The organism is Pseudoalteromonas sp. TP27 (assembly GCF_056470645.1).
In genome coordinates this window covers 1-57671 of the sequence record NZ_JARDAK010000020.1, presented here as the reverse complement: position 1 = coordinate 57671, position 57671 = coordinate 1, and the positions used below count along the sequence as shown (strand labels likewise).

General features: G+C 37.6%; 51 protein-coding genes (1 of these 51 running past the window's edge). 13 read left to right on the top strand and 38 right to left on the bottom strand.

Features of this window, described 5'->3' with window-relative positions; all coding sequences use genetic code 11:
* The 21 genes from PX700_RS18230 to tagH form a co-directional block, all read right to left on the bottom strand.
* A protein-coding gene (locus PX700_RS18230) for a hypothetical protein (RefSeq protein ID WP_479521503.1) crosses the window boundary here: on the bottom strand, window positions 1-586 show its 5' portion. 443 nt of this gene lie to the left of the window's left edge; the window shows 586 of its 1029 coding nt (coding positions 1-586); it begins with the start codon at window positions 584-586; its stop codon lies off the left edge, out of view.
* A gap of 2 nt (window positions 587-588) precedes the next feature.
* Window positions 589-879 carry a PAAR domain-containing protein gene (locus PX700_RS18225; RefSeq protein WP_024607335.1) on the bottom strand — a complete coding sequence of 97 codons (291 nt, stop codon included), beginning with the start codon at window positions 877-879 and terminating at the stop codon, window positions 589-591.
* Window positions 880-912: 33 nt separating this feature from the next.
* On the bottom strand, window positions 913-1269 hold the full coding sequence (locus PX700_RS18220) for a hypothetical protein (RefSeq protein ID WP_479521502.1): 357 nt from the start codon (window positions 1267-1269) through the stop codon (window positions 913-915).
* Between the two features lie 7 nt (window positions 1270-1276).
* Window positions 1277-3154 carry a type VI secretion system Vgr family protein gene (locus PX700_RS18215; protein ID WP_479521501.1) on the bottom strand — a complete coding sequence of 626 codons (1878 nt, stop codon included), beginning with the start codon at window positions 3152-3154 and terminating at the stop codon, window positions 1277-1279.
* A 73-nt stretch (window positions 3155-3227) separates the two neighbouring features.
* Entirely contained in the window at window positions 3228-3707 is a 480-nt protein-coding gene (locus tag PX700_RS18210) for an Hcp family type VI secretion system effector (RefSeq protein ID WP_077535558.1), read from the bottom strand.
* A gap of 238 nt (window positions 3708-3945) precedes the next feature.
* Complete coding sequence (gene tssH / locus PX700_RS18205; protein ID WP_415637306.1) at window positions 3946-6549, bottom strand: type VI secretion system ATPase TssH; 2604 nt, start codon at window positions 6547-6549, stop codon at window positions 3946-3948.
* Between the two features lie 22 nt (window positions 6550-6571).
* Window positions 6572-7561, bottom strand: coding sequence for a type VI secretion system baseplate subunit TssG (gene tssG, locus PX700_RS18200; protein WP_415637307.1), 990 nt, complete (start codon window positions 7559-7561; stop codon window positions 6572-6574).
* A complete protein-coding gene (tssF, locus tag PX700_RS18195) occupies window positions 7558-9384 on the bottom strand; it encodes a type VI secretion system baseplate subunit TssF (RefSeq protein WP_415637308.1) in 1827 nt (608 codons plus the stop codon). Before tssF ends, tssG begins: the two co-directional genes overlap by 4 nt.
* Window positions 9381-9866 (bottom strand): type VI secretion system baseplate subunit TssE, encoded by a 486-nt coding sequence (tssE, locus tag PX700_RS18190; RefSeq protein ID WP_077535554.1) that lies wholly within the window; start codon window positions 9864-9866, stop codon window positions 9381-9383. The genes tssF and tssE overlap by 4 nt, the downstream gene beginning before the upstream one ends.
* A 15-nt stretch (window positions 9867-9881) precedes the next feature.
* Window positions 9882-10661, bottom strand: a complete 780-nt coding sequence (locus tag PX700_RS18185; protein ID WP_415637309.1) for a type VI secretion system accessory protein TagJ — start codon at window positions 10659-10661, stop codon at window positions 9882-9884.
* 2 nt (window positions 10662-10663) lie between these two features.
* Window positions 10664-12190 carry a type VI secretion system contractile sheath large subunit gene (gene tssC / locus PX700_RS18180; protein ID WP_415637310.1) on the bottom strand — a complete coding sequence of 509 codons (1527 nt, stop codon included), beginning with the start codon at window positions 12188-12190 and terminating at the stop codon, window positions 10664-10666.
* A 36-nt stretch (window positions 12191-12226) separates the two neighbouring features.
* A complete protein-coding gene (tssC, locus tag PX700_RS18175; protein ID WP_415637311.1) occupies window positions 12227-13717 on the bottom strand; it encodes a type VI secretion system contractile sheath large subunit in 1491 nt (496 codons plus the stop codon).
* Window positions 13714-14217: a type VI secretion system contractile sheath small subunit gene (tssB, locus tag PX700_RS18170; protein WP_415637312.1), complete on the bottom strand. Its 504-nt coding sequence runs from the start codon at window positions 14215-14217 to the stop codon at window positions 13714-13716. The genes tssC (PX700_RS18175) and tssB overlap by 4 nt, the downstream gene beginning before the upstream one ends.
* 16 nt (window positions 14218-14233) lie before the next feature.
* Window positions 14234-15349 carry a type VI secretion system protein TssA gene (tssA, locus tag PX700_RS18165; RefSeq protein WP_415637313.1) on the bottom strand — a complete coding sequence of 372 codons (1116 nt, stop codon included), beginning with the start codon at window positions 15347-15349 and terminating at the stop codon, window positions 14234-14236.
* A gap of 220 nt (window positions 15350-15569) precedes the next feature.
* Window positions 15570-16394: a PP2C family protein-serine/threonine phosphatase gene (locus PX700_RS18160; protein ID WP_479521500.1), complete on the bottom strand. Its 825-nt coding sequence runs from the start codon at window positions 16392-16394 to the stop codon at window positions 15570-15572.
* A complete protein-coding gene (gene tagF / locus PX700_RS18155) occupies window positions 16367-17089 on the bottom strand; it encodes a type VI secretion system-associated protein TagF (protein ID WP_479521499.1) in 723 nt (240 codons plus the stop codon). The genes PX700_RS18160 and tagF overlap by 28 nt, the downstream gene beginning before the upstream one ends.
* A complete protein-coding gene (tssM, locus tag PX700_RS18150) occupies window positions 17071-20583 on the bottom strand; it encodes a type VI secretion system membrane subunit TssM (RefSeq protein ID WP_479521498.1) in 3513 nt (1170 codons plus the stop codon). The genes tagF and tssM overlap by 19 nt, the downstream gene beginning before the upstream one ends.
* Before the next feature lie 9 nt (window positions 20584-20592).
* Window positions 20593-21873: a type VI secretion system protein TssL, long form gene (gene tssL / locus PX700_RS18145; protein WP_415637317.1), complete on the bottom strand. Its 1281-nt coding sequence runs from the start codon at window positions 21871-21873 to the stop codon at window positions 20593-20595.
* A gap of 21 nt (window positions 21874-21894) precedes the next feature.
* Window positions 21895-23223, bottom strand: a complete 1329-nt coding sequence (gene tssK, locus PX700_RS18140; protein ID WP_415637318.1) for a type VI secretion system baseplate subunit TssK — start codon at window positions 23221-23223, stop codon at window positions 21895-21897.
* Window positions 23224-23238: 15 nt separating this feature from the next.
* Window positions 23239-23703, bottom strand: coding sequence for a type VI secretion system lipoprotein TssJ (tssJ, locus tag PX700_RS18135; RefSeq protein ID WP_415637319.1), 465 nt, complete (start codon window positions 23701-23703; stop codon window positions 23239-23241).
* A 15-nt stretch (window positions 23704-23718) separates the two neighbouring features.
* The gene (gene tagH, locus PX700_RS18130) at window positions 23719-25020 is read right to left on the bottom strand and encodes a type VI secretion system-associated FHA domain protein TagH (RefSeq protein WP_479521497.1); all 1302 of its coding nucleotides are present in this window, start codon (window positions 25018-25020) and stop codon (window positions 23719-23721) included.
* A gap of 353 nt (window positions 25021-25373) precedes the next feature.
* Between tagH and PX700_RS18125 the strand changes: the two genes are divergently transcribed.
* Both PX700_RS18125 and PX700_RS18120 read left to right on the top strand, forming a co-directional pair.
* Window positions 25374-27455 (top strand): serine/threonine-protein kinase, encoded by a 2082-nt coding sequence (locus PX700_RS18125; RefSeq protein ID WP_415637320.1) that lies wholly within the window; start codon window positions 25374-25376, stop codon window positions 27453-27455.
* Window positions 27456-27640: 185 nt separating this feature from the next.
* Window positions 27641-28000: a PEGA domain-containing protein gene (locus PX700_RS18120; RefSeq protein WP_415637321.1), complete on the top strand. Its 360-nt coding sequence runs from the start codon at window positions 27641-27643 to the stop codon at window positions 27998-28000.
* 62 nt (window positions 28001-28062) lie between these two features.
* On the opposite strand, the gene PX700_RS18115 is transcribed toward PX700_RS18120, so the two are convergent.
* Window positions 28063-28440 (bottom strand): DUF1294 domain-containing protein, encoded by a 378-nt coding sequence (locus PX700_RS18115; protein WP_479521496.1) that lies wholly within the window; start codon window positions 28438-28440, stop codon window positions 28063-28065.
* 51 nt (window positions 28441-28491) lie between these two features.
* Here PX700_RS18115 and PX700_RS18110 point away from each other — a divergent pair, with 51 nt between their 5' ends.
* Window positions 28492-29022 carry a hypothetical protein gene (locus PX700_RS18110; RefSeq protein ID WP_479521495.1) on the top strand — a complete coding sequence of 177 codons (531 nt, stop codon included), beginning with the start codon at window positions 28492-28494 and terminating at the stop codon, window positions 29020-29022.
* 62 nt (window positions 29023-29084) lie between these two features.
* Here PX700_RS18110 and PX700_RS18105 read toward each other — a convergent pair whose 3' ends face one another.
* On the bottom strand, window positions 29085-29627 hold the full coding sequence (locus tag PX700_RS18105) for a carboxymuconolactone decarboxylase family protein (protein ID WP_415637324.1): 543 nt from the start codon (window positions 29625-29627) through the stop codon (window positions 29085-29087).
* A 112-nt stretch (window positions 29628-29739) separates the two neighbouring features.
* Between PX700_RS18105 and PX700_RS18100 the strand changes: the two genes are divergently transcribed.
* Window positions 29740-30327 (top strand): TetR/AcrR family transcriptional regulator, encoded by a 588-nt coding sequence (locus tag PX700_RS18100; RefSeq protein WP_479521494.1) that lies wholly within the window; start codon window positions 29740-29742, stop codon window positions 30325-30327.
* A 76-nt stretch (window positions 30328-30403) separates the two neighbouring features.
* Here PX700_RS18100 and PX700_RS18095 read toward each other — a convergent pair whose 3' ends face one another.
* The 5 genes from PX700_RS18095 to PX700_RS18075 all read right to left on the bottom strand — a co-directional run bounded on the left by PX700_RS18095 (window position 30404) and on the right by PX700_RS18075 (window position 35873).
* Window positions 30404-32524: a methyl-accepting chemotaxis protein gene (locus PX700_RS18095; protein WP_479521493.1), complete on the bottom strand. Its 2121-nt coding sequence runs from the start codon at window positions 32522-32524 to the stop codon at window positions 30404-30406.
* Between the two features lie 105 nt (window positions 32525-32629).
* Window positions 32630-33847: an organoarsenical effux MFS transporter ArsJ gene (arsJ, locus tag PX700_RS18090; RefSeq protein ID WP_479521492.1), complete on the bottom strand. Its 1218-nt coding sequence runs from the start codon at window positions 33845-33847 to the stop codon at window positions 32630-32632.
* A 24-nt stretch (window positions 33848-33871) separates the two neighbouring features.
* Window positions 33872-34882, bottom strand: coding sequence for an ArsJ-associated glyceraldehyde-3-phosphate dehydrogenase (locus PX700_RS18085; protein WP_479521491.1), 1011 nt, complete (start codon window positions 34880-34882; stop codon window positions 33872-33874).
* 44 nt (window positions 34883-34926) lie between these two features.
* Complete coding sequence (locus PX700_RS18080; protein ID WP_165729438.1) at window positions 34927-35280, bottom strand: metalloregulator ArsR/SmtB family transcription factor; 354 nt, start codon at window positions 35278-35280, stop codon at window positions 34927-34929.
* Window positions 35281-35444: 164 nt separating this feature from the next.
* Entirely contained in the window at window positions 35445-35873 is a 429-nt protein-coding gene (locus PX700_RS18075; protein WP_479521490.1) for an organic hydroperoxide resistance protein, read from the bottom strand.
* A 123-nt stretch (window positions 35874-35996) separates the two neighbouring features.
* Here PX700_RS18075 and PX700_RS18070 point away from each other — a divergent pair, with 123 nt between their 5' ends.
* The 3 genes from PX700_RS18070 to astB all read left to right on the top strand — a co-directional run bounded on the left by PX700_RS18070 (window position 35997) and on the right by astB (window position 39566).
* Window positions 35997-36431 (top strand): MarR family winged helix-turn-helix transcriptional regulator, encoded by a 435-nt coding sequence (locus PX700_RS18070; RefSeq protein WP_197239812.1) that lies wholly within the window; start codon window positions 35997-35999, stop codon window positions 36429-36431.
* 47 nt (window positions 36432-36478) lie between these two features.
* The gene (locus PX700_RS18065) at window positions 36479-37585 is read left to right on the top strand and encodes an L-dopachrome tautomerase-related protein (RefSeq protein WP_479521489.1); all 1107 of its coding nucleotides are present in this window, start codon (window positions 36479-36481) and stop codon (window positions 37583-37585) included.
* A 634-nt stretch (window positions 37586-38219) separates the two neighbouring features.
* The gene (gene astB, locus PX700_RS18060) at window positions 38220-39566 is read left to right on the top strand and encodes an N-succinylarginine dihydrolase (RefSeq protein ID WP_479521488.1); all 1347 of its coding nucleotides are present in this window, start codon (window positions 38220-38222) and stop codon (window positions 39564-39566) included.
* A 240-nt stretch (window positions 39567-39806) separates the two neighbouring features.
* On the opposite strand, the gene PX700_RS18055 is transcribed toward astB, so the two are convergent.
* Entirely contained in the window at window positions 39807-40664 is an 858-nt protein-coding gene (locus tag PX700_RS18055; RefSeq protein ID WP_479521487.1) for a mechanosensitive ion channel family protein, read from the bottom strand.
* Window positions 40665-40939: 275 nt separating this feature from the next.
* Between PX700_RS18055 and PX700_RS18050 the strand changes: the two genes are divergently transcribed.
* The gene (locus tag PX700_RS18050) at window positions 40940-41620 is read left to right on the top strand and encodes an SDR family oxidoreductase (RefSeq protein WP_479521486.1); all 681 of its coding nucleotides are present in this window, start codon (window positions 40940-40942) and stop codon (window positions 41618-41620) included.
* Window positions 41621-41742: 122 nt separating this feature from the next.
* On the opposite strand, the gene PX700_RS18045 is transcribed toward PX700_RS18050, so the two are convergent.
* The 3 genes from PX700_RS18045 to PX700_RS18035 all read right to left on the bottom strand — a co-directional run bounded on the left by PX700_RS18045 (window position 41743) and on the right by PX700_RS18035 (window position 43442).
* On the bottom strand, window positions 41743-41964 hold the full coding sequence (locus PX700_RS18045; protein ID WP_479521485.1) for a hypothetical protein: 222 nt from the start codon (window positions 41962-41964) through the stop codon (window positions 41743-41745).
* On the bottom strand, window positions 41961-42482 hold the full coding sequence (locus tag PX700_RS18040; RefSeq protein ID WP_479521484.1) for a hypothetical protein: 522 nt from the start codon (window positions 42480-42482) through the stop codon (window positions 41961-41963). The genes PX700_RS18045 and PX700_RS18040 overlap by 4 nt, the downstream gene beginning before the upstream one ends.
* A gap of 183 nt (window positions 42483-42665) precedes the next feature.
* On the bottom strand, window positions 42666-43442 hold the full coding sequence (locus tag PX700_RS18035) for a hypothetical protein (protein WP_479521483.1): 777 nt from the start codon (window positions 43440-43442) through the stop codon (window positions 42666-42668).
* A 445-nt stretch (window positions 43443-43887) separates the two neighbouring features.
* Between PX700_RS18035 and PX700_RS18030 the strand changes: the two genes are divergently transcribed.
* Window positions 43888-45207, top strand: coding sequence for a M20/M25/M40 family metallo-hydrolase (locus tag PX700_RS18030; RefSeq protein ID WP_479521482.1), 1320 nt, complete (start codon window positions 43888-43890; stop codon window positions 45205-45207).
* 61 nt (window positions 45208-45268) lie between these two features.
* Here the strand turns inward: PX700_RS18030 and PX700_RS18025 are convergent, their stop codons facing one another.
* The 4 genes from PX700_RS18025 to PX700_RS18010 all read right to left on the bottom strand — a co-directional run bounded on the left by PX700_RS18025 (window position 45269) and on the right by PX700_RS18010 (window position 48687).
* On the bottom strand, window positions 45269-46066 hold the full coding sequence (locus PX700_RS18025; protein WP_415637339.1) for a response regulator: 798 nt from the start codon (window positions 46064-46066) through the stop codon (window positions 45269-45271).
* 153 nt (window positions 46067-46219) lie between these two features.
* A complete protein-coding gene (locus PX700_RS18020; protein ID WP_415637340.1) occupies window positions 46220-46936 on the bottom strand; it encodes an SIR2 family NAD-dependent protein deacylase in 717 nt (238 codons plus the stop codon).
* On the bottom strand, window positions 46933-47949 hold the full coding sequence (locus PX700_RS18015) for a Kelch repeat-containing protein (RefSeq protein WP_479521481.1): 1017 nt from the start codon (window positions 47947-47949) through the stop codon (window positions 46933-46935). The genes PX700_RS18020 and PX700_RS18015 overlap by 4 nt, the downstream gene beginning before the upstream one ends.
* A gap of 108 nt (window positions 47950-48057) precedes the next feature.
* Window positions 48058-48687, bottom strand: coding sequence for an NAD(P)-dependent oxidoreductase (locus PX700_RS18010; RefSeq protein ID WP_479521480.1), 630 nt, complete (start codon window positions 48685-48687; stop codon window positions 48058-48060).
* A gap of 102 nt (window positions 48688-48789) precedes the next feature.
* Here PX700_RS18010 and PX700_RS18005 point away from each other — a divergent pair, with 102 nt between their 5' ends.
* Window positions 48790-49698, top strand: a complete 909-nt coding sequence (locus PX700_RS18005; protein ID WP_479521479.1) for a LysR family transcriptional regulator — start codon at window positions 48790-48792, stop codon at window positions 49696-49698.
* Window positions 49699-49750: 52 nt separating this feature from the next.
* Here the strand turns inward: PX700_RS18005 and PX700_RS18000 are convergent, their stop codons facing one another.
* The gene (locus PX700_RS18000; RefSeq protein ID WP_415637344.1) at window positions 49751-50626 is read right to left on the bottom strand and encodes a diguanylate cyclase domain-containing protein; all 876 of its coding nucleotides are present in this window, start codon (window positions 50624-50626) and stop codon (window positions 49751-49753) included.
* 477 nt (window positions 50627-51103) lie between these two features.
* On the opposite strand from PX700_RS18000, the gene PX700_RS17995 reads away from it, so the two are divergent.
* The 3 genes from PX700_RS17995 to PX700_RS17985 are packed head-to-tail and all read left to right on the top strand — an operon-like array spanning window position 51104 to window position 55727.
* Entirely contained in the window at window positions 51104-53164 is a 2061-nt protein-coding gene (locus PX700_RS17995; protein ID WP_479521478.1) for a TonB-dependent receptor plug domain-containing protein, read from the top strand.
* A 9-nt stretch (window positions 53165-53173) separates the two neighbouring features.
* Complete coding sequence (locus tag PX700_RS17990) at window positions 53174-53701, top strand: YfiR family protein (protein ID WP_479521477.1); 528 nt, start codon at window positions 53174-53176, stop codon at window positions 53699-53701.
* 4 nt (window positions 53702-53705) lie between these two features.
* On the top strand, window positions 53706-55727 hold the full coding sequence (locus PX700_RS17985) for an EAL domain-containing protein (RefSeq protein WP_479521476.1): 2022 nt from the start codon (window positions 53706-53708) through the stop codon (window positions 55725-55727).
* A gap of 301 nt (window positions 55728-56028) precedes the next feature.
* Here PX700_RS17985 and PX700_RS17980 read toward each other — a convergent pair whose 3' ends face one another.
* Complete coding sequence (locus PX700_RS17980) at window positions 56029-56664, bottom strand: methyltransferase family protein (RefSeq protein WP_415637348.1); 636 nt, start codon at window positions 56662-56664, stop codon at window positions 56029-56031.
* Between the last annotated feature and the right edge of the window lie 1007 nt (window positions 56665-57671).

Here is a 57671-nt window from a genome sequence, read left to right as displayed (position 1 = left end):
CTTGCTCTGAACTTAGGGATAGTAAAAAAAGTGACATTAACGGTGAATTAACGAGTTCACATTGGTTTAGATTATCAAAAATACCGATTAGTTTTTTTGTATCAGATTCGCTTGTTACAACAAAAATACTCTTTACAGAGTCGAGCGTCTGTTTTGATACTTTAGCTTTTGGGGTATGCGCTAAAAATAAAATAGTTATATCAATTAGAGGTATAAAATTAAGGCTATGTTGCTGAAGTAAAACCTTACATATGATAGATTTTGCTAATACGTTTAATTTCGGTTCATCAAGTAAGTTATTAATAAAATTGAGGTTTGCATTTTGAGGAAGGTTTGTCATTATTTCAACACACCCTTGGGCAATAACATTTTCACTGTAGCCGTCTTGAACAAAATCAATAAGCTGCTCTAAAGTCGGTATTATAAATTCACGGCTTAAATTATTGCGTTTAGCTTTTAACCACGAGGATTCTAACAACCTTTTTTTTAACGATTTAACATACCCTACAGAAGTAAACGGACACAGCTGCGCATTACTAATAGCTAGTAACTGAGATTGGTGGTTACTTACATAATTAAGGAGCAAAATTAGCCACCGATCAAAACGGTGGGATTGCCGACAACAATTTTTCCACCATGAGAGCTATCATCTCCCATTCTTGCTGCAGGTTTACCATTAATTTTGACTGAGCCAGAACCTGTTTTAATACTGTCTGGAGGCCCAATACATACCATCATATCGCCTTTACGCGCTGCTGGCATACTTCCTATTAAAACATTAGTCGAGCCTAAAACAATAGGGCCGCCAACATGAGGAACAGTACCTGTTGTTTTAGGGCACACATGCATGTGACCAATTGTAGCTGCGGGCTTACCCATTTAGACTCCTTGTCTAATGATGTTTAATTAATGCTATTCGTATAACGGGATGATTAATAATTTATTTTGGCTAACTAAAAGCGATAACTCTTCAATTAACTCACTCTTAGTATAGTCTGATAGTGCTACCATACTTTGCACGGCATATTGATATAATACTGAAGCAACATCTTCACTGTTTAATGATGTATGCAAGTATATAAAAAACTGTTGAGCGTAATAGCCGTCCATTGCTTTCAAATGACTTAATGTAGGATTTAGCAATGGATCATTCGGTTTATTAATTGGTAAACATATTAAGTGAGGCAAGCCATAACGGCAGTATACAACGTGTCCGTTGTTATTTATGCCATTTCTAATACCACTTTGAAAACTATTTATTATTTCCATAATCACACTAATTTAATTTAATTACACCAGCAGATAAAGTAATAGCACTGCCATCCACTTTTATATTACTGCCTTTAATATCTATATTAGTGCCTTCGATAGTAATATTACCGCTACTGCTCATTTTTATTTGGGCTGAGCCGGTTTTAATAACAATTTCATCGCCTGCTTCTATATTTAATGTTTTACCCACTTTTAACGTGTCGTTTTCACCAATATCAGCAATACGGTTTTTAGCTACTTTTAAACTATCGTTATTAGCAATCTCTGCTTTACGGTCATTACCTATTTCAATGTTATGATCGTGATCGGTTTTATCATTTTGATCATTTTTTACATAAAGCTGTTTATCTTTTTCGGCTTGTATATATACAAGCTCACTGCCTTTTTTGTCCTCAAACCGAAGTTCATTAAAGTTATCTGCACCACCTTCTTTTGTAGAACGTGTTTTAATACCGCTTTGTGTTTTTTCAGCGGGTAATGCATACGGAGGCATTAAATCAGCGTTATAAATTGCACCACTAATAATAGGCTGATCTGGGTCTCCATTTATAAAATCGACTAATACTTCTTGCCCTACTCGAGGGAAGAAAAATGCGCCCCATTTTTTCCCGGCCCAGTTTTGTGATACCCGAATCCAACACGAACTCTTTGAATCTTTTTTACCTTCTCGATCCCAATCAAACTGTACTTTTACGCGACCAAATTGGTCAATCATTATTTCATCGGCGCTGTCGCCAGTCACTATTGCAGTTTGCACCCCATTTATTACAGGCTTTTTCTTATTAATTTGTGCTCTGTAAGGAATTTCTTTTGGTACACACTCAAAGTGATTGGAGTAAACTTCTTCTGCGGAGCCTTGCTGAGCACCTGACTGGTTTGGTACTGTTATTGATGTCATCATTGACGTAATAACAAATGTTTTACCTTCAAGTCTTGGGTCTTCATGCTTTTTAAAAGCAAATAATTTACCAACGGTAAATGAACGACAATCGCTTTTACCACTCGATAATTTCATGTCTCTTTGTAGTGACTCCAATTGTACCGACGCCATACTTGCTGCACGAGGGTGGCATTCAGATTCACCAGTGTATTCAAATATTTCAGATACTGATTGAGTTGGTAATTCAGGGTTTGCTTGCTCTCCGTCGGGGTATCTTGATGGCTGTTTAAAGTCATAACCCACACGCTTAAAGCTGCCTGGCGCTATGCTCAAACCACCTTGCCAGCGTGATACATGCGATTCACTAAGATGACCTGTTGAATAAACTACTTTTGCCTCGCCACATACTTCGTAAGCTGTAATATCATCGGCTAAAACTAATGTATGGTTACTTTTTGTGTGGTCAAAAAAGTAAAAAATACCTTCTTGCTGAAGTAAGCGTTGAATAAAATCAAAATCAGATTCTTGGTATTGAACACAGTATTCGTACTTAGGATAGGTTTTGCTAGTTTTGTCTGAAAAAGCGACATTATGCTGACCAAATAAATCGGCAAAAATGTCTTTAATTGTTTTCTTTTGGAATATGCGACTATTTTTACGATTACGCATTGACGCAGCAAAAGGGACTATGGTTGCTTGGTAGTCTATGTAATTTTTTTGCTCATCCACGTCGGCGGTACGACTACCATTAGAAACAAGGTGACTAACTATACCGTGGTAATAACGTTCACCACCGCCTTCTGCATTTCTTACTTTAATAGATACAGGTTTACCCACTAAATCTTCGTGTGCTATTTGTTTCCCAATAGTGTACATATTTGCAGACATTACAAATAAATCTGACATTGCTTCTTGGGCAACAAAACGAGTTAAATAAAGGGCATCTTTACCAGCAGGGGTGCTAATTTGAATTACGTTTTTGTCTTGTGTTGCTTTTTGCATTCCTTGCTTTTCCCATCCTAGAGATCAAAAAAAGCTCTGAGCAAAGCCCAGAGCCATTATTAGACAACAAATATTACATTTGTTGACCTTTAACACCGCTGTAACCATATACTAGTGGCGCAGTAATGTTATTTTGGTCGTCTGTAGGTGTCACTGTCATCATCATTTCTGTGTAGCTGATAGTGATAGTTTCAATTGGACGATCGTTTTGTACTGATACCGAGTAGCTAGAAATCATCGCATCTGTTAGTTCGATTTTCATGATTTCTTCTACTTTATCACCTTGTTTAGTGATATGGAAAATAGCTGGTAAACCTTTACCAATAGTCGCTTCTTTGAAAAGATCCGGAGATGCTTTATCTTGAAGTTTAGTAATTGTTACGTCGCCTAAACGAGTAGAGCTAGATTCACGATCCATAGCTGTACCAGTGGCAGAGCTAATTTCACGGCTTACGTTCCAATCTAATGATAAAACTGTAATTAAATCTTTGAAAGACTCAGCTGTAGTTTCGCCTTTGATTGAACCGTACTTTAAATATGTATTTGCTTGCATTCGATAATGCTCCTTTTTATTAAACAATTTATCCATTAACACTGGATTTTTTACTTTGGTTTATACCAAAACTCCTTTGAAACCATTATCTTTAATACAGCAATGAAAAGGCCTTCTAATTCCTTTCCTTAGATGAAGACAATGTCTCAAAAATTCCATTTATTTATATTAGACGCTAAAATTATAATGTTCTAACACTAAAGAAACAACCTTAATAACAAGTTATTTCAAATTAACTTTAATTAAGCTCAAGTTTAAATTCATTATCTTTAACCATCAAGGTTATATTACTAATTTTTTTGCTTTCAATCATACTAGAAAGTAAAGTTTCAGATAATAATGGCAACACTCTATTTTGCAAGATAGTGTGAATATTACGTGCTCCTGAGCCTGCATTTTGACAATTAGAAATAATATACTCAATCACATCATTATTATAAATTAACTCAGTATTATAATGCTTTTTAACACGCTTAATTATTTTATTTATTTGAAGAGCAGCAATTTTAGTTAAAATATCATCACTTAACGGAATATACGGTATGACGTTTATTCTTCCTAAAAATGCGGGCTTAAATGAAGCTAGTAAATCATCTTGTAAGGCTTTTAATAAACCTTTAATACTTGGCTGACTTTCTTCATCTTCAAATAAACTCATAGTGGTATCGGTACCCACGTTTGAAGTCATGATAATTATTGTATTTTTAAAGTCGATGTCTCGTCCTTCACCGTCTTTAATTGTACCTTTATCAAATACTTGATAAAAAATATCCTGAACACCTGGATGTGCTTTTTCCATTTCATCTAGCAATACTACACTATAAGGTTTTCTTCTTACGGCTTCGGTTAAAATTCCTCCTTCGCCATAACCTACATAACCTGGAGGTGAACCAAGTAATAAAGAGACTTTGTGCTCTTCTTTAAACTCCGACATATTAATTATAGTGACGTTTTCCTCACTGCCGTAAACTTCTTGAGCCAATGAAAGAGCTGTCTCAGTTTTACCAACACCACTAGGCCCGGCGAGCATAAATATACCGTTTGGACGGCTTTCATCAGCTAAGTGAGCACGGGATGTTTGTACAACCTTAGCAATTAAGTCCAATGCATGATCTTGCCCCACCACACGCTGCTGCATTTGATTTGCTAGATTTAAAATACCGTGAATTTCATCTTCATGCATTTTACCAACGGGAATACCTGTCCAGTCAGAAATAACCTGTGCAATTAACTCTTCGTCAACCTGCCAATGCACCATATTGTGTTCAAATGAGGCAAGCTTTTGCTTACTTTCTTTTAACTTATCAAGCATTTCATTTGTTGAGCTATCATCTTCAGCATTAATTGATTGAAGGGCTTCATTAAGCTCAATAACAATTTCTTTTTCTACTTTAAATTGTTCATTAAGTGGTAAAAGCTGGGTTTCTATATCTACCAATTCTGCTTTTAAGGTGTTTAGTTGTTGTGAATGATCTAAACCTGTTTTTTGCTCTCGATTTAGCATCAATACTTGCGTTTCTATTTCACTCAATCTATTTACAAACTGTTCAATTGTACTTGGTGTAGATGCTTGGCTCATCGCAACACGTGCGCAAGCCGTATCAAGTAATGCAACCGCTTTATCGGGTAATTGCCTTGCTGTTATGTAGCGATGAGACAAATGCACCGCGCTCTCTAGTGCTTGCTCAGAAATAAATACCTTATGATGACGCTCCATCACCGGCACTAATCCACGTAGCATAGCCACTGCTTTCTCTGGTGTTGGCTCTTCAACCTTGACCACTTGGAAACGGCGTGTAAGTGCTGCGTCTTTTTCGAAAAACTTTTTGTATTCCGCCCATGTCGTCGCTGCAATTGTGCGCAGTTCGCCTCGCGCTAATGCAGGCTTTAATAAGTTAGCTGCGTCGTTTTGCCCTGCAGCTCCACCACTACCAATCATAGTATGTGCTTCGTCAATAAATAGAATTACCGGGTTAATTGCATTTTTCACTTCATTGATTAAAGATTTTAGACGGTTCTCAAATTCGCCTTTCATCCCTGCTCCCGCTTGTAGTAAAGCCAAATCTAAACTATGAATTTTTACATTTTGCAATACAGCTGGAACATCTTTTTGTGCAATTCTAAGTGCAAGACCTTCAACCACCGCTGTTTTACCAACCCCTGCTTCACCGGTAAGTATTGGGTTGTTTTGACGACGTCTAGTTAAAATGTCAACCATTTGACGAATTTCGAAGTCGCGTCCTATAATAGGGTCAATTTTACCTTCAAGTGCTTGCGCAGTTAAATCTACGGTAAATTGATCAAGACTCGGGGTTTTAGAATTTAAATTAGTCTGTGTTGTTGCACTTTGTACAGACTGATTACGCTCTTCTGACTGCGCAACTATTTCTGGCCACGCATGTAAAAGCTGACCAGGTTCAATTTTATTAAACAGCTTGCTACAACGAGTTACTAAGCTTGAAAGCGTATCGTCTTTTGTTAACGTATAAATAACATAAGCACTACGAATTTGGTTATCGGTAAACTCTATACTGGTACTTAGCCAAGATTGTTTTAATAAACTAGTAACATGAACCGATAGGCTAGGCGATGATTCACTGCCAGTTTTCAAAGACTCTAATGACTGGTTCAAATCTTGTTGAACCTTATCAATATCGATATCAAATGATCCAAATATGAGCCTAACGTCATCTAGCTTTTGCTCAATCATGGCTAGTAACCAGTGCTCCAACTCGACAGTAAAATGACTGCGACTATTACAAATAGAAACAGCCGCTTCTAGACTTTTTCTACAATCAGGACTTAATTTCTCAACTAGCTTATTCAGTGTCATCGAAGACATACGCTGTTCCTTTTAATTTTAATTATCCTTTAAACGATAACTTAGTAGGGTGTGTTGTTAACTTGTTTTTACGTGCACTCAAAAAACTATTTGCACCAAGTTGATAATCATTATTCGACAGTTTTGTTGCCTCTAAATCTTGGAAGTTAGCTTCAATTACTAAACGAAACTGAACTGTATTTCCCACATAATCTTTTATTATTTTATTGGTCAATTTAAACAAACTACCGCTGGGTAGCAGTAATTTAGTTTTAAGTGGATCATCGCAAGAAATATGAACTTCTATATTTGATGATATATCCCACACTTGCTTACCAATAACGGTATCAACGCCCAAACGAGCATGTTGCCCTTCATAGAGTACTTGGCTGGCTAAGCATGTTTGTTCTTGTAATCGCAACTTATGCCACTGCCCAACCATTTGCTTAATCTGAACGTTACACTCTAAATAAGAGGTTAAAATGTTTTTTAGATCAGAGGCGTTTCTAATTTTTCGACTATATAAACCAGAAAAATGAAGCTGGTGCTCATTATAACCTCCACTTAACAAGCCTAAAATTTGTGTATAAGAGTCTTTATTTTTATCTTTGTTAATATGATTAAGCGCTGGTTTATATTTTTTCCACGCCCTGTAATATAATGAAATTAGACGATGATTAAACATGTCATAAAAATCACGCATGGTCGTGTCTTTGTATCTCAAACGCTGCATAACCAGTTCGCTATAAAACTGCGGTAAAGCGCCTGAACAACCCGTTAGCCCCATAAAAGAAACCTGCATCGTGACTTTATGTAAACCATCTTCATAGCTGGTTTCTTCTAATTTAGTAATTGCATTACCTGGATAACCAAACTTTTGAGTTGATGTGAATTTAATTAACTCTTGTTTGGGGCTACTATCGTAACCAACATGGCGGTGCTCTAAACCCTGTTTTTTAAGCTGGTTTTCAATAATGAAAACCGCTTTATAAAAGTCGATCTGCGATGCTTGAGAAATAATATGTTTAATCATAAAAGAGGACTATCACCCACTCTCGCCGGCCATTGATAATAAATTTGCTCTTGTTCTTTTAAGCGAAGACTAACCCGCGTAAAACTATTTATAGCGGAGAATTGTGCGAAAAAATGATCCAATATAGACGCAAAGAAAAACATACCACTGCCAGAAAAGTCATCATTTGCAAAGGTAATCTCAATATCACTTCCTGTAGCAAAGCTCACTCTACCACTTTGCACAACCCTTGCTGTTGAAGGCGAAATTAACACTCTATAAATATTATCAATCATGCCTTTCGTTTGCGGTGAGGCCCTAAAATCATAAAGTCGCAATACCTCTTTGAGCTTACTGCATGCATCATCACCACTAAACGTATCAAGCGTTAGATGATTTACTAACTGCCATCTCGTCGCATCCGCCAAAATAGGTCGAACAGCGTGAGTAAAAGGGATCAAGCAGCGAATCTTTTTAATAACATCGCCACGCTCGGGGATCGATAAGCCCAGCTCATCATCACCAAAAGGCATACTTGCAGGTAAGTTACGATTACTACAATTTGCACGTACTGTTAAAACAGTATTCCCTTCACCATACTCCATTGCGGTATTTTCGAATGTAGCATCGACTAGCGACAAAAATGTTTCGGTTCCGGATTCAACATAGCCACCTGCCCATGAGGCCGTTTCTCTACGTATATGCCAAAATAAATCAGCATGACCATGATACTTAGGGTGTGTTTGCCCATAAAAAGGAGACACTACCTGCTTATTACCTTTATGATCAAAAGCAATCACTTCAGTGAGGCCAATTACTTCTGATATCTCTGAATCCATATAACGGGGTGTTAATTTATATTCATACTCACTTATTTCAGGTCGTATTGGCTCCAGCTCTTGTTCAAATAAGTTAATGATTGGTGTGCAACCAAGCAAAAACATATCTTTATCAACTTGCTTTTCAAGCTCTACTGACTCTGTATCAAGATAAAAATAAACATTACACTGATTAGATTTTTTTGGAAGAGATGACTTTATTCCCTCTAATTCAAAAAATCTAAATTTCTCTGGAAAAGTAAAGTTTTCAACTAATAAACGATAGCCTGCAGACGAGCGCTGAGAGTATGGGACAACAGCTTCATTTGAATTGAATCCAACGGCCTTTAGCTGACTCTTGGATAAATATTTAATTCCCTCTTCACCATTATCAAAAGCAATGCCTATACAATGCTTAAACAATAACTCATACACTTTTAGAGTATGATGCCATTGCCCATTTATAAATATTCTTAGTTTTTCGAGCCCCGTTTCAGCAAGCGATACACCTTCGTACTCACCTGTTAATTCTAACTTAAATATAGATTTCGCTTTTTCATGCCAACGTGGTTTAGGTGCAATAAATGGGCTGTTATCAAACTGAGCATTTGTAATTTCTACGGGCCATAAATACGTTTCGTAGCAAGTCTGAAATTTACATTGTTTCATCGACTCTACATTAGTTTCTACTTCACTCGCTTTTGGAATGATTATACCTGTTGTCGATAAATTTTCTGCTTCCAACTTTACTATCGACATTGAAGGGATCGGCGCTTGGTAATCAGGAAACATTTGCCCTAATAAAGCATCTGTTAATTCAGGAAAGCTGTCATCTAATTTTTGCCTGATATTAGCTGTTAAAAAGGCAAATGATTCAATTAACCTTGATACATGAGGGTCTTCAATGTGATCTTCACTAAGCTTTAAACGCCCAGCTACTTTTGGATATTTATCGGCAAAGTCTTTACCTAAATGACGCACAAATGCTAATTCACGATTGTAATATTTCAATAATTCATCGTTCATAAAGATGCCTCAATAATCTTCATACCTAAGTTAACAGGCTCAACCTCAGAGTCAAAACTGATAAATTCAGGTTCAGGGTCCGCATACAAGAGCGCATTTATACGTAAATTGAGCACTCTGTTTACAGGTACTTCTTCATCTGTAAACACCTCAACTTCAAGAAATCGCGGCTCAAATTTTAAAATGGTGTCCCTAACGGTTTCACACAATAATGTTCGCCCTTCGTGAGAGCTTACGGACATACTTGAAAAATCTGGCAGACCGTATGACAAGCAAGATGTTGCTAACTCATTATATTGCGATGGCCAGGTATGCCATTGAATCCTTGCATTAAGCAACGCTTCTATATCCCTTCGTACATTGTTTCTTAGCTCACTAATAGTAATACCTTCTGTACGAGAAGGCGCATCTTGAAAGTCTGGCTCATCGTCGATAAGTCTATCGATAATAGATGCTTGAAGCTGCTGCTTATGTTCAATCATAATGGTTTAAATGGTTTAAACGCTTTCGAACACGTTTATTTTTAAATTTGGGATAGTAATCGCTTCGTCGTTAACAAATAGCATTTTCATCCCTTTACCTATAGTGAATTCTTCTTTGAGATCTACCCAATCAGAAACCTGTCCTAGCTTTTCTAATTCTGTATCTGCATTTGCGTATACAAGTGGTAAATGTGCAGTACCTGATGGGCCGTCATTTTTAATAGTAATTTCAACTCTTAGCCAGATACTTTCTAGTAGCGATGCGTTTGGCTCTACTTTTAATGTTTCTATCTCATTGAAGTTTGCTAAATAAAACTCACCATTAGTGCCTAAAACTTCTAGATATGGTGCTAGGCTGTCATCAAGATCTCTCACTATAAAGTCGCTATCTTGAGACGTTTCAATTCTTAGCAATTCCATTTCTTTTGCTAATTTACCTGCTTCATCAATCTCACCTTCGAGTAAAGCCATATGCATTTTTAAAAATAAAGTATCAAGCTCATCCGCTTCATGAAATAACTTAGGGATGCCTTTACCTTGATAAAAATCAACTCTTGATTGCTGTGCTCTAATTAAGTGGCGAAGGTTAACTGCACCCACCGCAAACTCTGGGTTTTTCTGAACCATAAAGTCTAATTGCTTATCCGCTTTTTCCAGCTCGCCATTGATGCAAAGTAACTCAGCATAAATACTTCTTATATCAAAGTTTAAAGGCTCATCTTTTAATTGTGTTGCGCACCAAGATAATGCATCAGTAAGTTTACCCTCGCGAATTAAACTATGTATTTTTTTCATGACTATTCCTTTATTTTATGATGAGGACTGAGCTCTGTAATTAATTTAATACTAGAGACCATTTGATCTAATTGAAAATGTGGCTGTAACTGCAAGACAGAAAAGTAGTGACCAGGATTAGCTTTGTTTTCACTAACTTTTATTCTAGCATTACTCAATGGGTACTTGCTTCTAATATGCTCAGAAGCGGAATCCGACGCCGTAGTATAGTTATTTATCCAAGCTTGTAAATCACGTTCACAAGCTTGAGCTGTACTATAAGAACCAACTCTGTCACGTGCTAATAGTTTTAAATAATGCGCAAATCGAGAAACACATAAAATATACTGCAGCATCGATGATAAACGCGCATTTATATTCGCAGCATTTGAATCGTAGTTTATTGTTTTTTGAACCGATGCATTACTATAAAAAACAATATGCTCAGTATTTGTTACAGACGATGCTGGAATAAACCCAAGCTCAGAAAATTGCTTTTCTAATTTACTGGTTACCAGTAAATCTAAAGGCGGTTTTGCCTCTTTCTGATAGGTATCATTAGCGAAACTATCTCGAGCAAGCCCGGTGACTAACCCCTTAGAAACTTTCCCTGGTTCTATACCACGAATATGACCAAACCAACCACTTTCACAATATGCTCTTATTATTGTTGATACAAACTGATAAGCAGCGTTTCCCCAAAGCATATCAGTCTCAGGGTTCGTTGTTTGTTCTTTAAAATAGAAATCTTGATGGCGTTTCCCATCATTGCTGTAAGGGGGTCTTACCAATACATGCGGTAATGTGAATCCAACAAATCGAGACTCTTCCATTTTTCTAAAACTTTGCCATTTTACGTATTCTGGCTGCTCAAAATGATCAAAAAGGCTTGAATAGTAACCTAAATCTGAAAAGCTATCAGCGCCAAACAGATTAGCTGAAGCAGAGCAGATAAAGGGAGAAAAAGCAGCAGCCGCAGTTCTTGAAATTTCTTTAATGGTATCGATATCGTTATGAGTTGTGCCTTCAGAACAACTATTGGTTATTTCATAATCGCCAATAACAACCCCAAAAGGTTCTCCTCCAGCACTATCAAATTCGCTTTGATAAAGTAATTGAAAAAACAAACTTTGGTCAAAATCAATCGCTTTATTTACGTCTTTTGATAATGTTACCCAGTCGCAATTTAATAATTTTACTTTTACTTTATTTTCTTTGTCGTACTGCTCACTTTGCAGCAAAAGCCACCATAAATTACGCCAGCTGGCTTCTAACTTTTGAAATTTTTTTGCGTGGATAATCGTGTTTAATTGATTAGATATTTGTTGATCTAACTCAACTATTATACGTTGTAGGTAGGGACCTATAGATTCCTTATTCCATGAAATAGGTGAATCAGAAGAGCCTTCAAGCCATAATAATAATGCTTTATCTAGATTTTTTTCGTTCAAAAATCTATCAAGCAAAGCATCATTATCACTTATTCGAGACTGTGCTTTTTGTTGAAAAGCAATATCTTGATTTATAAATGAAAACTCTTCGTGATTCATTCTACTGCATTATCCTTAACGCTTGAGATTAGTTTATTAACCAATCTCAGGTATTTTAGCAACAAGGCGTAAAGAAGAAGTAAGCTCTTCCATTTGTAACCATGGCTTTAACCAAGCAACCGCATTATAAGCACCTGGCTGGCCTGGGATTTCTTTAACAGATACTTTTGCATCTGCTAATGGGTAGCGTGCTCTAATATCTTGACCACCACCCTCTGTTGCATTCACATATGACAGGATCCAACGGTTTAACCAAGATTCAACGTCCTCAGCTTCCATAAAGCTGCCTATTTTATCGCGCGCCATAACTTTAAGATAATGGGCAAAACGAGATGTTGCCATTAAATAAGGAAGACGAGCAGAAATAGCGGCATTTGCAGTTGCATCTGGCGTAGAGTATATCTTTGGCTTTTGGCAACTTTGTCCGCCAAAGAAAACAGCGTAATCCGTGTTTTTATAGTGACAAAGTGGTAAGAAACCTAATTTGCTCAGCTCCGCTTCACGACGGTCTGTAATACCGATTTCAGTAGGGCATTTTAAATCAGGATCACCATCATCACTTGTAAATATATGCGTTGGAAGGCCTTCTACTTTACCGCCACCTTCAGCACCTCGAATAGCAGTACAAAAACCGTATTGAGCAAAGGCTTTTGTCATATTAGTAGCCATAGCATAGGCTGCATTACTCCAGCAGTAGTCTTTATTTTCAGTACTAACTGAACGACCCGCTTTAGGCTCAACTTCAAACTCTTCGTAGTTAAACTCTTCTACTGGTTTAGACGCTGCACCATATGGTAGTCGAGATAAGAAGCGAGGCATAGTTAATGATACAAAGCGTGAATCATCGCTATCTCTAAATGAACGCCATTTTGTATATTCTAGCGATTCAAAAACTTTTTCTAAATCGCGAGGTTTTGTTAGCTCCTCCCAGTTATCAAAACCAAACAACGAAGGTGATGATGCAGCAATAAATGGGCAGAAGCCAGCTGCGGCAACATTAGACATTAAGCCAAGCGTTTCAACATCTTCTGGATGGTTAGTAAACTCAAAGTCACCTACAATAGTTCCGTATGGTTCGCCACCAGGCGTTCCAAATTCAGACTCATATATTTTCTTAAAAGTCTGGCTTTGATCAAATTCAACCGCTTTACTTAAATCTTTATGGAGCTCTTTCTTTTTCATGTTCAAAACACGAATTTTAAGAGTGCCGCTAGTTTCAGAATTCATTACAAGATGGTGTAAACCACGCCATGAACCTTCAAGCTTCTGAAATTCTTCACTGTGCATAACAACACTAAGCTGTTTCGATATTTTTTGATCGATTAACTGGATAGCTTCATTAAACGTCACTGTCATGTTTTTATTCCACTGAACAGTACCTTTTAATGCTTCTTCTGTTAGTGTTTTAAGTAACTCTTCAGCGCGGCTTGCATCTGTTTGTTTAGTTGCGCCGATAGCTTGTTCTAAAAGTGAAGAACTTACTTCAGAAGTAGACTCAAGTTCTGTACCTAATTGTTCAGTACTCATTTTTCAGTCTCCTCTAATTTTAAATCTTTCGCTATAGAGTCTAAGCTAGCCGTATTACTTAGTACTTCTTCTAATACGTTTTCTAGCTCTTCTGAACGATCTATTTTAGTCATTAAATCACGTAGTTTATTTCTTGTTTCCATTAGCTTACGTAATGGCTCTACTTGATTCACAACGGCAGCTGGCTCAAAGTCTTCTATCGATTTAAAACTAAGGTCGACTTGAAATTCAGAGCCATCATCCGTTAACGTATTTTCTACCTTCCAGCTAAGAGATGGGCTCATACGCTTTAAAACGTCATTAAAACTGTCGCGATCTATTTGTATAAATCGTCTGTCTTTAAGAGGCTTCAAAGCATCGGTATTATCTCCTGAGAAATCTCCCATTACACCAACAACAAATGGTAATTCTTTCTTTACCTCTGCGCCTTCCGTTTCTACATCATAAGTGATGTGTACTCTCGGTTTACGAACTCGTTTTAATTTATCATGGATACTCATTGAGAACTCCTTTTACCTATGTTTCAGTTTCGCTGATTTTAATGCCAGACAACTTAAAGTACCCAGTCCTAGCATCACTATCTGTAATTAATTCGTTTAATAATTCAGGCAGCGATAATTCGCTCCATCGAATTACTTGTTCTATGGTGTACGACATTGGTGAGTGAGGCTCTGTATTTCTAAAAAATAGAGCAATCTCTTTCAATTTATTTATCGCATTCTCTCTTGAATTTATCTCGTGATGATTCGCTTTTTCAACCACTGTTGCTGTCGATTCAACGTCATCATATTTCAATTCAATTTCTTCTTCTTTCTTATTTTCAGCGAGCGCTTTCTCAGCCGCTTCAAGCTTATCTGCTGCAACATGATTCACAGCAGCCAAGCTGACTTCAAGCGCTTGCTTAATACTCGACGTTGGTTGGGGTTGCCCCGTTGCTTTATCCATTACGTCACTGAGTATTGAAAACTGTTCAATTGTTTTTTCTATATCTCGTTTAAGTGAAACAAAAAATTCGGTGCTTGTCTCTGCCGCACTCTTTTCAATTATTTCAAAATCAACTGAGCCTTGAGTAATTTTCTTTGCTCGTTTATCGTCACTTAAGCGTGATATGTCATAACCTTGTTGATATTCCCAAAAAGAGAAAGAGTCGATACTTACGCTATCTGTAAGATAAATACTCTTTATAGGTATAATTAAAGTACCTTCACCAGCAGCACCATTTAAACCGGCTAGTGCAGATACTTTATCTGAAATTTCATCATCGTCATCTAACGTTGGATAAAGTGATTCAAAATGATTTTCAATTAAACTATGAGCTACATTAAAACCAAACGCTAGACCTTTAAACCCGTGAATACGACACAGGGCCTCTATGAGCCAAGCTATATATTCAATATCTTTACTTTCGGTTTTAATTGCCTTACTGCATTGCTCAAGCAAAGGTAACCAGTCACGTGATAAAGAGGCTATACCTTGCTCATCAACTAAAGCATTTCTTTCTGCCGCTCTTAATTGATTCCTTAAATCTTTCAATGCGTAATATGTGGACGTAGGAGACACATCAGAGCGAGGATCAATTCCTGCAAACTCAGTATCCGAAATAGGGGAGATATATTCGTCTAATAAAAACATTCCGTCGTCCTAATAATTATCCATAAAACCTCAGTAAAACGAGGCGCATTTTATATTACATTTTTTATAATAAATTACAAGCCTAGTTACAATTGAGTTTAAACCTTAATTATTGCCTTTATATAAATAATTAAATGTTATTATACTTTTTAGTTAATAAACACAACTAAAGTAAAAAATAAAATATAATAAACTAAATCAAATTCATATTGTAATATGGCTATTTAGAAAACAGAGGTATTGTAGCTTCATCTTGAATGTTGAATGTTTCTAAATTATCTCCAACTCGATCCTCATCATATTTAATCAAAATACACGTTACATTATCTCTTGCTCCCCTGACTAAAGATGAGTGCATCAATGCCATTCCTGAATCAATAATACTGCTAGGCTCTAACGATAGGCATATATCTTCATCTGATAATTCCCCCGTAAGACCATCTGAACAAAGCAAAAATATATCGCCTTTTCTCACTTCGTTTTGAATAATATCGACCTCAACTTCAGTCGTTACTCCAACAGCGCGTGTAATCACATTTGATAACGGGTGAGTCCTAGCTTCTTCTACCGAAATGATACCTTCATCAATTAGATCATTCACCTGACTATGATCTCTAGAGATTTGCTGAAGCTTCCCACCTCGAAGCATATAAGCTCGGCTATCACCAACCCACAGTACGTGATACTTATTATCTTTAACGAATAATGCAGTAACCGTACTCCCAGCTGTTTTACTACCAAGATACTGAGCACTGTATTCATTTAATTGCTTATTAGCATCTTCAATGGCGCCTACAATATGTGCTACTTCAAGCATTTCGAGTGGTAGCTCTTCAACTTTTGCTCTTATTACATCAACAACAAGTTGGCTTGCAACTTCTCCGGCCTCATGTCCTCCCATACCGTCAGCAACAACCCACAAATTGTGGCTGTTTATCTCTACATGTGCATCTTCGTTAAGTTGCCTAACAGCGCCGCGATGGGTAATTGCATAACTTGTACTAAACTTACTAATCACTATTTTTTTACCTGTGTGTAATTCCATTCCCAGTGTTTCCACCTTCCATCTAGCATAGCTGCCACTTGATTTACGGCTGGTAAACCAGGAGTAATAAGTACCATAGGCTTTATATTACAAGAACCATGGGTCCACCAAATGCTGTAATCACCATGCTTTTTATATAGTAATGCATGCATAGCTTCTTGAAGAACTTGACCGGATAGCTCGTCCCCAGAAAATTCAAATGCTTCTGCACTCTTATTTTTATCAACCGAATTTAAAAAGCTAACCTGCTTTTTAACTCCTGGTATACAGCTTAATGTTTTTGCTACTTCTTTGCGCCATGAAAATAAATCAACTGAGCCATCAAGCACTTTGAGTACAATATCTTCATACTCTAAAGAGAAAACACCTGAGTTTAAAACATCGATAGGTGCATATTCTAAAGTACTTGCCACGGTAAAGGGATAATGACGGCCTACCGCATCCATACTCGGAAGTAATGTACCCATAACCCCTTTATCACCCACAATATTGGGTGATAAAGCAAAGTGCCATACAGGGCCTGTTAAATAATTGTCTTGCCATACTTCGCCGAGCTGCTCTTTGCTTACAGCAATGGCTGCTTGCAGCCATTGCTCCCAGTGTTCAGAAAACTCTTTCGATACATTATCTTGAACAAAGTCACCTAAACTAGGGACTTTGCCAAGATAGCCTATATTTATAATCGGGTCGGACATGAAAACTTCTCTACACTTTTATTCCAAAATGGATGTCTGATTGATTTAGGTAATAACTCAACTTTCGCATTGTTACCCATGAGTGAAAAATGTAGTTTTAAATCTTCACGTGTTTTGGCTCTTTTAGCACTTAGCTCATCTAACATACGGTACAACGACCACTCACCTTGATATGTCGTATTTATAGAACGCCCGCCACTTGGTGGGGTAAACACCACTCGTGTTTTGCTCTGCCCACTTGCACCTGGCCATACAAAATTTGTAACCCTTAGCGGACCATGCCTGTAAGTCATTGATTGTCCGTCAATTTCAAGCATAAAACTAGAAATTGTACGATCCAATTCTAAAGGTTTGAGACCAAATTCGATTCGTGGTGTTGCGCTACCGCCGTCAAAAAAGACAGTCTGAATCTGATTTGCAAGTTCAAACATAGCTAATGTGTCTTGGCTTATCCCTATGTCTTTTTCAAATTTCCATGGGCTAGAGCTCATATCTACGCTTGGTGCAATATAATTGGTATAAAAGCTATCTATTGTTCCATCTGGCCCAAAGAATCGCGTGAAATCTTTCATATTCACTTCTTTATCAGCGTATGGTGAGAATGGGTAACGACCAACAATAGCTGCGTTATACTCACGTAAAACCTTGCTTTTCCACATCTCGTTTAAATGTCTGTTAGCACTATTTTTGGTTATATTGCTCGTATCTCTACTTATGTCCAACAGCCAGCTATTGAACGGGTAAGGTAAATCGCGACTTTGAAACTCCAATTGACGAATAAAGCTTGGCTTACTTTTGCCACTGATTTGGTCTTTAATTGAGGATTTTAATTGATCGCCCCTATCAAGTTTAGTTAAGTAAACATTTAATTCTCTTAGATTTTTTTGGATATTATCTAATTGCTGAGCATCAATTTTTATTACTTCTTCAAACGCTTCTTCTACCTGATGGCCTGGTAATTTAATATCAAACTTAGGCGCTTCGTCAGGTAAAAATCGTTTAATACGATTAGCCTTAGTTTGCATCGCAATCTCGGCAGCATTAGCAACAACCTTGCCGGCTGCTTTTTGATTGTCAGAAACGGGTAGTTTAGTTAACTGAACATTTTTTTGAACTGCGGTAATAATGTTTTTAATTGGTGCTTCTGAACCCGCTAAAACGTCAGTAATATTAACTCCTTCAGCAGGAGAACTGTATTGATTCAAGCTCAAATCATCAATAAATGATTGCCAGAAATAAATGTAATCTTGAAAATAGCGCTGCTCTAGTTTCTTCTCAATTTCATCTTTAGAAATATCATATGTACCCGTTGCTTCTTCACCATAAACCCAGCTACTAGCCATCAGATTGCCAAGCATTTTACTTTTCTCAACATTAAAAATGCCGTGAAAGCCATTAAAGGTATAAAGCCCAGGAATACTTCTTGTTAGCTCACCATTATTTCTAAAAGTAAACTTTTGTGCACTTTCAAAGCTAATAATATCAGTCAACCTAAACGGTGGAATGCTACTATCTAGGAAATCAGCTTGTAGACGTTGATATGCTCTTTCAGCAATAGGTAGCTTAGTTAACTCAGCTCTTGCAACACGCACGGCCTGATTATTAACCTCAGTTTGGCTAATACCGTTCTCAAGTGCAGTTGAAATATGCTCCATTAACTCTACTCGGGTTTGTATATTTTTATCGCCAGGTAAATTTCGTTCTAAATAAGCATTAAACCAAACAGTAATATCCTCACCTTCAAAGTACTCTGGTTGGAATAGCATTAAATAACATTTAAGTGTTTCATATAAATAGCTTAAGTGCTCTGGGTGAGCTTCCATTTCTTTAATTAGCGTACTGGCAATAAATGGTTCTAAATACGTTTGTAATGAACGATCGTAGGCCTGAGTAGACGCTTTTTTAATTTCATTTAGCTTGTTAAAGCCTATAGATTGAGACTCCTCAGAGTCACTAAGTGTAGGATTACTCGCCGGTAAATTTCTAAGAGCCTTTAGCCTATCGTTTAGCACGAGTAAATTATTACGATCAAATGATGCCGAATCAAGCTCTTGATAAGAAGTAATAGCGTCGTCAGTTGCTGATATTAAATCGCTATTCCAAGCAAAACTGAAATACCACGAAGTCGAAAAACCTAATAAAGCAACGCACGCTAGCGATATACTGCCCACACGTAGCCACTTATTTTGCTTATCGTGATGTTTATTCGTACTCGCTAAGTTTTGCTCAGGGAATACCACCCCCTCCAACACATTCTTGATAAAAAAACTTTTAGATTGGTTAATGTATCCTGAATTACCTGTATTCTCTTCATTTAGAAAGCTTGCTGGTGTGCCTTCTTGAGTTGCACTTGTTAAATATACGCCACGGAACATTGGTAGTTCTTCATAGGCATTTGGTGTAAAAATTTCTTTTAAAAATGCATCACCTACACCTTGTAAAACTCGAAGTTGTCTTGGGAATTCAAATATTTTAGCGCGAATTTCTTCGTTTCTTTCATTTATTAATCTACGATTTAACATTTCTGTTAGCTTAGATATTAATGAATGAAACTCCTTATTGAAAGCTTCTACTTGCGTGTCTTTATCTAAATCCAGCTCAAAGGTTACACCCCAGACCTGCTCACACTCTTCCTCAGTTAATTCCCCAAAGAACTCTCTAAAACCTTCAATCAAATCAACTTTTGAAAAAATAACATAAACAGGAAAAGTCATTCCTAATTGATTTTGCAACTCTTGTAGACGTTGTTTAATAGCACGAGCATGAAGGTTTCTCTCAGTTTTAGTCTGGCTCATTAGCTCAGAAATACCCATACTGATCATTACACCATTAATAGGTCTAAGAGGACGATATTTACGGAGTAATCCTAAAAAACCCTCCCATGCTCGAGAGTCATGCTTAGCGTGGCTACTTTGCGTGGTGTATCGCCCAGCAGTATCAATAAGAACAGCTTTATTAGTGAACCACCAATCACAATTACGAGTACCGCCAACGCCATGTACTAAATCAACACCAAGCTTATCTTTTAGTGGATAATCAAGTCCTGAGTTATTGATAACAGTTGTTTTACCTGCTCCTGGTGGGCCAATCATTATATACCAAGGTAATTGATAAATACTTTTACCCTTGAATAGCTTCACGTCTTTTAAAAGCTCGATTGCTTCATTCATTCGTGTTTTGAGCGTAGTTATTTCTTCATTTACTTCAGAGCTATTGCTATCGCTACTGCTATCGATTAACTCATCAGCCATCTTTTCATCTCGTTTGCTTTGTTGCATAAGACGATAAATTTTAGATACAGAAAAAATCAATAAAAACAATATAATGGTAAATAATCTTGCAGAAATACTTTGCAATGGTACATATTCAGCAATCGCTATTAATGGACCACCAAACCAAATTAGTAATGATAAAGCCAAAAAGCCAATAACTAGCATTGCCGTACGAGATGTAAGTGCGTAGGTCACTTTTTTTATTTTTTGTGAAAAACTCATTTCAGCCTCTTAAAATAATAAATCGATTTCAATTCGTCGGTTTAGTGACCGAGAAGCTGAATCTGAATTACTGGCAATAGGCTCTGCTGCGCCTTTACCTTCGGGCCATAAACGACCACTAAGGTTTGTGCTTTTAGCCATAGAGTTTGCAACTTGCGTTGCGCGCGCTAAAGAAAGGTGCCAATTGGAAGGGTATCGATCTGTTCTAATAGGTGTATCGTCTGTATGACCTGTAATTAAAATACGCCCTTTTGTCCCTTCAAGACTGAGCGCTAACTTTTCTAAAATAGGCTGAAATGAAGGCAATAGTTTAGAATCACCTTGATTGAAAAGACTCTCGCTATTAATAGAGATTCTTACCCTGTCGATGTTTTTCTTTATCGTGACCATCCCCATTTTTATCTCAGTTTGCAATAGCTGCTCTAATACAAGTAATTGCTGATCTTTTTTATCAATGGCTTGGTCTTCAGCTAGAGGATGAATAATAGCAAGCTTGTCATTAATGGCTGCAACATCATCATTTAGCTTCATATTTATAAATAAATATACGGTTAGTAACAACAAGCCCAACACTGAAAAGATAACCCATAAAGGCACTTGATTTCTTAGCTCTACACCTGCGGCTACTCTTTGTTTCCAGTTAGGTGAAAGCTTATTATTAATTGGGCCATCTAATTGGTTTAGTAAGTGATATATTTGTGAGCGATATTCTTCCACTTTATTATCGCCTACAGTATCCAGCCTATACTTACCTTTAAAACCTAAGTTTAAACAATGGTATTGTAATTCTAAAAAGGCTTTATGTTGCTCTGGTTGAGATAATGCGTTATCTAGTAAAGTATAAAAATACTCGCCACCAAAAGTCTCTTTATGAAACGTTGAAAGAAGACTTTCATCGGCCCACTCCATCGAGCTCCACTTAGAGTTTAAAACTGATTCGTCAAGGATTGCACATAGACAATAGCGAGAGTTTTTGATTACATCTTTTGATAGGTTTTGATTACGAACTTCAACCTCAAAACGCTTAATTGCCTCAACACAACGATGCTTCAAAGCCGCTAAGTTAGTCATTTCAACTGATTTTCTTATTGATATTACTAAAGAAAAACAATCTGTTGCTGCTTCCATCAATGGGTTTCTAAAAATAGAAACCTTTGCATTACTTGGAATATTACTTGCCGCAGGTTCAACAGACATGACTGTTTTGTCTGGATCATTCTCTACCTGAGTATTATTTGAGGCATCACGCCCTAATCGACCAGGACGTGGTTTTATAATGGTTTCGTCCATTGAAACTCTTCCTTTTAAAAGTTAAGTTCTTATTGCCCACAGGCTTAGTTGTAACTCTGGGTAATTGCCTGACAAGTGAATAGCTATGCCACCACTTGAATGAAGTTTTGTCCAATGTTCCCCATGCTTATTTAATTCAAAATAATGAAAGCCTGCATGATATGGGATCTGACGTGGAGCCGTTGGTAGATTACTAATCGTAATACCTGGGATTTGGTTATTTACTAAGTCTCGAATTGTCTCAACACTACCTATTTTAATCTGAGAAGGTAATATTTTACGCAGCTCTTCGTGTGGGACACTTGCCTTAATTGCTAAGATAAATTGCCCTGAACTAAGTATAGATTTATCTTTGAGTGCACCGAACGAAATACCAAATTTACTTTGCTCTAGTTTTATCTCTGTAGCCGTTTGTTCTATTACATGGCTTAGAGATTGATATAAGAAGTTTACTACTTCACTAAATACAGGGCCTAAATTTTTATGATCGTACTTAGGTAATTTAGGTACTCTTTTATTTACAGTGCTAAAAGTAGATAGCTCACCAGCGAGCTCAATTAAACGCATATAAAGGATATTTGGGTGAAGATTGTTAACAGATAATAAATTATCAAAAACAGCATCGTATTTATTAAGCGTTTGCAGCATAATAAAGTCAGCAACTGATGTACTGCCTGCATACCCTTGACAGAGCCTAACTGCAATACTCTCAGAGCGTTGCTTTATCATTGAGCCAATTTCTCTTACCAAGCCAAGTAATGGTTTACATTGTCCAACTTTTAATGATGCTGGAATATACTTGCTATCTAGTTTAATTTGGCCTTCGCTACTTACTTCAACAATACGTGCTAATGGTAATAATATATACCCAGCATGATCGTCCGACGACAAAACAAGCTTACTAAAGACCTTAGCAACTTGAATGATTTCTTGCGCTTGTGCACCAAAAGAGTCATCGCTTACAGATAAATCGTTCAATTTATAACGAGTAACAATATCTTCATCCGTAGATGAAATATTAATACCGCTGGCTTTTAAAGCTGGAATTGCTAAATAAATAATTTCATCGTAAACATCTTTACCAACCACTAAAGGTTCAGGTAAAGATGTTGATTGAGGCATATCAATCGGCAATAAATCTGGAGTGATAGCAGACAATGACTCGATAGCAAATTGACCTGAGCTTAAAAGCTGAGTATCAATACTAATATCTAGTATTCCCCAAGGATCTGCTAAATTACCATTACAAATTTGCTTTATTAAATGCGAAAAATGCTTATCTGATTGTTGAAAGTGTTGCGGCCTTAAGAACATCCCTTCGGTCCAGGCAACACGAGTGTTGTCACTCATTTTACAAATCCTTTTTTATTGCTCTCTCATGTATGTAGCAATTGCTTCAACATTTACATCGATATCATCATAACCGGTAGGGTCAACTTCAATAACAGCTCTCCACCTTGCTTGATCAATATCTCTGTAAGCGACAACAACACCAACATAGCGAGTGTTGCGGTTTAAGCTCATTTTATATTCTTGAACAGAATTAGGCTGTAACTCTAATTCATCTTTTTTTAATAAGTCTGGGCCTAACAGCTTTTCAGGTGTTTCATACAAACTAAAAAAGTCTTGGGTATCAAAAATTGTTCTTGAGCTCAGTTCAAAAATTTTCATTACTACCGGTGAAGGCCTATCTGAAGTATCTGGATTTACATTTTTAGACACGTTAATTTTTAAATCTGTCGAAGGAGGCACAAACCTGTTAACAGTCGTACAACCCATGGCTAAAAATAGTAAACTAAAACTCATTAAAAAGAGCTTAAACTTATACATTATTTACTTTCCTTTCTAGAACGTTTCTTGAACTCTATCGTTGTAAGCTTTTAAAAAATCATCTGACAAGGCCATTGCGCCCTTAGTGTTTACATCATGAGATAGCTCATCATATAAATTCTGGTATAGCTTCCAGCATTTAGATTCTGTTTGACCAGGAATGATTTTTAATACGTTAGAGTTATCATTTATTTGTTGATTTATATGTTGAGGAGAAACCTGCTCCAACATCCCTTTCAATACGCCGTCAGCTCCTGCTAATAAAGCATGTTCATGCCTGCGAGTATCAACAAAGCTTTCCTTTATTGATTCTTGAGACGATAAGAAGCTTGCACTATTTCTGATGAATAAATTCTGAATAACATCATCAATATCAGCAGAAAACTTTATTGGATTATTTTGCTGAGTCTGAAACATCGTTTGGTTTAAACGTAACTGATTTTTTACTAATGCTCTTTGACGAAGTGACTCCATTAGCTCTGTTAACAAAAGATTCAACCCCTGCCCCATTTCAAACCAAAGCTCTGGTGTGTTTAATGCATTTTGTAATTCAGTTTTCACACCCAACCCGCTTAAAAAAGCATCTGCTAAAGCCGCATCGCTCTTAACTAATGTCGGCTGCTTTTGTGGAGCTGCTTTTTGTGTTTGAGGCCTAGCAATAGGAGCTTCAAAAGCAGGGGTATCATCTGAACTTTTAGATTTAATTGGCTGTTTAGGTTCACTTTTTCTAACAGCGGGCGCTTGCTGAGTAACCGTCATTGCTTCTGGGTTCATTAAGTGGGCAAGCTCATCCCAGTTTTCAGGTATTTGGTTATCAATATTGTTGCTTGTAGCCTGAGTCATTGAAACAGTAGGCATAGATTCATCCATTATCGATTCATTGAAATACTGCTCGGGTTCAGAAAAATGCTTAGCGGGCGCCTGATATGAATTTTTTGGCTTTTTACTTAAGTTTTCAATCGAGCTTAAGTTATCGAAATCATCAGCCGTATTTTCATTGCCAGCCAATTTCACCTCAATCTGAAAATCACCTACAGTTATCGTATCACTATCAGATAAACGCTGTTTATTTCCTTGGCCTAATGGAGATACGCCAAAGTTTACAAAAATACCGTTAGTCGATGTATCGTATACATAAAAAGAATCGCCTTCTTTTACTACGCGCCCATGCTTACTTGAAATGATTTTTTCAGGATCAGGAAAGTGCCATTCACATGCCTCCGAACGACCAAATATAAGAGAGTCAGTTACTGTTTTAGTTGCTTCAATTTCTGGAGAGAGTCTATGATAACTAGTGATGTTTAGTATCAGTTCCATTTGATAAGTTAGTCCCATAAATCTACATTTATATTAGGATAAAGTAGAAGAGAAACTATTGTCAACATTGAAATTAATATATAAAAATATAAGTTTGTACCTAAAATGTAAAATTCAAATAAAATAACTTAAACAAAACTTAGTTTGTATGTTCCCATTTAAAAAATCCTCACTTATCCTTTTACCACGTTAATTATTCATTTAAAGCTTTTTATGTGGATATAAAATAACTGCTGTAGCATTCTATTTTCATTAAAAATAATGATAATTAAACATTTTTATTACGATTAAACCTGACACCTTTTTCTTTTTAAGGTTTTGTTCGAAAGTTCTGCTATAGAAACATTGCTAAAGTGGCTAATTTTTGTAAAAATACACCGCTTATCAAAGGGAGAATTGATAAAAAATTAAAAAAATTCACCTTTGCGATTATTTTAATATACACAATAAAAGGATTTATAATGAGTGGTGTCAACAGTTCTAATGATAAAACGCAGATAGCTTCGCTTGACTCAACCCTTCGCACTCCAAAAGCAATAAATAAGCTAAACCTAATAGGTAAAAAAATATCTGATCGCTACTTAGTTGAAGAGCTAATTGGTCAAGGTGGGATGTGTTACATCTATCGAGCCCGTGATTTATTTTTAGAAAGTGCTAGCCGCCCAGAAGTTTTTGTCGCTCTTAAAGTTTTATTAGAAGAATTCTCACACTCTGAAGAAGCTATTTCACTTTTAAAAGACGAGACAACTAAAACACAGCAACTATCTCATCCTAATATTGTAAAGGTATATTCTGCAAGTTCAGATAACGATTTACACTACGTTACTATGGAATTAGTCGAAGGTGAAACGCTCGAGCAAATCATAAAACGAAATAAACCCTCTGGAATGATCTTCAAAAAAGCGAGCGTGATCCTCAATCAACTTGCTGATGCACTTATTTATGCCCATTCATGCGGCGTTATCCATAATGATTTAAAGCCATCAAATATTATTTTTGATTCTAACGGCAACCTTAAAGTTCTCGATTTTGGTATTGCAAAACATAAAACGATTGAAGATGCGTATGCTGTTAAAAATGAATCAAGTTTAGGTACTGTTGGTGGATATACGCCAACTTACGCAAGCCCTGAACAACTTAAGGGTGCCTCGGCATCTATTAAAGATGACGTTTTTTCGTATGCATGTATTGCACTTGAGTTATTAAGTAGTAAGCATCCGTATAATCGCGTAGCAGCCGATAAGCTACCTAAAGATACCTCTGTAAAACGCCCTAGTAACTGTCCTTTTTGGTTATGGGGTAGTTTAAACAAAGCTGTTTCCTTAGAAGCAGCTAAAAGAACTGATTCACTAAAGCCAATTTCAGATAAGCTTCAGAGTGATTTTAAACCTGCCATTGCACTTGCCGCTAGTACCGTAATTTTAGCTCTTTTTGCTGGGCAATATTATTTGTCAAACACCGCAAATTTAAAACAAATTGAAGCTCAGTTAGACAATGCTAATGCAATAAATCAACAAGTAGAAACATGGATGTCTTGGAATGGACCTGAGATTTTAAATAAACTAGCTGAAATTCCCCCTCAGTATGAGGTATTAAAACAAGGCCTACTAAGAACTAATCAAGCTAATATTTTGCAAAGTTTTGATATTAGAGCAAATCAACTCAACAATGGCGCTAATAAATTTAAGAACTTTGATGAAACAATTAATGTTTACAGTAAGGCTTTAGAGTATTACCCCGACTCTGAAAAATTATCAGTACAGTTAGAAAGTATTTTGAGAGAAAGACAATCAATTATTTCTGATATCACTTCTCGCATTGATTTATTATTAGATCAATCCCGTTATAGTGAGCTTGATAACAATAGTATCCCCCAATTAATTAATGATCTAAATGAGGTTGATCGAACATACGTTTATCGCCCTTCTGAAACCCATTTTGATAACTACAAACTAGCGTTAGACAAAGCAATTAAAGAAGATGATGTTATCTCGCAAAAGTCTTTATTAAACGTTGGTAAAGCTATCTTTACAGATAATCAAAAAAATGAGCTTGGGTTTGCCAATTTATTAAAAAGAGAATCTGCGATAGATGCTCTAACCCTTTACCAGAAAAAAATTAAATTAGGTGAACAAGCTGAATTTCCTACCACCGATGCGATTGTTTTTTACAGCCCTCGATTTGATAGGTACACACAAAAACTAGAAATGATTGAAGAGCATAAAGATTTACTAGATTTTGAAGAGCTCGTCAATGCAGAGTCTGCGTCTTTACCTAAAGATTTCTCTTTGCTAGTTACCTTAAAACAGGAACTGTCTAGACGCTACATCACAATGGCTAATACATTGATGAAAAGAAAAATGTACCGCACAGCAGAGCAACTAGTAGAAAGAAGTGAAGCTATTACCCAATCTCTTGATAACGTAATGCTTTAAATGACTATGTTATTTGGCGAGCGTAACCAAATAACTACAAATGAATACAAATGAATACAAAGATAAAATTTAACGTTTTGTTTTAATAAATGAAGGTCAAGAACGACGGATTGAGCAATCAATTTGTATAAACTTCTCCAAGACTTTTGTAATTAATACTATTTAAATAAGTATACGGAGTACCTATGAAAAAGATAAGCGTCCTAGCAGCATTACTAATATTAAGTGGTTGTTCAACTACATCTTCAGTAAATGAAAATGAACAACTTGCAAAAGAAGAAACAGTCCAAGTACAAGAAGAAGTCATTGAAGCTATTGCACCAATTTCATTGACTGTAATTACCAGCCCTGATGATGCTCGCGTACGTATTATGAATATTGCGCCTGTATACCAAGCTGCTATGGAACTTAAAGAAGGTAAGTACGATGTTGAAGTTAGCAAGCCTGGCTACCTAACTTACCGTAAATGGGTTGTTGTTGATAAAAAAACTATTTTAACTGTTGATCTAGACAAAGCTGCTTCAACAAATAAAGCATCTCAATAATCGAACGAGTAAAATTAAAATTTATGCCTTTAAATATTTATAACGTTTTAAAGGCATAGCTTTCAAAGCCCCTTCAGAAAGTGTAATAAGCCCCCTACCAAACCCACATTAACTAAAATACATAACCACAATACAATAATAAAGCGTCGCTTTTGCGATTTATGACGAAGTAATTGTTGAGCAAGCAATGCCCCCGGCCATCCCCCAAATAATGCAAGAAGCTGCAGCGTGCGCTCTGGTGTACGGTTCACTTTTGTATGTGAAGAGCGCTTAGCTTGTCGCTTATCCCATGCATACATTAAAAACGTTATAGCACTTAATACACTTACATAACCTGGTACATATATTGGTATATAAACGGGTAAGTATTGCAGCGGGTAAGCCAACCAAATGGCAGCTAAATAAAGCAATGAGAACGTGATTAATATTTTCTTTATCAATTAATTATCACCTATACTGGGCACTACGATCATAAAAATAAGAGCCAAATTATGACATACTTTAAATCGCTATTCTTAGTATTATGCTTATGTACATTTAGTAGTTTTGCTAGTGAAACTGCCAGCAATCTCGATAAAGAGCTGGAAGTGTTTAGACCTTACCTAGGAACATGGCAAGCTGACTTTAATGTACCTAAAGGCGCAAAACCTGTGCAAGATGTAGGTAAGTGGGAACGCGCGCTAAATGGTAAAGCTATACGTACTATGCACTCAATTAACGAAGGTGAGTATGGCGGTGAGTCGATGATTTTTTACGATACTAAAAAGCAGTCACTCGTATTTTACTACTTCACCACCGCAGGATTTTATACAAAAGGGATTATGAAGGTATTAAGCCCTACTCAATTTGTCGCTTATGAAGATGTAACAGGCAGCAAAGATGGGATCACAAAGGTTAAATCGACCAGTAACTTACAAAACGGTAAGTTTGAAGTGTCGACCTCGTACCTAAAAAAAGGTGAATGGACTAAACCTGAAAGCCGCACTTATACCCGCAGTATAAAAGCGGTTAAATTTAAATAGCCGCAATTTATAAATACAAAAAAGGCAGCCTAGGCTGCCTTTTGTCATTTATAAAATCGTATTTATTTTACGTATTTTTTAAATGGTGCGTCTACTGGTGTATCAGCAAGGTGATTAGTGTAGTTGCTCATTACTTTTTGAGACAAACCAACAATAATTTCAAGTAGTTGTTGCTTGCCGTAACCTGCTGCAAAGAACTTTTCGATTTGCTCATCGCTGATCACGCCACGTTCACGTGTCATTGCGAGTGTAGTTTCACGAAGAGTTTCTAGCTTAGGGTTAGCTAGTGGTGTTTTGTTTACAAGTGCATCAACAATGTCTTGGTCAATTTTCATTGAAGCTGCAATACCACTGTGTGCAGGTACGCAGTAGTGGCATTCGTGCTCAACGTTAATTGACTGCCATACTACTGTTAGCTCTTCTGCGTTGAACGATGTTTTTTGAAACAGCTCATGCAGTACTTGGTAACCTTTAAGTAATGTTGGTGCTTCAGCCATTACTGCATGTAAGTTAGGAAGCATACCAAATGCTGCTACTGAATCAGCTAGTAACGGTTTTGCTTCTTCTGGTGCGTTTTCTTGAGTGTATAAAGTAAATTCGGCCATGGTTAGCTCCTAATAATTAATAGTTTTAAGTAACTTCGAGACACATAGTATTTGATTTTGAGCGACTGTTCAAGTTAAAATTGAGCAAATGTTCAAATTGATTGAGAATGATATGGCTAATAAGGTTAAATTTGAACGCGAGAATGTAGTTCGCGTTGCTAGTCAGCTATTTTGGCAAAAAGGGTTTCATGCAACCTCAACGCGTGACCTACAAGAAGCCGTTAATATGCGCCCGGGTAGTATTTACTCTGCGTTTGGCTCTAAAGAAGGGCTATACAGCGAATCGCTGAAAGATTACACCGTACAAATGAAAACCCAAATAGAAGGGTTTTTATCAAGTGCTGATACGGTTCTTGGTGGGTTACGTGCGTTTGTAGAAAACGTGGTAATTAAAACAAAAGATTGCAGTCCAAGTGCAATTTGCATGCTAGTTAAAGCAAACAGTGAATTTGCAGAAAAAGACTCAAACTTATACGAGTTAAGTTTAGAGTTAGCAGCGCAATTTGAAGCTTATTTAACGCAATTGTTTACACAAGCAATAAACAAAGGTGAGTTAAGTAACACGTTGACCGCTGTTGAATATGCGCGTTTTTTTCAGGTGCAATTTACAGGATTACGTGGCTACTTTAACCGCCCTGGTGTTGAGCAATTAGCGCAGCCGATGATCAACCAAATGTTTATGTTGATTAAAAAGTTATAAACATCAATTAACGTGCATTCTCAACAAAAAAAGCGGCTAATTCAAAATGAATTAGCCGCTTTTTTATATTTTTCTTTTACGTTTTAAGTTTGTTTAGCTCACTATCTTGCTGGGCAACAAGTGCATTAAGTGCTTCACTGCTATCCCCTGCTTGTGTAGATAAGTCTGCAAGCTGCGACGCGGCATCAGATATAAGCGTAAGATTACGGTTAATTTCTTCGGTCACTAAGCTTTGCTCTTCAGCGGCGGTAGCAATGTGCGTAATTTGATTAGTTATTTCATCAACTTTAACTACAACACTGTGCAGTGCATCAAAAGCTACTGACGTTTCATCAACGGCATCTTGTGCTCGTACTACACCTTTTTCTATTACCGTTGAAGCATTACCAACCTCGTGTAATAAGCTATCAATTAACTTACTTATGTCATCAGTTGATGAACGTGTTTTAGAAGCAAGTGCACGTACTTCATCTGCTACAACTGCAAAGCCTCGGCCATGTTCGCCAGCGCGCGCAGCTTCAATTGCGGCATTTAGTGCCAGTAAGTTTGTTTGCTCTGAAATAGTGCGAATTACATCTAATATTTGTGTAATATCTTTACTACGTGAAGCTACTTTTTCGACTGCTTGGTTAGCTTCTTTAATTTCTTCAGACATGGTTTTAACTTGCGTCATTGCTGACGATAAACTCGATTCACTGCTAACAACTAACCCATTTATTTCATCGGCTTGCTGGGCTGATTGCTCTGATGCTCTTGCAACTTCGAGTGCTGTAGCGCTCATTTCGTTCATAGCCGTTACAACGCTTTCAATTTCGTGAAACTGCGATTGCACATTATGTTTAGTATCAATAGCTATATGCTGCGCTATTTCACCTTGTTGCTTGGTTTGATCAGACACATCTTTAAGTTCTGTAATTAAAATACGTAACTTTGATAAAAAGGCATTAAAGCCCCCCGCCAGAGCAATGAGTTCTGCGTGGGTTTCGACGTGGAGTGTATGCGTTAAATCGCCTTCTGAGCTTGCAAGGTTATCTACACGTTGTTGAATTTGCTGAAGCGGTGCAACCACGCTACCAATAACAATTTTCATAATGATAAACGCGATTACTGCAATTACAGCACCTGTAATTAAGATCATTGCGCCTAAGTCGTTTGCTGTGTCAGTCATATCTTGCGATAAAGCATCTGGGCCAGCTAAGGCTAAGTTACTTGGTACTTCAATAATTAAAGACCAGTCTGTGTTAGCTAGCTTTATATTTATAGGGTAATTAACTAAGTACTCAGAGGATGTTTTAAATATACCTTTTTGGCCTTTAAATTTTTCAAGCTCTTTAAACAAGTCAGAACTAACGGCTTCTTTAAATGGGCGTCCTAATTTAGATTTATAATGGCTACTGCCTACAACTAAACCAATATTGCTAAGCACGGTTACTTTGGCTTGGCCATTATAAAGCTGCTTAGAAAGCTCTTCAGTCATTGTTTGAAAAGTAGGTAGCGTTAAATCAACACCCGCTAAACCAATAAACTGCCCCGCTTTTAAAATAGGCACAGTTAACGAAGTTAGCATTACTGAATCGCCTGATGGAATTTCGTATAAGTACGGTTCCATAATACAAGGCTTAAGCGTGTCTTTTGCACATAAGTACCAATGCGCTTCGCGAATACCAAATTCGTTTAAAGAGGTAATGTATTTATCGGCGGCATTAGCTACTTTTTGCTGCTCAATAGCCCCACTTGGATCACGTGTTATGTAAACTTCTAAGGTACCATCGCCATTAACGGAGTGTTTGTAGCCTTTTTTAAAGCTCGAATCTTGCCCGTCAAACGCGTTTGGTTCAAACTGAGAATAAATAGATGAGAGTAATGTGTTTTGTTCTAAAATAGAGCGATTTATACTTACTACCGTATCGCGGCTAAGGGTTTCGCTTTTTGCGGTATCACCTAGTAAAGCGGCTAAAGAGTATGGTACTCGATAAGCTTCGTTAATAAAGCCCGCTATTTTTTCACCATATATTGCGGCATTCGCATTTAACTTTTCTTCTACTTCAGCAACAATATAATTTTCTGACTTGCTTGCAAGCTCTTCATTACTTGCAGATAACTGCCACCATAAAATGCTCGAAAGCACCAATACGGTAATAAATATACTTCCGACAGTAAGCCACAGTAATTTTTTTGCTAGCGATATTTCTCGCATTCATCTCACCCTTTAATTAAAACTACTGATACAGTTTAGTAGATCTAACCAACGAAGCTATGAATATCATCAAACAAATTGAAATTAATACAATAAGTTGAGTTTTTAGCGCTTAGCCAAGCACGCAGTTGTAATTGAAGCCATAATTAGCAAGCACACACTTACCCATAAACATGCCACCAGCCCATATACTTGAAAAACCCAGCCAGAGAGCACCGTACCAAGCAAACGCCCTATTGCATTGGCCATATAGTAAAAACCAACATCGAGCGACACCCCGTCGTTTTTAGCAAAGCTTACTATTAAATAGCTATGCAATGATGAATTTACAGCAAATACACCGCCAAAAATAAGTAAGCCGATTACAAGCGTAAAATGTACCGCTATATCAAATTGCATCAGCAGCGCTAAAATACTGGTTACGCCACTTAATAAAGCAACCCACCAATACGCTTTTTTGACTGTGTGTGAGTTTGAATCACTTTGTCCGGTTATACGTGGCGCTTGCGACTGCACTAATCCATAAGCAATAACCCATAAGGCCATAAAGCCACTTACCCACCAATGATCCCAGTTAAACTGAGCGGCTAGGTAAACAGGTAGTGCCACTACAAACCACACATCGCGCGCCGCAAATAAACATAAACGCGCTGCGCTAAGTAAGTTTATTGCCCGCGATTTAGAAAATAGCTCTTTAAACTTAGGTTTATTTTTGGCTTTGCCAATATCGCCTTTTAAATAAATTAAACTAATAACCCACGCAACACTAAGTAAAGCTATTAAGCTTACTAGCGCACCTACAAAGCCAAATACGGTAAGTAACAAGCCACCTAAAAAAAAGCCCACTCCTTTTAACGCATTTTTAGAACCCGTAAGTATGGCAACCCATTTATATAATTGGCTCTGCCCGGCGTCGCCTTGCGGTACTAAATACTTAATAGCGCTTTTTGCGCTCATTTTATTTAAATCTTTAGCAATACCACTAAGCGCTTGCGCTGCCATTACATAGGCAACGGTTAGCCAATCTCCAGGCACGCAAAGCATGGCCAAAGCGACAAGCTGCAGTCCAAGCCCTACATTCATGGTTTTATTTAACCCTAAATGCGCCCCAAGCCAACCACCGACTAAATTGGTGATCACCCCAAATATTTCATAAAACAAAAACAGCATGGCTATCACAAATGCACCATACCCTAACTGATGAAAATACAGCACCACCAGCATCCGTAGCGCACCATCCGTTAAAGTAAATGCCCAGTAATTACCGGTAATTATTAAATATTGTTTTATAGAACTTGGTAAACTAGCTAACTGCGCAAACATAGCGTTAAACCTTTTTAAACGAGATTAAACCACATCACTTTTTGCAACTTTAAGCATTAGCTCAGCAGTACGATTTGCATAACCCCACTCGTTATCATACCAAGCGTATAACTTAAGCTGAGTGTTATTAATTACCATGGTTGAAAGGGCATCTATGGTGCAGCTACGCGGATCTGTTTTGTAATCTACCGATACAAGTGGTTTTTCTTCGTAGCCTAAAATATCTTTTAGCTCGTTATTTGCAGCGTTTTTAAACCAAGTATTCACTTCACTTTGTGTAACGCCGCGCTCAAGCTCAAATACGCAATCGGTAATTGACGCATTAGTAAGAGGCACACGTACAGCATGGCCGTTTAACTTGCCCTTAAGCTCAGGGAATATATGCGTAATAGCCGTTGCACTACCGGTTGTGGTTGGTATTAAACTAGTCCCGCACGAACGCGCACGGCGTAAATCTTTATGCGGTGCATCAATAATAGTTTGTGTATTGGTTATATCGTGAATAGTGGTCATTGAGCCGTGCTTAATGCCCACTTTTTCTTGCAAAACCTTTACTATTGGCGCTAAACAGTTAGTTGTACACGAGGCCGCCGTAACAATTTTATGCTCGCTTGGGTTATAAAGGTCATCGTTTACGCCCATTACTACATTTAAAATACCATCTTCTTTTACCGGTGCGGTTACTACAACGCGCTTAACACCTTGTGCTAAATATTGGTTTAGCAACTCAGTTGTTTTCATTTTTCCGCTGGCTTCTATTACTACATCGCAATCTGACCAATCAGTTTCATTTATGGTTTTATTATTCGTCACTAAAATAGTGTGTTTACCTACACTAAATGAGTTTTCATCGCTGGTAATATGTTGTGCTAAGCGCCCGTGTACCGAGTCAAACTCAATTAAATGGGCATGGGTTTTAGCATCGCCCGCTACATCGTTTACTTTAATAAACTCTATTTCTGGCCAATCAACTGCTGCGCGCAGTGTTAAACGCCCCATACGGCCAAAACCGTTAATACCTACTTTAATCGTCATAATAAAATACCTTTAATGAGTTAATTTATTTACTAATTAGTTAGTTAACAACAGCTAGCTGCTCGTTCAGGACGGTTACCCATAGTATTTAACCGCGTTAAATCATTTTCATAAAATGAAGGGTTAGCAGTCAGGGTTTGCGTTAATACATTTTTAGCCCATTCAGGCAGGGCTTTATTAATACTGTAATAAACCCATTGATTTTGCTTACGGTCGCTCAGTAATCCGCATTGCCTTAATTGTGCTAAATGGCGCGACACTTTAGGCTGGCTTAATTCAAGTGCAGCAACAAGTTCGCACACACACAGCTCTTCTTGGTCGCTAATTAATAGCATTGCTTTTAAACGCGTATCGTCCGCTAAGCATTTATAAAATTGAAGTGGGTTGAATTGTTCCATAGTGTCCTCGCAGTGTTAGTACATATACAATAAAACAAAAATTAAACATATGGAATAGTGAATATACGATTATTTGTATATTTAAATTATTTTGCTTTAAAACGCAAAAAAGCACACAACGACTACTTATCGTTGTGTGCTTTTAATAATTACGTTATTTAGTGTTAAATAACAGAAAGCTCTATTTCAATATTGCCACGTGTTGCGTTTGAATAAGGGCATACTTGATGCGCTTTATCTACAAGCGTTTGCGCTGCTGCTTTATCCATATCACCTAGTGATACAGCCAATTTTACAGCAATACCAAAACCGCCTTCAATCGCGCCAATAGACACTTCTGAATTAATATGTGTGTCGCTTGGTAAATCTATTTTTTCGCTACCCGCTACAAATTTAAGTGCGCCAATAAAACATGCTGCATAACCTGCGGCAAATAATTGCTCTGGGTTAGTGCCTTGTCCGTCATCGCCGCCTAAACCTTTAGGTGTTGATAGTTTTACATCTAAACGGTCATCATCAGATTTAGCCACGCCTTCACGGCCGCCAGTTGCAGTAGCCTTTGCTGTGTAAGCTACGTTTTGTAATACATTCATAATGAACTCCAAAGTTTAGTAATCAATTTAGTTTGTGTGCAAAATAATAGGTCAAGTAATTAGAGATTGCAAATACTTTGCATGCAAATTAAAATAACATCTATCGAAATAAAGGATAAAGTTATGTCGTTTGAGCAATTAAAGTTAAAAAATCAGTTATGCCATCGGTTATACATGGCATCTAACAGCATTGCGCGTGCGTATCGCGAGCCTTTAAACGAGCTAAATTTAACTTACCCGCAATACGTAGTAATGATGGCGCTGTGGGAGCAAGACGAAATAACAATTGCAGAGCTGATAGATAAAACCGCGATCGATGGCGGCGCAATGACCCAAATACTCAAAAAAATGACAGACAAATCACTACTTGCTGTTATTAAAGATGAGCACGATAAGCGTAAACGCCTAATTCAGCTTACCCAAAGTGGTCAATCACTTAAGTTAAAAGCGGCTGATATACCTAAAAACATTCAATGTAAATTCGATAGTATTAATACGGCTCAAGCACAGCAGTTAATGCAACTGCTCGATTTAGTAGTAAACGACTTAGCCAATTAGGCACTTTATAGTTAACCAATCAATTTACTTTAAAAGGTATATATTAAATGACTCATATTAAAAAATTACTCTTAGCAGCGGCATGTAGCACTGCACTTTTAGGCAGCAACGCCGTACTTGCTAATACCGCTAATCAAAATGCTGATTTAAAAACAGTAGCCACATTTGATGCGCAGCACCCACCGGGTAACATTGCTATTACGCCATCGGGAAGAAAGTTTTTATCGGTACATGGTTTTTACGGCCAAAAGCAAAAAATTATGGAGCTTTTAAGCGATGGCACAACTAAACCCTACCCTAATGAAGAATGGGCTTACGCGTACAATAACGGTAAAGGTTTTTATGATGTACTTGGCATAAATGTATCAGCCGATGGTGTTTTATGGATGCTCGACACATCAGGGCCAGATCGCGCTGGGCGCTTAGTGGGTTGGGATACAAATAAAGAGCAACTGCACAAAATAATTTATCTGGCTAAACCTACTATTACCGACACCTCGTTTTTAAACGATTTAGTCATCGATAATAAGCATGGCGTTGTATACATTGCCGACACAGCCCAAGGCAGCCAAGCCGCTATTATTACAGTTGACCTTAAAACAGGTGTTGCACGCAGAGTGTTACAAAATAGCCATTACACCACAGCCGAAAATATCGATATGGTTATTGATGGCCGCACAATGAGCATTGGAGGGCAACCTGCCCGCTTAGGTGTTAACCCTATTACGCTTGACCCTAACGAAGACTGGCTTTACTTTGGATCTATGTCGGGCACGTCGGTTTACCGTATTGCCACCAGCGATATAAATGACGAGAGCCTTTCGGCTAAAGCACTTGAGGATAAAGTTACGCGTTACGGCACTAAGCCAATTTCAGACGGTATTATTGTTGATGGCGGCGGTAACGTATACGTAACCGACATAACCAACGGCGCAATTGGCGTAGTTAAACCTACTGGTAATTACGAAGTATTATTTAAAGACGACCGCTTAAGCTGGCCTGATGGCTTTAGCTACGGAGCTGATGACAAAATATACTTTACCGTTGACGATTTACACAACTCGCCTGTACTTAATAATGGTAAAAATAAAAGCCACGGTAAGTTTAAAGTAATGTCGTTTGAGCCTTTAGTAAAAGCAAAAGTAGGCCGTTAATTACTTTTTGATACCTACATTTTTTAAAAGCCTTGCACATTTAAGTGACCCCAATAGTTGCAGGGCTTTTTGTTAAAAACACACCACACTGGTGCATATTTTAAAAATACTTCACCGCTTTGGTGCTAACCCTTAAGTATGTATTTACACTTAAATACTAAACACCTGATTTCTATTCATAAAATATTCAAGTTAATGTTGGCATACTTCTTCCTATAGACTGATGTGTTCAGTGAAAATACCAAGGAAAAACCATGTTCAACTTATATCATACCCTTTACCTTTTATGGCGTTTAGACATTAGCGTTTGGCAAGTTAACGACCCTACAAATACCCGCACTACCGCTGATAAAGAACGCGCCTATGTTAAGTAACATCGTATTGTGTAAAGGCTTGGCATAAAGCTTGATTGTATAAACTCACTTTAGGCTAGGCTTTTGCGCACTATGAAATTTATGCGTACATTTTTATTAAACTTCAAATTAACCGTTCAATATAACCCCCCCCCCCTTGTAATAAACTCTACATTTAAAAACATCAAAAAATTAGTAAAAACACTGCGTTTATAACTTTGCAAGCAGCTCAATTGCATTGTATTGTTGCATCCTATTGAAAATTTTTAGTTGGAACGTGTATGAACGCTTTGGAAGTTAATTTTGATGGCTTAGTGGGTCCTACTCACAACTACGCTGGTTTGTCTTATGGTAATGTTGCCTCGTTGAATAACGCAGCAAGCTTTTCAAATCCTCAAGAGGCGGTACTTCAAGGCCTTGAAAAAATGAAAGCCATGCACGACAAAGGCCTAACTCAAGGTGTATTTGCCCCTCATGCACGCCCCGACTTAAACGTACTGCGCCGCTTAGGCTTTACCGGTAACGATGCACAAGTAATTAATAAAGCATTTAAAGCCGACCCTATTTTATTACGTGCGTGTTATTCAGCGTCTGCAATGTGGACAGCTAATGCCGCTACGGTATCGCCATCTCCTGATACAACCGACGGCAAAGTACATTTTACTTCAGCTAATTTAAATAATAAGTTTCATCGTTCATTAGAGCCTGCAACCACTACGCGCTTATTAAAAGCGATGTTTAATAACGACAAATACTTTGCACACCACACCCATTTGCCAGACCAAGGCTTTTTTGGCGACGAAGGTGCAGCAAACCATACTCGTTTTTGTGACAGCCACGGCGAGCAAGGCCTTGAAATGTTTGTATTTGGTGCCAGCGCGTTTAACAACCAATTACCAAAACCCGCTAAGTTTCCTGCAAGGCAAACACTCGAAGCCTCAGAAGCAATTTGTCGTTTACATAACTTAAAAGATTCAAGCCAAATTTTACTACAGCAAAATCCAGACGTAATAGACCAAGGCGTGTTTCATAACGATGTAATTGCAGTAGGTAACGCCAACGTATTACTGTGCCACCAGCAAGCATTTTTAAACCAAGCACTGGCACTGCAAGATATTCGCGAAGCGTATGTGGGCAATAAAGAATTTTATATTATTGAAGTACCTACCGAAAAAGTAAGCATTACCGATGCAGTAAGTAGTTATTTATTTAACAGCCAGCTTGTAAGCCTTGCCGATGGTTCAATGCTGCTAGTTGCACCACAAGAGTGTAAACGCAACGCCGCAGTTAACGCCTACATTGAAGAAATGATCATGGCTGATAACCCAGTAAACCAAGTACAGTTTTTTGATTTACGCCAAAGTATGCAAAATGGCGGCGGACCTGCGTGCTTGCGTTTACGTGTAGCCCTTAACGAGCAAGAACTTACTGCGGTAAACCCAGAGGTTATTTTAACGGATACTAAATACACACAACTGTGTGACTGGGCAAAGCGTAACTACCGCGACAAGTTAGGCGCAAGTGACTTTGCAGACTCAGCCCTACTCACCGAAAGCTACCAAGCTCTTGATGAGCTTACACAATTACTTAATTTAGGCTCAGTGTACGACTTTCAATTAGAGGGTTAATACCTCAGTCAATACAAAGGCTAATACATAAATAGCGAGCCAAGGCTCGCTATTTTTATTTGCGCTTATGCTAATAGAATTTAAACGTCTTTATTATACCAATTCGCTTAATTAAGTGATCTATTTTGAGGCTGGAAAAACGTGTTGATAACTAGGCATAAAACTCGCTATTTAGTTGTTCTAAATGAGAATTTTTTAACGCAGGTAGCGACACGTTTAGCCCCGCAAAATGATTAAGTATTATTGCGGATTGGTATTAACCGTAACTGCCGATGCCATCGACTCAGATATATGAAGCGTACGCTGCGGAAACGGAATACTCAGCCCAGCGCCTTCAATTGCTTCTTTAACACGTTTATTTAAATCCCACACGGTTTGCCAATAATCACCATTAACAGCCCACGCACGTAATTGAATGTTCACTGCGCTTTCGCCTATTGATGTCACCATTACTTTAGGTGCAGGCTCTGCGAGTAATCGGCTCTCTGATGCAGCTAATTCTTTGAGTACATTTAAGCCAACATCAATAGAGTCGGCATACGAAATACCCACCACTATATCCATTCGCCTTTTGCCATTACGGGTAAAGTTTTTAATATTGCCACCCCACACTTTACCGTTAGGCGATGCAATATAAAGGCCGTCGGTGGTTTTAAAAATAGTAGTAAATAAATGTATTTCACTCACCGTGCCAAGCGTGCCGCTTGCATCAACAAAGTCGCCTATTTTAAAAGGTCTGAGTATTAGTAGCATAATTCCTGCAGCAATATTACTCAGCGTATTTTTAAGGGCTAAACCAATCGCTAAACCCGCAGCGCCCATTAGCGCAATTAAACTTGCCGTGTTAACGCCAAAAATATCTAAAATAAACAGCCCGCCAATTATATAAACCAAATAACCAGCAATGCTCGATAAAAGAGGAAGTAGCGTACTATCCACTTTTTTTAATGGGGATTTAGAATTTTTAATCGCTTTTTTAACCGAACGTGCAATAAGCGCGCTCGCAACTAAAATCGCCAATGCTAAAACCACTTTGTAACCTAAAGTGATGATTGTTTCTGAATGGCTTTGCCAAAACGCTAAAAGTTTATCTTTCATGTTTGTTCCGATAAATGTGGCTGAAACTCAGCAAAATAATGGTTAAATTTAATAAAAACCGACTTCAAAAGAAGTGGCGCGAGTATATAGAATAAAAAATTTAAACCTACCTTTTTTAATCACTCATTTCAATTTTAATAACGGCCTAAAAACCATGGTTATTAGAATATAAAACACCGCCATTTACGGCTAATTTATAGCGACTATTCAATGTAGGTTAATCGTTTATTGGTATGGTCGTTTTAAGCTTTCAAAGTTCACAAAAGAGGTTACCTATGGCAAAAGAGAAAATAGTACTCATAACCGGCGCTTCAAGCGGTATTGGCGAAGCAACCGCAAAAACCCTTGTAAATAATGGTCATAAAGTAATACTTACCGCTAGACGCGAAGATAAGCTAACTGAGTTAGTAGAGTCACTAGGCTCAAATAATGCACTGGGCGTAGCTGCAGATGCAACCGACTTTACCGCGCTTGAAAACGTAGTTACTAAAGGCATTGAAAAGTTTGGCCGATTAGACGTAGCCTTTTCTAACGCAGGTATGGGTGTTTCAACTGCCGGCACCGAAAATGGCGACCCTGATGAGTGGTCCACCATGATCGACATAAACATTAAAGCGCTACTTTGGACTGCAAAATTAACCCTGCCGCATTTACGCCAAAACAAAGGTCACTTTATATTAACCAGCTCTGCCGCTGGCCGTAAACCATTAGGAGGCTCCATTTACGGGGCAACTAAATGGTTTGCTTATGGGTTTGGCCAAAACTTAGCTGAGGAAATGAGCGAATGGAACGGCCGCTGCACCACCATAGCACCGGGCATGGTAAACACCCCGTTTTTTGATGACGCTAAACCCGACAAACTCGACCCACAAGATGTAGCCGACGCCGTACTGTTTGCCATTGAAGCATACCAGCGCAACAGCGTGCGTGAGATTTATTTAATGCCGACTAATTAACGCTAATTGGTTGAGTTTGGGCTGTCAGGTTTAATGCTAATGGTGTTAAACCTGACGGTTGTTAATTCTAAATACCGACTGGATAGAATGAAGGGAAAGTATTCGCCACTAATAAAAGCTTACTATATGTACAGCAACTCTAAATCACCATCACTAGGTTCGAATATTTCAAGCCAAATGGTAACACCATTTTCATCGCTACATTCAATATCAAAGGCTCCATCATAAACTTCAACTATTGTTCCAACATCACCGACTTGAGGAACTCTAGAGCCAAAGCTTTTTTCTGAATAGATAAACTTTTTATAAAGAGATATAACTTTTACGACAGAGTATTGCTTCATCTAATTTTATGGTACGCATGAGTGTTTTGGTTACAGGTTTGATAAACATAAATAGAACTAAAAATATTCTGGGTCTTTAACTCAGCTTTAAATTCATCAGAAAAATTACTTTCAACCTCAAGTATGTCAAAGAATGGCCCATATAACCCAACAAGTAATATCCCTGGTTTATTTAATGCAGCAATGCTTTGCATTGTTTTCTTCTGTAACTTAGCTTTAATTGCTGACTCAACTCTTTCATTAGTAATTGAATCAAAACCTCCAACTAAATCGCCTTTTGACGGTATGTGAACTTTATCATCCGCGGCATGAGAAGTTATGCTGATTGCAGTCTCTTGACTAAAGTGTGCATCTGTTATTTCTATCCAAGTATCTACGCCATCAATCTTTACAATTGCATCCGGCGGATCTGGTCTGTTAATTAATTCAAGTACTTTACCTTGTGATGAAAGGAGATTCTTATATGAATCTAGAACAGCACTTTCATGTGTGGGATTTAAATCTCTGTGTGAAGTCATCTTGAACCTATAACGAGACTGTAGAATAACTTCAACAGCCAAAGTCAATTAAAAAAAACGAGTTCCTGTAATTAACTCTAAGCGTTTTTAAAGCATTACAAAATTTAGGTTGGGTGTCACTGTAATTCACGCAGGAGCAAAACCAACTGTTTTGTCCTTATCGAATCGCCTTGTTATGTGCATTTACACACTTTCCAATTTGCTTTTTTCAACAGGTATATTTATAACTTTTTCTGGTGCATTTAATTCAGGAAATGTTTTAGCCGTATAATCAGCTATCTGTAACGCACCTGTCACTGTTGATACAACTAGTGCCGTTTTTGCCATAAACGTCCAAAACTTTTTCATTTCCGTATTAGTGTCTTTACCTTCAATCAAGTCTTTAGACAATACAGCCTTACCGAAAGTAGCTTCTACTATACTAACAACTTCAGAAGAACCTGTTATTTTATACTCTTCAATTGAAATTATTATTTTCCGTAACTGTTCGGAAAAATATTGTTTAATATTATTCGGTAAATCAGAATTAATGATCTCATCAAGAAGTTCTTTCGCGCCATTATAAATTTCGTCTAACTCGGATCTAGGTAAAACTGGTTGAGGTCTATTTGTAGAAAGCATACCAGCTGTCATGTGAAGATAATCAAAAGCAGGTTCACTAAGGTGCTTCATAAATTCACTCCATGAAGAACCTAAATTACAGTTAGAAAAAGCATTGTCTAAATATCTTGTCCAAGACATGTATCTTGATACATCAACGTCGTCAAGTTGGCTTAACTCTGTTGAAATATCATCCACTAATGAAAATACTTTTCCTATTCTTCCAATTAAAACAAGTGAATTACTTTCGTCAACATCAAGAATTCGACACCAGACTTTTCTGCAGTTTTCCGTTGGGTTCGCTTTTTTTCCTTCAGTTAGGATATTCAGCAATCTGCCTGCCGCATTATTTACATCCATTTATACACCTTGTTTATTTGAAATGTTCATCATGAATTGACACAAATGATTGCTTATGCACATAACAATATAGTCTACGACATTCGTCGTTTCACAAACCGACAAATATCTTTATATTACAATGATTTTATCCTAGCTATAAAATAAACAACTGTAAACTGTTAGTTAGCTTCGCCTTACCTTTTCTAAATGTAGCAAAACCCCAAATTGGTGGAGATCAGTAATATCAGACAAATCGCTGTTTAGTTGTACAGCTTGATTATTAATTAAGAGGTTTTATTTTAAATACCTGTGTTTAAACCAATAACGCGTACTCTCTATAATCATTAAACTTGTAACTCGTTATTACTTATAAAATTAGTTAAAAATCACAATCTACTCCTATTGAATCCTCTGTATTTTTACTTCATATTAAATATTCTTATTTCTCACTTATTATGCTGTTATGTCATTTTTAAAATTTAGCCATGCACTTATTCTCACAATTGCGAGTACCTTACCGCTTACAAGCCATGCGGCGCTTGATAAAAACGAGCGTGAAATAATAAAACAGGTCGATAAAAACATTCCCCAAGCTCTGCAACAAATAGAGCAAGCCGTAAATATTAATAGCGGATCGCTTAATATTGAAGGTGTAAAAAAAGTAGGTGCGCTAACAAGCGAGCAGCTTAAAGCCATTGGTTTTAAAGTAGAATGGCTTGATGGCAGTGCGTTTAACCGTGCAGGGCATGTATTAGCAACCCATGAGAGTGAAAATCCCAATGCAATAAAAATACTGATGATCGGCCATCTAGATACGGTGTTTGCCAAAAACGATAACTTTACTACCTACAAACAACTTGATGCCGATACAGCCAGTGGCCCAGGCGTTGCTGATATGAAAGGTGGCAACACGATTATAATTACCGCACTTAAAAGCTTACAAGCCCTTAATTTACTCGAAAATGTAAGCATAAAAGTATTATTGACTGGCGATGAAGAAAGCAGCGGTCGCCCGCTTAGCTTATCTAAACAAGCTATTGTTGATGCAGCAATTTGGGCCGATGTAGCGCTTGGTTATGAAAATGGCGATAACAATATTAAAACTGCCATGGCGGCGCGCCGTGGTTATACCGGCTGGACGCTAAACGTAACGGCCAATGCGGCGCACTCGTCGCAAATATTTAGCGAAAGCGTTGGTTATGGCGCTATTTACGAAGCATCGCGTATTTTAAATGATTTTAGAGAGCAACTTGCCACGCAACCTAACTTAACATTTAATCCGGGGCTTATTGTAGGTGGCACAAATGCCGACTACGACAGCGCTAATTCGTCAGCAACGGCGTTTGGTAAAAGCAACGTAATAGCACAAACCGTGCATGTAGCAGGTGATTTACGTGCACTTTCGCCAAAACAATTCGAAAACGCAAAAAGGTCAATGCAACTCATTGCTAGCAACAGTTTAAATGGTAGTAAAGCTGAGCTTATTTTTGAAGACGGTTACCCGCCAATGGCATTAACTGATGGCAATAAAAAGCTATTAGAACTTTACAGCGACGCAAGCCACGATTTAGGCTTTAACAAAGTAGTAGCGGCAAACCCACGAAATGCAGGCGCTGCAGATATTTCGTTTGCGGCAAGCCATGTTGATATGGCACTTGATGGTTTGGGCTTAATGGGCAGCGGCGCGCATACCAAAAACGAAACAGCCGATTTAACCAGCCTTGATAAAAACATTAAAAAAACTGCATTACTCATTTATAGATTAGGGCAGCTACAAGAGTAGATTTTTTTACAAGTAAGCGAGGGCCAAATAAACTCAGTCCTACGCTTACTTACCGTTACTTTTAAGACATTATTTTAAACAATAAGTCTTTTACTGTTGCAGGCTCAAATGGTTTATCACAAATCGCATCTACACCTGCTTGGGCTATGTTTGCTAGGTGCGTTTCGTTGGCTTCTGAGCTCACCATTAAAATAGGAATATGCGAGTAGCTATTTGAGCTTCTAACGGCTTCTGTTAGCTCTCGTCCGTCCATTTCGGGCATATTGTAGTCGGTTACTATTAAGTCAAAAGGTTGTGAATTAAGATAATCAATTGCCTGTTTACCATCCTCAGCTTCAACAGGTGCCGGAATACCCATACCAGTTAATACTCGGATAATATGCTTACGTGCAAAACGGCTATCATCGACAACAAGCACTCGTAGTAAAGTTACATCGAAGTGTTCAAGCTCAACTTCTTCCTCAGTAATAATATCTAAAGTAGCTTTAAGTGCTCGGGTAATCGCTTCTGCACTAAAAGGCTTTGGTAAAATAGCCAACACGCCAGATTGGCGAAGTTGCTCTAGATATTTTTTATTACGCTCACTCGATACCAGCATAAATGCTTGATGTTCAGTACGCGGTGTTGATCTTATTTTTTGTAATAGTGAGTCGGCTGTCCCATCGGCCAAATACATTGCGCTTATTACTAAATCTGGCTGATAGCTTTCAAGAATTGTTAATGTTTGTGCTTGGGTAGTCGTAGTTTCAACCTGACTTACACCACATTGTGATAACGATTTAATTATGAGCTTTTGCTGAACATCTGACGGCTCGACTAATAATATTGAAAGATTGCGTATCCCTGTTTGATCTGTCATTAATTTCTCAGTTATTTTTTTATTTTATAGAAAACAAACACTAAATTTATTCTTGTTATTATAGATCAACAGTCAATTATCAAAAACTAAAAAATCGCCAATGCGAATTATTATTACTAAATCCCTTCAAAACTAGGTGTAATAGTAAGTAGTCTAATTTTTTTGTATGTATTCTAATGCCGTCATTTTTTTATAGCTTACATTAGGGTGTAAAATATGAGCAGGCTCAGGATCGACAACTTCAATGGGAATGTTGTAATCGCGGGCTATTTCAATTGCCATTTGCGTAATGTTAACGCTAAACGAGGTGCCCATAAATACGATTTTATCGGCGTTACTCATGCGTTTTTGTGCTTCGCTAATTCTATAAAGCTCGGTGTAGTACTCATCAAACAATAAAACAAAGGGTTTAAAAGATTGATTAAGCTCGGGTGTTAGGTTTTTAATATTAAACACTTCAAATAAAGAGTTGTGCAAGCAGCTTTCGTCTACGCTATCCCACGGAGCGGTAAATGGCGTTACATCGTCGCCTTGCTCATGAAATAAGGTCATTTGATCGAGCCTGCCATGAATAGCAATGTAGTTTTTATTACCTGCTTTGCCATCAAGCCCATCTATGTTTTGAGTAATTAGATTTTTGTCACTTAACCAATGGTGCACGTCGTTTGGGCCATGGTTGCGATACGTTGCAAAGCGATGGTAATACCATGCTAAAAACTCTTTAGGAGCGTTTTGGTACATTGCGCGTGTTGCCATTTCCATAGGCGTATAATTTTTACTGCCTATGGTCCAGTAACCATCCTCACCTCGAAATGTGGGAATGCCACTGGCTGCGCTGACTCCTGCCCCGGTAATGTAAAGGGTGTTCATTTTTGAACCTCGTAACCGAGTACGTTAGCACTTACTTGCTGGTTATTATCAATACCGCCAATTCGGTATAAAACACCGTTGTGCTCAAGTAAACCACGGTGATCCATACTTTTTACGTCAACCGCTGATAAAACCTGCCATTCGTTTTTATCAACACTAAAGCGCCAAACATGATTGCTTGCTGGTGCAGGTTTACCGTCGTAGCCTATTGCGCTGTAGTTATATGGGTTATTAGAGCCTGCCAGCATATAAATATTGCCATTATAGTTAGTGGCTGCCATTCGATAGTGAGCGGTGCCCGTTGGATGAGGCAGCGTGCGCCAATCTATTTTTTGTGGATTAGTTGAATCTATAGTGCCTTTTAAGCACTGTGCTACGCCTGCAAACGAGCGGCGCGAATCTGGGTTTGCTTGTGTTTTAACACCATCACAAATAACAATGGTATTACCGCTAATCGCAGCGGCTTGGCCAAACACGGGCTCACCTAAAAATGGCGAGGCTTGTTGCCATGTATTATTTTGTGTGTCGTACACTTGTACTAAATTTACGTTGCCGTCGTTATGCCAGCCGCTAATTAAGTAAATGTAACGCGCTTTATAGCTAAGCGCTACGCTGTCGTCTACGGGTACTGGCATGCTCGCAAGGTGGGTGTAAGTATCTTTTATTACGTCGTACTTATATACGTCTGGGCTTGAAACTTCAGTATGATCCTCTGCTACCGTATAGCCGCCAAACACATAGGCGTACTCGCCTAAACCGACAGCGGTGCTAGCTAAGCGCCCTTTTAGTGGCAAGCTTGAAGGCACACCAGTTTTAGATTGCCACTGTGAATCGCCAACTTTAAGCGCCCACACTTTGTTATGTACTGACGAGTGCTGTTTATCGCGGCCCAGCCCCATAAAACTTAAAAAATAGGTTTGGTTTTGTGCTGTTACTTTAGCTACCGCATTATTAGCAACAGGCTCTGGTAAAGCGGGAAGGCTTGCTAACACAAGGGAAAAAATAAGGCTCATAAGGCAAATAATTTAATAATAATTAATACACTCAGATTAAATTATTTTAGCCTTATGAGCCAGTATTGTTATATCTAAATAATCAAACGCTTTTAATTGATAATTAGGCTAGTAGGCAATACTAATATGCTGATTTACATGCGCCGCATTTTGCACTTCATCAACCATTGCTGCTGCATAATCAGTGACCGAAACTTTGCTTTCGCCTGCATCATTAGTAAAAAATGTATTACTGCCTATACGGTAATCGCCTTCATTATCACCCGGATAAATAATTGCAGCAGGGCTTACAAACGTCCATGAAGCAGAGCTAGTTGTTGTTTTAAATACTTTAAGTGCTTCACCTTGTGCTAGCGCTTCGGCTTTATATTCATCAGGAAACTCTGGTGTTGATACAAGCGTAACTCCAGGTGCGACTTCTAAACTACCTGCACCACCCACCCATAATAAACGTGTATTAGTATTATTAAGTGCGCTAAGTAAACGCTCTGCTGTTTGCGCTACAAGTTCGTGATTGCCACTTGCTCGACCGCCTACCGAAGCAATAACAACATCAACGCCTTCAAGTACTGATGCAATGCTATCTTGGCTTTGTAAATCAAATACACGAACGGCTGTGTTATCAGTTACTTTTGCGGCATCGCGTACAATGCTAATTACTTCTAAACCACGTTTAGTAGCTTGTTGTACTATTGTGCTGCCAATCCAACCTGTTGCGCCTAAAACTGCTATTTTCATTATCGTTTCTCTATCTGTTAAGTTGATAAAGTAAGTTTACTTGCACTACTTAAAGTGATAAATACACAGTTAAGACACATATTAGTTCAAAGTAAGTTACCAATGGATAAAATAACCGCAATTACGAGTTTTGTTGAAGTTGCCCGCTGTGGCAGCTTTACTAAATCAGCCGAACATTTAGAGTTAAGCCGTTTACAAGTAACTCGCCATGTACAAGAAATAGAACAATGGCTTTCACTCAGGCTATTTCATAGAACCACACGTAAAGTAAGCTTGACCATTCAGGGCGAAGAAGCACTCATTTACTGCCAACAAATCCTCAGTACGGTGTCTGATTTACAAAGCAGAGCGCATAGCCATAATAATGAGCTGGTGGGCACAATTCGAATTGCCTCTCCTATTGGGCTAGGCCAAAACTTGCTATTTGATATGGTGGAGCAATTTACTGCAATTCATCCTCAAACTAATATTCAACTTGTACTTTCGGATAACTTGTCGCAATTAGTTGATGAACGTGTTGATGTGGCGCTGCGTTATATTGATCAACCTAGTGAGCAGCTTATTGCGCGTAAACTCATGCATATAGATAGTGTGTTGTGTGCATCAAAAACCTATTTAGCTACATCACCTTTGCTAAACAAGCCACAGGACTTACTTAATCATAATTGCTTAGTGCATAGCAGCGCGGCTAAATGGCGAATATTATCGAGTAAAAGTAACGACCAAGTTGGCGTAAGTGGCAATTTGCAATCAAACGAAATGACCGTATTAGTTAAAGCTGCACTTAAAGGAATGGGGATTGCTAATATTCCGTGCGATTTAGCTAATCCTTATTTGAGGAGTGGCGAACTCGTTGAGGTTTTACCTGAGTATTACTCACCAGGGCACAATTTATGGGCAGTTTATTTATCAAGAAACTACCAACAAACTGTTGTGAGGGCATTTATAGATTTTTTAGCACAGCACTGGCAAAGTGATATTAAAAATGTGGCAACAAGTAAGATACTGTAGCGAAAGGTGCTGTGTTCATGAGTTAGTTTAAGGTGAAAAATCAACGTCGGTATTAAGGTAAATAAGCTACGTTGTCTAGGCCTCGTTGTTTATTTTTGTACATCGCTTGGTCAGCATGTTTTATAAGTTCGTGATCTGTTTGACCATGCTCGGGGTAGTTTGCAATACCAATACTAGGGGAGATATTTAAGCTTAATTCATCAAGTGTAAATGCCGCTTTAAATTGGGCAAGCAATTTTAATTTTATAAAGTCAGCCTCGGTTAGTGATTTTAAATTATCTAAAATAATCAAAAATTCATCCCCCCCTAAGCGCCCAACTATATCGTGCTCTCTAATGACACTAGAGAGCCTAATAGCAATGCTGTGCAGTAGTTTATCTCCCACACTATGGCCGTAAGTATCGTTAACAGCTTTAAAGCCGTCTATGTCGATAAATAGTAATGAAAAAAATGAATCGTTTCTTTGTGCTTTTATTAGCGTGCTTTGCAATCTATCCATTAATAACGAGCGATTAGGTAAGCCGGTAAGTACATCGTGGCCTGCCAGATAATACAATTGTTCTTCCATTATTTTACGCTCAGTTATGTCGTGCGCTACAGCAATTCTTACTTGATGTTGCTCTGACCAACGAACAGACCATAGTATATGAACTATTTGACCATTTTTTCTTATCCAGCGGTTTTCAAAGCGAGGGTTTACCGTTTCGCCAGACAATAGGGTAGCTACAGCGTTATGTGTTTTATAATGATCACCTTCGTAAACATAGTTAATCATTTTTTTGCCAACAACTTCATCTGCCGTATAACCAAATATTTGCTCAAATGCGGCACTGACAAAAACAAATGTGCCTTGTTTATCTACCACACATACGGCATCAAGCATTAAATCGAGAACTTCTTCTACATTAATCAATTCATTTTTCATCATACTTTGGTGCCTTCAAAGCAAAACCAAGCGAATTTAAGTATTCTATATACCTTTAATAAAAGCAAAGAGAATTAAGTACTCAAAAATAGTTAACGTTACGTTACACTATAATTTTATTTTTATGCCACTCTCTCTACCTTTATAAAAAACATAGTCTAAAAAATTAATGATCTAAAAGTGCTTTGAAATCCTTCTAAAACAGACTAACTTTCAACTTATATAACTGATAGCTATCAGTAACTTCCTATTTTCCTACTCTGCTGAAAATATTTATATGAAGGCTGTATACTTTATTTCCAGATTTTTTTTTACAATTCGTAACCTGTAATAAAAATTTAACAACTACAAAATTGGTTTGCTTGATTTAATCGTAATTATACTTTTACATTGCTAATGTATGTTAACATTGTGTGATATCACATGTTTTACAAAAACAATGACTGTTTTTGATTTTTTGATTGCGCTGGAGACTTTTGGGTGAAAATATCACAACGTTTATTTTGGCCGTTACTTTTTGTTTGCCCACTTTTAGCGGCTGAGCCGTTTGAAGACGAAGACCTCGACCTTGATGCTTTAATGGGTATGGATGTGCAAGCAACCTCTGCAATGAAAAGAGCGCAATCAGCATTCGATACCGCTTCATCTATCTATGTATTAAGTAAAGAACAAATAACTAATTCAGGTGCTACATCAATCCCTGAAGCACTAAAAATGGTACCTGGTTTAATTGTACGCCAGCTCGATAATAATCAATGGGCTATTTCATCAAGAGGCATTGCCTCTCGTTTTTCAAGCAAACTGTTAGTAATGATTGATGGGCAAAGCTTGTATACCCCAAAATTTGCGGCAGTTTATTGGGAAACCCTAAACGTGCCTTTGTACGATATTGAACGCATTGAGGTAATACGCGGGCAAGGCGGGTTACTTTGGGGTAGCAACGCAAATAATGGTGTAATTAATATTATTACTAAAAATAGTATTGATACTCGCGGTGGATACGCAAATATAACCACTGGTAACCAAATAAATGCTGATGCAAACCTTCGCTATGGTGGTGATATAAGTAACAAAGGAAGTTACAGAGTTTACGGCCACTTACAAGATGCCAATGAGTCAAAAAAAGGAATCTCACTTCCACCTAACGATACTACAAAGCAGCATTCATTAGGCTTTAGAGCTGACTTTACCCCTAGTGATGAGTGGTCAGCACTACTTCAAGGCGATATAACTCACTCAACACTTGGTCAAAACTATCACGGTGTTATAGATGAAACCAACGAAAACATTACCTTTTCAGATAATTTAAAGCGAACAGACTCACGCATAATGGCTCGGCTCGAAAACCGAATGTCGCCAGATGCAAACCAAATGCTACAAATTTCTTGGCTTAAGCAAAATGGCTCTCAGGATTACATTAAAGAAGACTTTCAATCGATAGATATTGATTATCAAATGAACTTTATATATCAATCTCTCCAACTAGATTGGGGCTTAAACTATCGCTACAATTCTATTTCCTTTGCTAAAAGTGTTTTTTTAGATAGTGATAAAGACTTCAATAATCTCAAACAATACGGCGCACTTGTTCAAGCTCAGTATAGTGTAACTCCTGATACCCTTGACTTTATTATTGGTACTAAACTTGATCATAACGATTTAACCGGATGGGAGAACCAACCATCAGCAAGAGTTATTTATAAGCCAGCCAATAGTCATATTATATGGAGCGCTGTATCACGGAGTGTTCGAATCCCAACTCTGATTGAGTTTAACGATAACTTTAAGGTTAATGGTACAAAAGTAATTGAACTAGCGGGTATAAGCTCAGGCTTTGAACAAATAGACAACTATAGAATTCCAACATACCTAAATGGTAATGACAATGTTAAGTCAGAAAACTATCTATCGTATGAATTAGGCTATCGATATACAACTAACGACTGGTCACTAGATTTATCATCTTATTATACTGATGCTAAAGACGTAGCAGTTATTGATATGAATACTCATAATGAGCAATTCACTCCAATACTCGATTTATTTCTGGCAGGGAGAGTTCCAGAAGTATTTCAAGCACTAACAATGACCCGCATAGATTTAGACTTTGCATCTGTAGCAGACACAACCACCAAAGGATTAGATTTAGTTCTATCATGGCAACCAGTTGATAGCCTCAATACTGAGTTTGGTTACAGCTACACTGACTATAATTACGATTTACCTCCAAGAGTACAACCCGCTATAGGCTATGACTCTAAAAATAGGCAGTTATTTGTAAAAGCCGATTATACATTTCTAGCTGACCACAATATATTTGCGATACTACGAGCAGTAAACTCAAATGCATATAACACCGACAATTACACAACGTTCGATATTAGTTGGAATTGGCAGGCTACTCCTGTGTGGTCGACTGCAATTTCAGGTAAAAACCTATTTGCAGGTTCACATATTGAGTACCGTAATACACGCGAAACCTATACATTACCGAACTATATTGATGAGTGTATTACATTTACTATTTCAGCAAATTTCTAAGTTAGTTAGATGATTAAGTTAAGAAGTCTAATTTACAGTAGCTTAATAACACTGGCACTTTTTAGTGCCAGTGTTAGCGCTGTTGAAAAAGAATACATGCTCAAAGCAGGCTTCTTATATAACTTTGCACGTTTTGGACAGTGGGATTCTCAGTTAGAATCCCTTAATGAGTTTACTATTTGCAGCCCTGATAAATACTTTATTGATGTGGCTAACACTGCTTTAAAAAATCGTACGATAAAAAACTTACCTCTATACAACAAATTAATTACTCTTGATGAAGTCTCAACCTCCTCGTGTAACATGCTATTTATTACCTCTGATACATTTATCCTGTGGCAAAAAATGATGCCCTTAAAACTAAAAAACATTATGGTCATTGGTGAAACAGAGTCATTTATTGAAAATGGCGGCCATATCAAATTCTTTCTTTCCAGTGGTAAAATTCGCTTTGAAATTGCACCAAAGCAACTTAAAGATGCAGGCATTACTATGAGCTCAAAAGTACTACGCCTAGCCCGCGTTGTAGAAAGGTAATGTAATGAAAAATCTATTTTCACTCAATACAATAAGTAAAAAATTATTATTCATCTTAATGAGTGTCGCACTTGTATCTACCGCAATAGTGACGATTGTATTTAGTGCTTATGAGATCAGCAGCGCTAAAGAGGAGCAAATAGAAAGCTTAGGTTCTCTGTCAAAAATGCTTTCACCCAATATAACTACCGCACTTATGTTTGACGATATAGACGCAGTACAGGAGCTTATAAACCCAATACTGATGCGAGCAGATGTCATTAGTATAATGGTAATGAGTACAACTGGTGAACAATTAGCTATTGCATACTCCGAAGATACACAAACAGAACAAAGCATTGAAGTTAATACTTTGCTTCAACTTGATATGTATAATTATGGTGTGTTAAAGATACGTGCTAACGACAGCTACATTAAAGAAAGAATCACTTTTTATACCAAGTTTATAATGATCCTGATGGTATTTACCTTTGCGGTTAGCCTTATTTTGTCTCTTTTATTAAGACGTAAATTTTTAAACCCCATTTTATATTTAGCACAAACAGCCAGTAAAATAACCACATCACATGACTATAGTTTACGCGCAGAACAACTATCACAAGATGAAGTCGGACAGTTAACATCTTGTTTTAACGATATGTTATACAACATTGAGCAAAGAGAAAACTCATTAGAAAATCAAGTAAGGCTCCGTACTAATGAACTTGAAAATGCAAATATTCAGTTGCAACAATATGCCTACCAGGACGGGTTAACCGATTTACCAAATAGACGGTATTTTTACGAGAAACTACAAAGCTTAGTAAGTGTTGAAGGAATGAAATTCGCACTTATATTTATAGATTTAGATGGTTTTAAAGAAGTAAACGATAGCCTTGGCCATGATTACGGGGATTTATTATTACATCAAGTAGGAGCCAGGCTTCAAAGCTGTATAACAAGTAAAGATACAGTAGCTCGTTTAGGCGGAGACGAATTTACATTAATTTTAGAGGGTGTAAACAGTCCTGATGAAGCATCAAAAATTGCCGAAGCTATAAAAAACAGCTTAATGCAGAGCATTAAAATAAAAAAAGAAACAGTATTTGTTACTGCAAGCATAGGTTTAACGTTTTTTCCTACTGATGGTTCAACAGTAGAAGAACTCTTTAAACGTGCGGATCAAGCGATGTACTTGTCTAAAAATAAAGGTCGGAATCGCTACGAGTTTTTCTCGTATACTATTGAAGAAAAAGCCACAGAAAAACGTCGCCAAATAGAAGAAATACGCATAGCAATAACTCATAATCAATTTGAATTATATTACCAACCTATATTTTCAATTGATGGACAATCTGTGCCAAAAGCTGAAGCCCTTATTCGTTGGAATCATCCTGACCGAGGCCTAATAGGACCCAATGAATTTATACCCGTCGCTGAAAAAAATGGGTTAATAAACGACATCGGTCAATGGGTGAAATCTCAAGCGATTCAAGATACCGTGCAATTTAACGTTTTGAGTAAAAAAACAATTCAAATAAGTGTAAATACATCACCGCTTGAAATTGATCGTGCAGGTTGCTGGGTAGATGATTGGATTGCAGCAAGTAAGGAATATCAGCTGCCTGCAAAAACTATATTAATTGAAGTAACTGAAAACACACTAATGGATCCAGACTCGTCAATACAGCGACAATTAAAACGGTTGAGCGCCATTGATATAGATATAGCTATTGATGACTTTGGTGTTGGATACTCTTCTCTTGCATATTTACAGCGTTTAGATATCGATATTTTAAAAATAGATCGTTCGTTTATCAATGACCTTGAATCTAATGATAATAGTATCGCTCTCGTTAAAGCAATTATTACTATGGCACATAATTTAGATGTTATGGTTGTTGCTGAAGGCGTAGAAACACAAAAACAATACGATCTATTAAAGCAGCTTACCTGCGATTATATCCAAGGTTATATCTTTTCAAAGGCAGTTTCTAAAAAAGAGTTTATTAAAAAATATATAATACCAATCCGCAATAATACTTAATCATTTTGCGGGGCTAAACGTGTCGCTACCTGTGTTAAAAAATTCTCATTTACGACTGCATGGATGCAGAAGGTAGAGCAATGCAGGAGCAATTGCCGAGAACAACTAAATAGCAAATTTTTTGCCTAGCTATCAACACGTTTTTCCATCCTCAAAATAGATCACTTAATTAAGCGAATTGGTATAAAACAAAAAGAAGTGATCTAACTTATGCCTGTTATGCTTAAATTTATTAATTTAACATGGAGCACCCCACTAACTCTTCAATTTAAATCCTATATATTTAGAGTTTAATCCCAAGCTATAACCAGCGAGGGACAAGTTGCTTATACTCTTTATATTGTGTAGAAAAACGATGAGCTAAATGAGCTTCCTCAACTAAAGTTTGTCTATATATAGCTATAAAACCAATTACTAAGCAGGCTAAACTGAATACACTAGGTAAGGCTAAAAAGAAGCCGACCTGCGCTGCTACAACACCTAAGTACATCGGGTTTCTAGAATATTCATATAGCCCTGATGTTTTAAGTTCATGTGGACCATTAGGGTCAATTCCTGAACGCCAAAGTGCTGCCATATGGAAATGTACAAACATCGTCAAAATAAAGCCTGCACTCAATAATACATCACCGAACAATACACCTGGCCAGCCATTCAAAATTGGGAATAATCCAAGATAACTATCTAACTCAGGTACAAACACTCTAATTACACATACAAACCAAATAGCAGCTCTGAAAAACTTAAAAATCATATGGTTCCACCAACTGGTGCAAAACTTATCCCCGGGATAAATAACGCCTGATGGTGTGTCTCGATTTTTATAAATAATTCTAAATGTATAAAACCCCGCAACAAAAGTATAAAAAATAGCTAAGTAAATACGTGTAAATTCAACTAGCGAAGTAGAGTCATCTAAAAATGTTTCATAGGGCATCTAGTTACAGCTCACAATCATTATTGGTAGTAATTTTAAAACAACTAACTCAATAAATTTTAGTTATAAGGTCATGAAATTATATTAGTATTCATTGCCTTCATAAACAAGTTAAGTCAGAGGTTTGTTAACGAGTAATCATTAACTAATACCATTAATTTAAAATAACTTTGATTTATGAGGATCTCATACTTTTTATATAATACCAATCTGCTTATATATTTGAATTGATATTATTCACTCATATTTTTACATTCTATATATGCAAAAAACAACTATTTCGGTTAGAACTTTCTTTAATTTGAAGCTTTGTAATATCGTAGTATCAACAGTAGTGAAGAGCCGCAGTGAAATGCTGCACTTTTTAACAGCCGTGGATATTTTATGATTTTAACATCGGGAGTCGCTTCGCTCGCCCGCCTACGTGATGGCCCTTGGTTTAGTGTGCATTAATTGCGCGACTTTCACTTTTCTGCAGACGTAAAAAAGCCCGAATCGTTAGATTCGGGCTCTCTACAATTTGAAGTCGGTGCGCTACGCAGTAGGATGTCGTAGTGCCCACAGCGGTAGAGTGTCGTAGTGCCCACAGCGGTAGAGTGTCACCTAGCAAATGCTACACTATCATCGGTCGAAGCTTCGGTTTCACTACTGAGTTCGGCATGAGCTCTTGGCTATTTATTAAATCCCAGACGGCAAAAAACCCGTCACATTGCTGTAACGGTTTTTTACAATTTGAAGCCTGGTAATGTCGTAGTGCCCACAGCGGTGGAGAGCCACATAGCAAATGCTACACTATCATCGGTCGAAGCTTCGGTTTCACTACTGAGTTCGGCATGGGGTCTTGGCTATTTATTAAATCCCAGACAGCAAAAAAACCGTCACATTGCTGTAACGGGTTTCTTTAATTTGAAGCCTGGTAATGTCGTGGTGCCCACAGCGGTAGAGAGCCACATAGCAAATGCTACACTATCTTTGTGTCGCGATATGAGTATGTGTTAATTGCGCTC

Excerpts from the sequence above, each read along its gene's own strand:
- PX700_RS18030 (WP_479521482.1), top strand. The coding sequence starts at position 43,888 with ATGTCATTTTTAAAATTTAGCCATGCACTTATTCTCACAATTGCGAGT.
- tssC (WP_415637310.1), bottom strand. The coding sequence starts at position 12,190 with ATGAATCACGAAGAGTTTTCATTTATAAATCAAGATATTGCTTTTCAA.
- PX700_RS18045 (WP_479521485.1), bottom strand. The coding sequence starts at position 41,964 with ATGAAGCAATACTCTGTCGTAAAAGTTATATCTCTTTATAAAAAGTTT.
- PX700_RS18055 (WP_479521487.1), bottom strand. The coding sequence starts at position 40,664 with ATGAAAGATAAACTTTTAGCGTTTTGGCAAAGCCATTCAGAAACAATC.
- PX700_RS18040 (WP_479521484.1), bottom strand. The coding sequence starts at position 42,482 with ATGACTTCACACAGAGATTTAAATCCCACACATGAAAGTGCTGTTCTA.
- tssK (WP_415637318.1), bottom strand. The coding sequence starts at position 23,223 with ATGAGTGACAACACTCGTGTTGCCTGGACCGAAGGGATGTTCTTAAGG.
- tssL (WP_415637317.1), bottom strand. The coding sequence starts at position 21,873 with ATGGACGAAACCATTATAAAACCACGTCCTGGTCGATTAGGGCGTGAT.
- PX700_RS18020 (WP_415637340.1), bottom strand. The coding sequence starts at position 46,936 with ATGAACACCCTTTACATTACCGGGGCAGGAGTCAGCGCAGCCAGTGGC.
- tagH (WP_479521497.1), bottom strand. The coding sequence starts at position 25,020 with ATGGAACTGATACTAAACATCACTAGTTATCATAGACTCTCTCCAGAA.
- tssE (WP_077535554.1), bottom strand. The coding sequence starts at position 9,866 with ATGATTGAACATAAGCAGCAGCTTCAAGCATCTATTATCGATAGACTT.
- PX700_RS18085 (WP_479521491.1), bottom strand. The coding sequence starts at position 34,882 with ATGACGATTAAAGTAGGTATTAACGGTTTTGGCCGTATGGGGCGTTTA.
- PX700_RS18070 (WP_197239812.1), top strand. The coding sequence starts at position 35,997 with ATGTCGTTTGAGCAATTAAAGTTAAAAAATCAGTTATGCCATCGGTTA.
- tssC (WP_415637311.1), bottom strand. The coding sequence starts at position 13,717 with ATGAGTACTGAACAATTAGGTACAGAACTTGAGTCTACTTCTGAAGTA.
- PX700_RS18215 (WP_479521501.1), bottom strand. The coding sequence starts at position 3,154 with ATGCAAAAAGCAACACAAGACAAAAACGTAATTCAAATTAGCACCCCT.
- tssM (WP_479521498.1), bottom strand. The coding sequence starts at position 20,583 with ATGAGTTTTTCACAAAAAATAAAAAAAGTGACCTACGCACTTACATCT.
- PX700_RS17980 (WP_415637348.1), bottom strand. The coding sequence starts at position 56,664 with ATGCCCTATGAAACATTTTTAGATGACTCTACTTCGCTAGTTGAATTT.
- PX700_RS17985 (WP_479521476.1), top strand. The coding sequence starts at position 53,706 with ATGAAAAATCTATTTTCACTCAATACAATAAGTAAAAAATTATTATTC.
- PX700_RS18015 (WP_479521481.1), bottom strand. The coding sequence starts at position 47,949 with ATGAGCCTTATTTTTTCCCTTGTGTTAGCAAGCCTTCCCGCTTTACCA.
- PX700_RS18025 (WP_415637339.1), bottom strand. The coding sequence starts at position 46,066 with ATGACAGATCAAACAGGGATACGCAATCTTTCAATATTATTAGTCGAG.
- PX700_RS18050 (WP_479521486.1), top strand. The coding sequence starts at position 40,940 with ATGGCAAAAGAGAAAATAGTACTCATAACCGGCGCTTCAAGCGGTATT.
- tssH (WP_415637306.1), bottom strand. The coding sequence starts at position 6,549 with ATGTCTTCGATGACACTGAATAAGCTAGTTGAGAAATTAAGTCCTGAT.
- PX700_RS18110 (WP_479521495.1), top strand. The coding sequence starts at position 28,492 with ATGACATACTTTAAATCGCTATTCTTAGTATTATGCTTATGTACATTT.
- tagF (WP_479521499.1), bottom strand. The coding sequence starts at position 17,089 with ATGTCCGACCCGATTATAAATATAGGCTATCTTGGCAAAGTCCCTAGT.
- PX700_RS18005 (WP_479521479.1), top strand. The coding sequence starts at position 48,790 with ATGGATAAAATAACCGCAATTACGAGTTTTGTTGAAGTTGCCCGCTGT.
- PX700_RS18095 (WP_479521493.1), bottom strand. The coding sequence starts at position 32,524 with ATGCGAGAAATATCGCTAGCAAAAAAATTACTGTGGCTTACTGTCGGA.
- tssB (WP_415637312.1), bottom strand. The coding sequence starts at position 14,217 with ATGAGTATCCATGATAAATTAAAACGAGTTCGTAAACCGAGAGTACAC.
- PX700_RS18035 (WP_479521483.1), bottom strand. The coding sequence starts at position 43,442 with ATGGATGTAAATAATGCGGCAGGCAGATTGCTGAATATCCTAACTGAA.
- PX700_RS18000 (WP_415637344.1), bottom strand. The coding sequence starts at position 50,626 with ATGATGAAAAATGAATTGATTAATGTAGAAGAAGTTCTCGATTTAATG.
- PX700_RS17990 (WP_479521477.1), top strand. The coding sequence starts at position 53,174 with ATGATTAAGTTAAGAAGTCTAATTTACAGTAGCTTAATAACACTGGCA.
- PX700_RS18080 (WP_165729438.1), bottom strand. The coding sequence starts at position 35,280 with ATGGAACAATTCAACCCACTTCAATTTTATAAATGCTTAGCGGACGAT.
- PX700_RS18225 (WP_024607335.1), bottom strand. The coding sequence starts at position 879 with ATGGGTAAGCCCGCAGCTACAATTGGTCACATGCATGTGTGCCCTAAA.
- PX700_RS18065 (WP_479521489.1), top strand. The coding sequence starts at position 36,479 with ATGACTCATATTAAAAAATTACTCTTAGCAGCGGCATGTAGCACTGCA.
- tssA (WP_415637313.1), bottom strand. The coding sequence starts at position 15,349 with ATGTTTTTATTAGACGAATATATCTCCCCTATTTCGGATACTGAGTTT.
- PX700_RS18100 (WP_479521494.1), top strand. The coding sequence starts at position 29,740 with ATGGCTAATAAGGTTAAATTTGAACGCGAGAATGTAGTTCGCGTTGCT.
- PX700_RS18120 (WP_415637321.1), top strand. The coding sequence starts at position 27,641 with ATGAAAAAGATAAGCGTCCTAGCAGCATTACTAATATTAAGTGGTTGT.
- PX700_RS18010 (WP_479521480.1), bottom strand. The coding sequence starts at position 48,687 with ATGAAAATAGCAGTTTTAGGCGCAACAGGTTGGATTGGCAGCACAATA.
- tssG (WP_415637307.1), bottom strand. The coding sequence starts at position 7,561 with ATGATTAAACATATTATTTCTCAAGCATCGCAGATCGACTTTTATAAA.
- tssF (WP_415637308.1), bottom strand. The coding sequence starts at position 9,384 with ATGAACGATGAATTATTGAAATATTACAATCGTGAATTAGCATTTGTG.
- PX700_RS18160 (WP_479521500.1), bottom strand. The coding sequence starts at position 16,394 with ATGGAATTACACACAGGTAAAAAAATAGTGATTAGTAAGTTTAGTACA.
- PX700_RS18210 (WP_077535558.1), bottom strand. The coding sequence starts at position 3,707 with ATGCAAGCAAATACATATTTAAAGTACGGTTCAATCAAAGGCGAAACT.
- PX700_RS18185 (WP_415637309.1), bottom strand. The coding sequence starts at position 10,661 with ATGAAAAAAATACATAGTTTAATTCGCGAGGGTAAACTTACTGATGCA.
- arsJ (WP_479521492.1), bottom strand. The coding sequence starts at position 33,847 with ATGTTTGCGCAGTTAGCTAGTTTACCAAGTTCTATAAAACAATATTTA.
- tssJ (WP_415637319.1), bottom strand. The coding sequence starts at position 23,703 with ATGTATAAGTTTAAGCTCTTTTTAATGAGTTTTAGTTTACTATTTTTA.
- astB (WP_479521488.1), top strand. The coding sequence starts at position 38,220 with ATGAACGCTTTGGAAGTTAATTTTGATGGCTTAGTGGGTCCTACTCAC.
- PX700_RS18220 (WP_479521502.1), bottom strand. The coding sequence starts at position 1,269 with ATGGAAATAATAAATAGTTTTCAAAGTGGTATTAGAAATGGCATAAAT.
- PX700_RS18075 (WP_479521490.1), bottom strand. The coding sequence starts at position 35,873 with ATGAATGTATTACAAAACGTAGCTTACACAGCAAAGGCTACTGCAACT.
- PX700_RS18105 (WP_415637324.1), bottom strand. The coding sequence starts at position 29,627 with ATGGCCGAATTTACTTTATACACTCAAGAAAACGCACCAGAAGAAGCA.